Raw genomic sequence first — 57,671 nt, 5'->3', positions numbered from 1 at the left:
TGGCAGTATAATTCTACATGCTTTTTATTCTCCTGTAGCCATTGGTTTAGCTGACGCTTTTCATCATCAGTTGCTTCATCCTGGATGTTTCTGATAATTATATCCTCGGGTATTGGCGACGTATTTTCCATATTCAGATTTTCTCTTTTATAAAAAGACAAGTATCTGATAAGATTTACTTAAAAGAAAATGAAAAATTTTCGTTTATTTTTTCTTTTTGGCTGTAGCTTATCCCGTAAAGTCTTTAATCCCAGGTATAATTGGTGTTCCACTGTCCTGACAGACAATCCTAATATGATGGCAATCTCTGCATTCTTTTTATCTTCAAAATAGGCCAGCTTGAATATTTGCTTGCATTTGTCGGGTAAAGCCTCTATTTGATTGTATATTTCCTGTATTCCTTCTTTTTCTACAAGCAGTTTTTCAAACGAATCGTAGTATTCAAGTCCTACAAGCTTATTTTCTACTTGAATATACGAAATATAATTTTCTCTAACCTGCTCTCTTTTCAGGTAGTTGATACATCTATTTTTTACAGCTTTAAAAAGATAAGAACGAGTAGGTAATTTTTCAAAGGAATCAAGATTTTCCCATATTTCCAGAAAAAGGTCGTGAATAAGATCTTTTGCTGTATCAATTGGCACGAAACGATTGGCAAATAATATCAGATGTGAAACATTTGCATCATAATAAAGCTTAAAGGAAACAAAAACACTACTATTATCAGCTTTCATTTGTCTGCTTTTCATACTGGCTCAATAGCATTAACAAATGTAAGAGAAAATAAATATATTTAACTTATTTCATGGTTAAAACTGAATTATTTTTTCGCAAGGTGCTATATATGAAACAATTAACTGATGATTGTATATTTATATATTATTCCTCTGTGTATATAAAACAGAAAGGTTGTCATCGCGACAACCAATCTTCACTCCTAACCATAAATCTAATACCATGAAAAATACATTACAAATGTATAGATGATTTTTTAATTATGCAAACAAAATGATATAAAAAATATTTATTTAATATCAATATAACAAAATTACAACAATTATTTAACCAAAAAGAAATATATTTGCATTGATTTATAGACAGTTTGAAATTTGGCTTTTAACTTTATTATGCATACAAAAACTTTATGGCATCATTTTTGTTTGAATATTTAAGAAGTTAATTAAGATTATCTCTGAAAAAGTTTTTAGAATTTAGTCTTATATTTGTAATAGTACACAGAACATCAAATAACAGGGTTATGGAAAATAATTTTTCACCAAGAGTCCGCAAAATCATGACCTACAGTCGCGAGGAGGCCGGACGCTAACAAACCAACTATCTGGCACCTGAACATTTGATGCTTGGAATTCTCCGCAACGGAGAAGGATTAGCCATACAGGCATTGAAAGATTTCGGAGTAGATTTAGTTGAATTTAAAGACAGTATTGATAATAACATATTAAAGCAACAGGAGGATGCATACCCAAACAGTGAAATAGTATTGAGCAAAAGCACAGAAAAGATCTTAAAGATGAGTATTCTGGAAGCCCGTTTGACCAAAAGTCAGGAGACAGACTCGGAACATTTGCTTCTGGCGATTCTTAAAGATCACGACAATATTGCCGCTATGCTGTTGGAAGAATATCATATGGATTATAACGGAGCATTTACTTACATAAAAAGTATGAGCGATCTGCTGGATAAGAACAGCAAGCAATCGCCTCGTATGGGTGCTGATTTTACTGACGACGATGACGAAGACGACGAACCGGTGAACAATAACGCCGGGGGAGTTGGCACTCAACAACCTCGACAGGCCACAGATACGCCTGTACTCGACAATTTTGGTATCGACATGACAAAGGCTGCATTGGAGAACAAGCTCGATCCGATAGTAGGCCGAGAAAAAGAAATAGAGCGATTGGCGCAAATATTGAGTCGTCGCAAGAAAAACAATCCTATACTTATCGGTGAGCCGGGCGTCGGTAAATCTGCAATAGTAGAGGGTCTTGCGTCACGTATTATTCAGAAGAAGGTTTCGCGTGTATTATTCGATAAACGTGTTATTGCCCTCGATATGGCTTCGGTAGTGGCAGGAACAAAATACCGTGGACAGTTTGAGGAGCGGATCAAAGCAATATTAAACGAATTATCCAAGAATCCGAACATAATATTGTTTATCGATGAAATACATACCATTGTAGGCGCAGGTGGAGCAACCGGTTCGCTGGATGCTGCCAATATGCTGAAGCCGGCTCTGGCTCGTGGTGAAATACAATGTGTCGGTGCAACCACCCTGGATGAATATCGTAAAAATATTGAAAAAGACGGAGCACTTGAACGCCGTTTCCAGAAAGTAATGGTAGATCCTACCACTGCCGAAGAAACATTACAGATATTGCACAATATCAAAGAGCGTTACGAAGAACATCACAATGTGAAATATACTGAAGCTGCGCTTGAAGCTTGTGTGAAACTGACTGACAGATATATTACAGACCGTAACTTCCCCGATAAGGCCATAGACGCCCTGGATGAGGCCGGATCACGTATGCATATCGCCAACATTCAGGTTCCGAAAGAGATAGAAGAAATAGAAGAGGAGTTAAAAGGCGTCATCGAGCAAAAAGGTGAAGCTGTAAAAGCCCAAAAGTATGAATTGGCAGCCAGTTTCCGTGATACACAACGCCAGTTGATGGCTAAGCTTGATGCGGCCGAAGCCGAATGGAAAGCTTCGCTGAAAGAAAAGCCGGAAACTGTAACCGAAGAAATGGTTGCCGAAGTAGTATCCATGATGTCCGGTGTTCCGGTGCAACGTATCGGTGAATCGGAAGGTCTCAAGCTTGTCGGCATGAAAGACAGCCTGAAAGCTGCCGTAGTTGGTCAGGATGAGGCTGTAAATAAAATAGTGAAAGCGATACAGCGTAACCGTATCGGTCTGAAGGACCCTAACCGTCCGATCGGCTCGTTTATGTTCCTTGGCCCTACAGGGGTCGGTAAGACTCACTTGGCTAAAAAGATCGCAGAGCAATTGTTCGACTCTGCCGATGCATTGATCCGTATCGATATGAGTGAATATATGGAGAAATTTAATGTATCGCGTCTGGTTGGAGCACCTCCGGGATATGTAGGATACGAAGAAGGCGGATTGTTGAGTGAAAAAGTACGGCGCAAACCATATTCTGTGGTATTACTCGATGAGATCGAAAAAGCCCATCCCGATGTATATAATATATTGCTTCAGGTAATGGACGAAGGCCATCTGACCGATAGTCTGGGACGTAAGATCGACTTCAAGAATACGATACTGATCATGACTTCGAACGTAGGTACACGCCAATTGAAAGACTTTGGCGGAGGTATCGGGTTCAATAAGAAAGATGCCGCTAACAGGGAATATTCGAGAAGTGTGCTTCAGAAAGCATTGAATAAAACATTTTCGCCTGAGTTCCTGAACCGTGTGGATGACATTATTACATTCGATCAGTTAGATAAAACCTCTATCGAGAAGATCATAGATATCGAATTGAACGGATTCTACAAGCGGATGGGAGAGCTTGGTTACACGATAGAACTGGATCAGCCGGCAAAAGACTTTTTGGCAGACAAGGGGTATGATGTGCAATTTGGAGCCCGTCCACTGAAACGTGCTATCCAAAACTATGTGGAGGACGAAATAGCCGAACTGATACTTTCTGGTGCAGTGAAAGAAGGCGGTACTATCAAATTCAAAGTAGATAAAGACAAAGATAAACTGAAAGCGATAGCAAAGTAAGGTAAGTGTATGTGTGTAAAAAGGTGTCCAATTTGGGCACCTTTTTTTATTATTATAGCTTTGGATTCAAGCCGGCAGATCAATATACCTTCACTGATCTTTTTCGTCTTACTCCCATTATCAGTTTGTTATTGTAAGGTATCGGGAAGAATTTATATCCGGATATCATCAAATCTGATTTTAAAGTATGGTTACTTGAACCTATCGACCTGAAATCGAAAGCTTTGCTTATTATGTTAACATAAGGAGGACGCTTTTCTCTAGGCAGGTCGCTGATCAGCTTATTCAGTAAATAGGAAACATTCTCTTCCGACAGATCATAAACATTGTCCATTGTCAGTTCGAATAGCGAAGCTAAAGCTGTATTGTCTTCCATCATGTTCATAATATTTAATTCATTTTTGGATTAATCCTTTATCGCTTGTCGTTGATCCCGAATTCTCGCCATTGGTATTGTGAAAAATCCCGTTTGATAACTCTTTTCGCATCTTTTACCTGCGATTTTATTTCCATTATTTTCCGGTTAGCCTGAATCGTTTTTGCCTTCAATTCTGCTTTTAGTTTATCCAACTCTTCGTTATAGACTGTCATTTGTTGATTGTTAACACTTAGTTTTTTTATAAATTCGTCGTCCAATCCTTTGTTTTTTACCAGTTCGGCTTTTCCTTCCAGCCCGTTTAGCAGCATTTGAGTTTTTTCGATCTGTTCTGAAATAACTTTAGACATAAAAGATTAAATGAAAATTGGAGAGGTATATTCACTGCAATACTATATGCTCCTCTCATGACATAAAGTATCTGATGTTTTTATAATGAGTATGTTATGTGCTATTTATGATGTAAATTTACGATAAAAAAGAATAGGTTGTAACTCTGTGGTTAACCTTAATTTTGATAAATTAACACCTTTTCTGTAGATAAAAAAGGTCTGGGGCAGTTTGAATGATTCATTGTTTCGTAATCGGAATTACATGGAAATATCTTATCTTTGAATGAAATAAAAAATAATATTTAAAGCTTTGATTTCGCTTAATGACTAAAAAATGAGAAGAAGGATATCATCTGTTTTATTGATTCTGGCGATTGCGGTTTTTCCTGTTGTGGCTCAGCAAAAGATAGAGGTTTCTGATCATCTGGAGATCAGGAAACTATCTGAGAATGTATATATGCATATATCTTATTTGCAAATGGAAAATTTCGGAAAGGTAGGTGCCAATGGTTTACTAATAGTAAAAGAAGGTAAAGCTCTGATGATTGATTCTCCATGGAACAATGAGCAGACGGAAGAGTTGTATAAATGGACAAAAGACTCTTTGAAAGCTGTTATAACCACGTTTATTCCTTCTCATTGGCATGAAGATTGCATGGGTGGCTTGGGATATCTGCAAACAAAAGGTGTAGATGCATATACCAATCAAATGACTATCGATATAGCAAAAGAGAAAAAACTGCCATTGCCGCAACATGGTTTTACCGATTCTTTGGCATTGGTTTTTCAGAATATTCCTGTCAAGTGTTATTATATGGGAGGCGGGCATTCAACCGATAATATTACAGTATGGTTGCCATCCGAAAATATCTTATTCGGAGGATGCTGTGTTAAGGATATGAAATCAGAAAGCCTGGGAAATCTTGCCGATGCCGATGTAAAAGCATGGCCTGGAACAATGCGAAAAATGATAGTTAGATTCCCGGATGTGAAAACAGTTGTTCCCGGACATGGGGCGATAGGGGGCGTGGAACTTATGTTACATACACTTCAATTATTAGAGAAATAATATTTATTAACAAAACGATTAAAATGAACAGAAGACTGACAATAGCGCTTGTGGCGCACGATCATCGCAAAGCAGATATGGTAGAATGGTGTTATTATAACTCTGCTTTTCTTTCAAAACACCATCTGGTATGTACAGGAACTACCGGAATGCTAATTAAAGAAGCATTTGAGGAGAAAGGTATTTATGCCGATATTACCCGTATGAATTCGGGGCCGATGGGTGGTGATGCCGAAATTGCTGCCATGGTGGTACGTCATGAGATAGATCTGGCTGTATTCCTGATAGACGATCTGAATCCTCAGCCGCATGAAGCTGATATTATGATGTTACTTCGCCAATGCCGTGTGCACAATGTGCCCATAGCATGCAACCGTTACAGTGCCGACCTGATGTTGACAAGCCCATTGTGGGATAATGATGATTATGTCCCGACTAAGCCACGTTATGAAAATTTTGACAGGAAAAATTTTGATGAGAATTTCAAACGAATTAAAGATTAATTTATCTATAAGGTATAATGTGCTGATTGGTTAATATGCCGATGTGCCAATAATAAATGATCTTTGAAATGGATAAAGTTGACTAGTAAACGAGATACAAGTAAACAAGTTTTTCACCCGCTAGCGCGGACATCTTGTCCGTGCCTCGCTGGGCGATTTTTTTGCTTCGCAACACACAGACTGGAAGTCTGCGCGAGCAAGGGAAAAAAAAGAATATAAAATATGTAAGGTTTGTCAGGTTTTAGTTAATAAGCTTATAACTATTGGCTAACAGCTAAAGGCTAAAAATCTGTCATCTTTGTAAGTTTTTAGTTAAAATAAGAAATATATGAGCGACTGGAAAGACCGTCTGAATGTGGTATACTCTACCAATCCGGACTTTAAATATGACACAGACGATGAGCAGGAAGAGGAAACAATACTGAAAGAGAAACAGGCTCTTCGTATATCCCTCGACAAACGCAACCGGAAAGGAAAAGCCGTGACGCTGATTACCGGTTTCGTAGGGACTACGGAAGATATGGAAGCTCTCGGAAAAATGCTGAAAGTGAAATGCGGAGTAGGCGGTTCTGCCAAAGACGGGGAGATCATCGTGCAAGGTGATTTCCGTAGTAAGATACTCGAACTTCTGCAAAAGGAAGGATATGCTAAAGCACGGATTATTTGACGATGAAATAAACCTGAATGTTTATAAAGCGTCGGCAGGCTCGGGGAAAACTCACCGGCTGACTGCTGAATACCTGTGCCTGTTATTTTCTTCCCCTTACGCATACAGGCATATACTGGCGGTTACCTTTACCAATAAGGCTACCGACGAGATGAAAACCCGTATCGTGACAGAGCTGGCTAAGCTGGCAAAAGGAGAGGATTCCCCGTATATAGAACTGTTGAGCGATGAGTATAGCTACAACGAAGAACAGGTAAAGAAAGAGGCCCGGGATATACTTGTGCGCATACTGCACGATTATTCATCCTTTTCGGTGAGTACCATAGATAAATTCTTTCAGCAGACCATGCGTGCTTTTACACGGGAAATTGGTCTGGGCGGAGGATATAACGTAGAGCTTGATACTGACAAAGTATTGGGAGAGGCTATCGATTCCATGCTGTATGATCTGGAACGTAGCGATAATAAACTACTGCTTGACTGGCTGATCCGTTTCTCGGAAGAAAAGGTTGAGAACGGCGAGACCTGGAATATCCGTAACGATATACAATCGCTTTCGAAAGAAATTCTTAAAGAAAGCTATAAGGCATATAGCAATCAGGTGCAGCAGGATATTGCCGATAAGCAACTGATGGCTGATTATAAAGATATGCTTTTTGCCATTATTCAGACATTTGAGAAGCATTCGCAGCAAATAGGAGAGAAGGCATTGAATATAATGACCCGCTTTGGATTGAAACCCGATGATTTTAAAGGGGGATCACGTTCGGTTTTTTTTAGTTTCCTGAAGTGGGCCAATGGCGCAATGGATGAACCCAGCAATACTTTCCGCACGCTGCCAGGTAGTTGTGATAACTGGTATACGGCAAAAACTCCGGCTGATATAAAGAGCCAAATTGAAGATGTATACCCCGGGCTGAATACCTGTGTTGAGGATATTATCGTCCATTACGATAACTCACGCACCTACCAGACCGCCTATGAAATAAACCGTTATTTCTTTACATTGGGTATATTGGGTGATGTGGATAAGAAGATAAGGGAAAATGCCGCAGAGAATAATGTAATGCTGATCTCGGATACTACCGAGTTGCTGAACCGTATTATCGAAGGAAATGAGTCTCCTTTTATATATGAAAAAGTAGGCTTGCGTATCAATAATTATATGATAGACGAGTTTCAGGATACATCAGGTATGCAATGGCAGAACTTTCTCCCTCTGGTGAGAGATAGTATAGCGGCCGGAAATAAGAACTTCATAGTAGGCGATGTTAAACAAAGCATCTACCGCTGGAGAAACTCTGACTGGAAACTATTGGATGAGCAACTTGATATAGACTTTGGTGCCGACAGGATAAACCATGAAACATTGGATTCGAACTGGCGAAGCGCACGAAACGTCATAGCTTTCAATAATGCTGTGTTCTCTATTGGTTCTACTCTGTTGCAGGATACATTTAACGGATCGTTGCAGGATGTAGAAGACAAGCGTTTGTCTCCTTTTCTGTCGCGTATCTCAAAAGCGTATGACGGACTGTACCAGCAAACTCCCGCTAAAAGTAAAGGTAATGAAGGACGGGTTAAGGTAGAGTTCGTAGATACGGATGAACGTATCTGGCAGGAATATGTACTGGAGCAACTGCCGAAGCAAATAGAAGAACTACAGGATAGAGGATATAGCCTGAAAGATATAGCTGTACTGGTGCGCACGAAAAAGGAGGGTGCCGATGTGGCCAATTGCCTGTTGGAATATAAAAGCAGATATGCAGGTTCTAAATATCGCTACGATATTATATCGGACGAAGCCTTGTTTGTGAGTAATTCCAAGAGCATAAAACTTATTATTGCCCTGTTGAAATACTTGCATAATCCGCTGGATGCCTCTTTAAGGGCATTGGCTGTATTTGAGTATTTCAAATATAATAACCAATTGAGCGCTGAGGATGCTTTGCAGCAGTATTTCTCAGGAAAAGAAGATCTTCCGGAAGATATTGTAAAGGAACTGGACAGGATCAGAGAACTTCCACTGTATGAGATGACCGAAGAGATATTCGGCTTGTTCCATAATGCAATGGAAGAGAATGAGCAGGTATACATACAATCGTTTCTGGATATGGTACTTGATTTTACGATCCGTAGTACATCCGATCTGGACGCATTTCTCCGGTGGTGGGACGAAACGGGTATAAAGAAGACCATCTTTACTCCTGACGGACAGGATGCTATACGAATTATGACAATCCACAAGTCGAAAGGATTGGGTTTCAATGTCGTGATTCTTCCTTTCTGTAGCTGGGAAATAGACCACAGGCAAACCACTATTCTCTGGTGCCATCCTAAAGTAGAACCATTCGACCGTCTGCATCTGGTACCGGTGAAATATTCCCAGAAACTGAAAAATACGATCTTCGATTATGAATATTTCGATGAACGGCTTCATGCTTATATTGATAATTTGAACATTCTGTATGTAGCTTTTACCCGTGCTAAAAATGAATTAATTGCTTTTGCTCCGCGTCCTAAAAGGGATGAGATCAACAGTATATCATCTTTGCTTTGGAACGTTGTGCGTACCTCCTCCGGTATTTTATCCGGTGAGCATGCTCATATCGATCTGCCGGAATATCTGGATGAGGAATCGGGCGTTTTTGATATCGGGAAAGGTTATAGTCCTGTTGAAACAAAGGGATCCGTCTCTGTCAAAGAAATAAATGTAGACGCCCTATCCAGCATATCCTATGATGAACGTATTAAGCTATTGCTGAAAAACAAATATTACTTTACTGATTCAGGTAAGCGTGATTATGGTATGCTGATGCACGAGATCGTGAGCCGGATAGAGACAATTGATGATATAGAAAAGGCTTTGGAAGAATACCATATCTCAGGTAATATAACCAATACTCAGAAGATTGAATTGTCGGGGCTGTTGGAAAAATATCTGTCCGATCCTGTGGTTTCATCCTGGTATTCGGGACAGTATAAGGTCTTAAATGAGATACAGATATTACAACCGAAAGGTACTTTCAGTCGTCCCGACCGGGTTATGATAAGTAAGGATGAGGTTGTGGTTATTGATTATAAATTTGGAGAAAAAGAAAACTCAAAATATATCCGTCAGGTAAAATATTATATCAGCCAGATACAGAAAATGGGCTATAAGAATGTTCGGGGATATATTTGTTATATAGCATTAGGCAAAGTTGTTGAAGTGTGATAATAATATTATACTGTCTTGAAACCCGCATTCAGACTGGACGTTAACGAACCTTTGCTTCATTTTAACTTTTTTAATACGCAGGTGATAAACTATTTTATCGTTGCAGACGTTAATATTACGTGTTTTTCATAGTATTAGATTTAAGGTTAAAAATGAAGATTGGTTGTCGGGATGACAACCTTTTCTTTTTTATAAAACATTGATATATTCTATTTATACAATAATATCCGCAACATTCTATTTGATTCTTTTTCATAAAGCTTATTCCTTATATCATTTTTCTGTAAATCTACTTTGAATATTTAAATGTTAATTATAAGCATTTGATATATAATTCATTGTGTTATTGTCTCTGGATAATAATCTACTTCAATTTATACCTGTTGGTTAACATAAGTGAAATTAAGTTATATTTGTTAAGCAGGGATAATTATAAATATGCTTTGTGACAGGAATAACCTTGTTATAATGAAAAACACATAGGAAAATATGAAAAAACAGGTTTTTGTATTAGCCATACTTTTATTTTCACATCTATGTTTAGTCGCGCAGTCTTTAATCAGGGATGACAACAGCCTGAAAGAAGACTCTATTATTTCAGACTATCTTAGAAAAGCAGGAAACCAATCGGTAATTTATTCAGGGAAAATGGCAAGTAGTATATTGCTTAATAGAGCAATACCATATCTTAAGCCCAGGTCAGAAGAAAAAAATGCAACAGACCCTTCTTATTTTATAAAAGGAGAAAAGACTTCTTATACAACAGGACAACTGTTTTTTGATGATATCGTATATCCGGATATAACTATGCGTCTGGATCTTATGAATAACGAACTGGTTGTACTGGCTCCTGATAAAACGGGTATGATCGTACTTGATCCGTTAAGGCTGAAATATGCAGATTTATTCGGTTACAGACTCTTCTTCCTTATTCCTGACAGATCCAATAAACTTCCGACAGAAGGTTATTATATGCAGTTTTATGGAGGGAAATACTCTCTTTATAAAAGATATACTTATCCATCATTTGTCGCATCTATACAAAATGTTAAACAAACGATAACATATTATATATATGTAGATGGAAAATTTCATAAGATAAATAATAAGGGCTCACTACTAAAAGTGTTAAAGACGAATAAGGAGGAGCTTGAACAATTTATAAAAGATAATAAATTGAATTTTAGTAAAGATAAGGACGAGTCTTTTGCTTTAGTCGTTCAGTATTATGAAAAACTCAATGAAGAATGATTATGAGATATTCCAATTATATTATCATCGCTTTTTTAATGCTGGCTTTGCCTGTTTTTTCACAACAAAAAATAGATATGGATCTTAAAGATCAACCGGTATTAGAATTATTAAAGAAGATAGAGGCTGCTTCACCTTATCAAATATTTTGTGTCCCCTCTGAAATGGATTCGGTTAAGGTATCAGTAACATACCGGCAAGAAGACCCTCTGACGATATTGCAGGCTGCTTTTGCAAATACTCCTTATCAGATTTCAAAATATGAGAATTATATATTTATACTTAAGAATAAAAAGTTGATGACTTATTTGCCTGAGAATATGTTTGGTAGTAAACAGGCTTATAATATAATGGATTCAACAGTCTATTCCACGCTGTCATTAATAAATGAACATCAGGATAGAAGAGCAATATCTGAATTTAAGATTTATGAAGTAGGAAATCCTTCACAAAAAACATCAGGAAAGGCGAATCTTACCGGTTATGTTCTTGATATGAAAACAGGTGAACCCGTACCCGGAGTCTCTGTTTATATAGAGGGTACAAGTATTGCTACAATGACTGATACCTATGGTTATTATTCGTTATCGGTTTCGCCCGGACGACACGAATTGAGTATTAGTGGTGCAGGGCAGAAAGAAACAAAAAGGCAGATATTATTACATTCTGAAGGAAGACTCGATATACAATCTGTAGAAAAAGTATATGCCTTACGCGAAGTTACTGTTCAGGCCGATAGAAAAGATAATATAAAGCAAACGACCATGGGTGTGGAACGTTTGAAAATGAAAGAAATAAAGAACGTGCCGACAGTATTTGGCGAAAGCGATATTTTGCGGGTTGTAATGATGCTGCCGGGGGTTAAGTCGGTTGGTGAAATTTCAAGCGGATTCAATGTAAGGGGAGGAGCTACCGATCAGAACTTGATTCTGTATAATGATGGTACAATCTATAATCCCACTCATATGTTCGGATTATTTTCAGCTTTTAATCCGGATATTGTAAAAGATATGGAATTATATAAGAGTAGTATTCCGTCTAAATACGGTGGACGGATATCTTCTGTGTTGGATATAAACGGGCGTGAGGGGAATAATAAAGAATTTCATGGAGCGGCCAGCATAGGATTACTTACCAGCCGTCTTGCGGTAGAGGGGCCTATCGTTAAAGAAAAAGGTTCATTTATTCTGGGTGGACGTACAACTTATTCTGACTGGTTGTTAAAACAGCTACCAGAAAAAAGCGGATATAAAGATGGTAATGCTAATTTCTATGATATCAATCTGGGTATTACACATAAATTTGATGAGAGGAATACAATCTATGCCAGTGGCTATTATAGTCAGGATAATTTCAGATTTCAGCAAGACGAAAAATACGGATACAGAAATGGAAACGGGTCGCTGAAGTGGCGGCATGTATTTTCACCGAAGGTAACAGGAGTCTTTACTGCGGGTTACGATCATTATGATTATAATATACGCAATGTTGTTAATCCGCCGGAGGGGTATAAGCTTGAATTTGTTGTTAATCAAATGTATGGCAAGGCTGATTTGTCATGGTATTATAACAATGAACATACTTTCAACTTCGGATTCAATTCTCTTCACTATAACCTGAATCCTGGGACAATTACACCTAATGGAGACGAATCTATTATACTTACAGATCAGATTCAAAAAGAAAAGGCATTAGAATCTGCGTTTTATATTGGAGACCAATGGAATGTTAATTCGAAACTCGCTATCGATTTTGGTATTAGGTATTCTATATTCAATGTTTTAGGCACACGCAGTTATAACCTTTACGATCCGGGTTCACTGCCATCTGAGGAAACCGTTACGGAAACAGTTGATAATAAAAGCGGAATACTAAAAACATATCATGGTCCCGAATTCCGTTTATCAGCCCGTTATGCTTTTTCCGACGACTTGTCGGTTAAGGCAGGTGTGAATACGATGCGGCAGTATATTCATAAAATATCGAATACTGCGATTATGTCGCCAACTGATACATGGAAACTGAGTGATGTGAATATTAAACCTCAAAAAGGCGTACAGTTTGCAGTGGGTGTATATAAGAATTTCTATAATAATATATTGGAAGCTTCTATTGAGACCTACTATAAAACGATGGATGATTATCTCGATTATCGTAGCGGAGCCAAACTGATAATGAATCATAATCTGGAAAGAGATGTTCTGAATACTAAAGGGCGAGCCTATGGTGTAGAATTGATGCTGAAAAAGACTGCCGGAAAGCTGAACGGATGGGTGAGTTATACCTATTCGAGAACTCAGTTGAAACAGGATGATGAACGTATATCTATACCTGTGAACAGGGGAGAGTGGTATTCTGCTGACTTTGATAAGCCTCACGAATTCAAATTTATAAGTAATTATAAGTTTACCCATAGGTTTAGTTTTTCTCTCAACTGCGAATATACAACAGGACGTCCTGTGACATTACCTATATCTAAGTATGTATATGCTGATAAAGAATATGTATATTATTCTGATCGTAATAAATATCGTGTTCCTGATTATTTCAGGATGGATGTATCATTTAACATAGAGCCCAGCCATCATTTGACATTGTTAACCCATAGCATGATATCGTTTGGTGTATATAATGTGACAGGTCGCAAGAATGCTCATTCTGTATATTATCAATACGAAGATGGACTGATAAAGGGATATAAACTAGCTATATTTGGTGTGCCTATTCCATATTTGTCTTATAATATTAAATTTTGAAATACATTATGAAGAATGTTATTTATATATTTTTAATGTTGCTGTTTGTCAGCTGTGTAGAGGAATTTAGTCCGAAAGGAATAGATGAGGCAAGCAACTTACTTATCGTTGACGGAATAATATCGGAAGGGGAAACTACGATAAAGTTAACCCGGAGTGTAGGGCTAAATGATAATACGTCGAATGTAAAGCTGGTGATGAATGCACAGATGCGGATAGAATGTACCGATGGAACAACTTTTCCGTTTGCACTTAATTCTAATTATGGAGATTATACTGCATTTATAGATGAGCTTAAGGCAGGGCAGAAATACCGGTTAATTATAAATTTGGATGGGCTGGAGTATCAGTCAGATTATATGGAGCCTATGGAAACTACAGAAATTGATGAAATTTATGTACAGAAGGACGATGCTGAAGATGTATCGGTACGGGTATCTACTCACGGCTCGGAAGAGAATTCCAAATATTATCGCTGGACATATAATGAGATATGGGAAATACAATCGAGAATAAAAGCTTTGGGAGGTATAGTCGCCGATACCCTGGCGATGTATGATCAGGTAAACGGGCCAATAAATCCCGGGCTTTATTGCTGGGTTTACAATGAATCGAAAGGCTATTCTGTAGCTACATCCGAATCATTGTCGGAAAATCGTATTATAGGTAAGAAAATAATGGAAACAAATGAAAACGATGAACGTTTTTCTATGCTCTATTATATTGAAGTTAAACAGAATTCGTTACGTAAGGCAGCATATGACTATATTGTAAATTTAGAGAAGAATATAGAAGAGATGGGGAGTATATTTGGCCCTATGCCATCTGAGATGAAGGGGAATATTACTTGTGTAACGAACCCTGATAATCCGGTTATCGGATACGTTGATGTTTCCACGACGACCAGTAAAACGTTTTTTTACTCTTACCCGAACGATGTCTATATAGAAGGTTATATAGACGGCTCCCTCGTTTGTAAAATAGAGGAAGGTTATCCGGATGGTAGCTATGGTATAGTCTCTTTTTTACCGGATCCTCCTCCTATACAGTACACCATTGCTCCACTAAAGTGTATGGATTGCAGGCATAATGGGGGAACAAAAGCAAAACCTCCATTTTGGCCGAATGATCATCAGTAATTTCTGTAAAAGAACTAAATATATAAGATATGAAGATAAAATATCTATCGGGTTTATTAATGTTTATTTTTATACTGTTTACTTGCTTTCAGGTGACGGCGAAAGGTACAGATATGTTGCAAGAGCGTATATATCTGCAAACGGATAAGCAAGTGTATCTGTCAGGTGAACTTGTCTGGCTTAAACTGATAACTACGGATACAGATGGTAAACCTTCTTTTCTTAGTAAGATAGCTTATGTAGAACTGTTGGACGGATCAGAATCCCGGGTGCAGATAAAACTGGATATAAATAATGGAGTAGGTGAGGGGTGGATTGCGTTACCTGCTATATTGCCAACCGGTTATTACCGGGTTGTAGCTTACACCCGTTATATGAAAAATGAGGGAACCGGTGTCTTCTTTAATAAAGATATTGCTGTAATTAACACTTTTAATAATGAGGAAAAGCCGGAAAATTCAAAATCTGTAACAACATCATTGTCTGCCCCGCAACTACAAAAGATGAACAATACGATTTCTCTAGCTACAGATAATGCTGTATATTCCCGGCGTGGAGCAGCAAAAATTATATTGGATAATTTACCAGACAATATTCATACACTATCTGTTTCTGTAGCAGGGAAAGACTTATTACCCATTGCAGATGGTAAGTCCTTAACTGAATGGCGCAGTAGTATTAAATCTGTTGGAAATAAAATATTTGAGAATAAATATTTGCCCGAATATGAAGGTCATATAATATCAGGTAAATTAGTAAATATAGAAACAGGACAAACTGAGCATGAAAGATATGTAGTCCCTTTTATGTCTTATATAGGTGATAAAATTCATTTCTTTTCAGGTCATATTGATGATAACGGGATTGTCTCTTTTTATACAAGACATACAAACGGTGTAAAAGAGATTGCCACAACCCTGCAAAATGTTTCAGGGAAAAGATATAGGATAGACATAGAATCGCCGTTTAGTACACAGCATGGTGATAAGCCGAAGCGGCAATCGTTACCATTAGATTCTGCATATAAGGAGCAATTGCTGGACAGAAGCGTAGGACTGCAGGTATTATATGCTTATATGAATAATTACCTTAATCAATTTGAGTATGAGTATCCTTATTTTTCATCCAGACCACAAAATTCGTATTCACTTGACGAATATACCCGTTTTGTTACAATGCATGAGGTGATTACTGAATTTGTAAATCAGGTACGCATAAGCAGAACACAAGGTAAGTCTTATATATCTTTATATAGAGAAGATATGGGATTCTCTACAGGAAATACTTTAGTCCTTATCGATGGCGTACCTATTCTCGATCATGGCATCGCGCTGAAATACAATCCGTTACTGGTTAAACAACTGGATATTTATTATGATAAGTATGTTTTTGGAGGGCAGATCTTTGATGGTATTCTGTCTTTTTATACCTATAATTTAAATTATCCTGACCTTGAGATGGACGAATCGTGTCAGTTCTTCGATTATGAAGGCACACAGATTTGTCGCCAGTTCTATATGCCGGATTATGATAATGAATCGAAGCAGGAGAGCCGTTTGCCGGATTTCAGGCATACTCTTTACTGGGCACCACATATACCTACAAATGGTAGTAGGTCGTTATCAGTCCCGTTTTATACATCCGATTTGCAAGGTGAGTATACCGTTAAGGTGGAAGGCTTGACTACTGATGGAAAAGTTGTTGAGGCTATGTCAGTTTTTAAGGTCGAATAACCGGATTGTTCTGATTATATGAACAAAAGAGGCTGTCTTTTCAGGAAGACAGCCTCTCATATTTTATTTTGTATTTTGTTTAGATATTCTCTGTTTCTATATTGCGGCCGCCTTTTCTCCAGGCTTTGCTATAATAACCTTCCACTAGCGAACTGACAATAACACCTTTCTTTATAGAAGCGTGGATGAATTTACCATCTCCTATATATATACCAACATGATTGATATATTTTTTGTTGAATGTAGAGAAAAAAACCATATCTCCTGGGATAAGGTCCTCTTTGGAAACAGATATTTTCAGATTTTTGGCAATAGTGGTACTTACCCTGTCTATTTGCTGGTCATATACATTTTTATAAATAAGGCTTGTAAACCCGGAGCAATCAACAGCCTTACGGCTCATGCCTCCCCGGCGGTAGCGTGTGCCCAGCCAGTCAGCAACTTCTCTGTACAAATCCAGATGGGCAGGATCTGTGATTGCAATACCCAGACGAACTGATAATTCCTGCATTTCCTTTTGTTCTATCAGGCGCTCTTTCAGGTGAGACAGCGACTTGTTTATGTCCGCATCTGCCAGCAGGTCGTTTGAAGACGAAAAGAGAGTTGATTGTTCTACAAGACGTTTTTCAACTTTTGGCAGGGTGATAGGGCTGCCATCATTGGCAGTCATTTCTATGTTTTGAGAAGATTGAACAACCTCAACCTTTTTAGTCGTTACAGCGGAGCTTGTTTTTTGCTTTTTCTTTCCCGATTTAGCGCTTTTTACAGAAATAGCAGAGATTGGTAAAACAGCCATGGAAAAGATCAAGAATATAGATGGTATCCGCTTTAAGTTTTTTCGTAGACTCATATACGTTAGTTTAAAACCCGATAAAAATAAGTAATTCGGATTAATCCAAGTGTATGGTATAATGTTTTTTATAATATTTTAAGGACTTCTTTTCTTTATTTTATGCGGCCTGCCTGCTTCCATGTCCGGCTGTAGTAACCCTCGTCAAGATGACTGACTATTACTCCGTTGGACGTGGATGCATGTACAAAAAGCCCGTCTTTAAGGTAGATGCCTACATGGTTTATCCTTTTGTGGCTCTTGGCTGTAGCAAAGAATACCAGATCGCCGGCCTGTAAGTCCGTTTTCGATATTTTGTGCATTTTCATTTTTGCCAGATCAGATGTAGAACGGGGAATCTTCTTATTGTATACTTTCTGATAGATAAGATATGCAAAACCCGAACAGTCCAACCCTTTACGGGAAAGTCCGCCATAACGGTAGGGTACACCCAACCATAAGGATGATTCGGCATAAAGGGGTATATTTCTGTCGTCATCTTTATCTGTATTGCTTAGTCTGATTCCTAATTTATCGGATAATTCGGCTACTTCTTTGGGGTCGTATAATACGCCTGTCGCAGTTCGCTGCGTGCCACACGAAGTAATCAGTATGATTAATAAACTAAGCAGAATCGTGTATTTAATCGTAGTTTTAGCCATAAATAAATTAGTCAGTTTAAAGATAAGCAATATAAAAAAAGAAAAGCGGTTTTGTTTCCAAAAACCGCTTTTCTGTGTATAATAAAATAATTAATGCAATTATTCTTTATCTCCAGCAAATGATACTGTTAATGTTTCAAATACCGGAACATTATCTACATCTATAGTCAGAGTCATTGCACCGCTAACAACTGTACCTTTTACTTTAACATTAGCATTCGTAGTTCCTCCTTCAAGAGTAGGAACTGTTATTGTAGTAGTTGTTTCTGCTAAAGTATAAGTTGAACCACTCTTTGTGATAGATATATTAGGAACTACAATATCTCCAACCTCAAAATCTACATCTCCCAACGGAATTGATAAATTTTCCAATTTAAGGGTAGCTACGTTATCAGCAGTTCTTGTCAATGCTATATCTTTATCTGTCTTAATAGTTCCTATAGTTTCTCCCAGAGGAATACTAAGTTCTCCTGCATATGTACCGGCGATCTCATTTGCATAATCTGTAGTTGTATCATCGTCGTCATCACTACAAGCTGTAAAAGTCAAACCAAGTGAGAATACCAACGCTAATAAATAGATAAATTTTTTGTTCATAATAGATTCTTTTTAATTCATTAAATTAACTACTGTTGGTATATTGATGCATTCAATTCACCAAAAGCTGCACAAAGATATGATTTATTTACATAACTTCAGATTCCCTGCTCTCTGCTTATAAATTATTGGTAACTAATTTTAACTAAAACTTAACTATTACTGTTTTAAAAATTCATCTATATGTTCTGCCGTTTTTCTCCCTGATGCTATGCTTGTTACCACCAGTGATTGCCCGCTGACACAGTCGCCTGCGCCGAATACTTTCGTTATATTTGTCGCCCGTTTCTGGTCTGTAGTTACATTATGGCGTATGTCATCTGTTTTTATTCCCAGTTCCTGCAATAATCCTTCTTGAATCGGATGAACAAAGCCAAGTGCAAGAAAAACGAAATCGATTTTCAATATTTCGGGTTTTCCTACCTCTTTCATTATATGCTTTCCCGATTCATCCTGTTCCCAGGCCACCTCTATAAGTTCAACAGCGGTTAGCTTACCGTCTTCTCCTATAAATCGTTTTGTATTGAGAGACCAGCGGCGTTCGCAACCCTCAAGATGGGATGAGGATGTTTTGAGTACAACAGGAAATGGTGCAGGCCATGGATTTTCTATATCTTCCAGTTTTTTAGGCTTAGGCAAAATTTCTATTTGCAGTATATTAGCAGCACCCTGGCGGTTGGCAGTTCCGATGCAGTCCGAACCGGTATCTCCGCCGCCGATAACCAGCACGTTCTTACCTTTTGCATCGATGATCTGATCCGCAGGAACCTCTTCTTTTGCTATCAGCTTATTCTGCATAGTAAGGTATTCCATTGCATAGTAAACCCCTTTTAATTCGCGTCCTTCGATAGGGAGATTGCGGGGTACCTGTGAACCAATGGCTACACATATAGCGTCATATCCTTTAAGAATATCTTTTCCTTTAATGTCTTTCCCTATTTCGGTATTTACAATAAACTTAACGCCCTCTGCTTCCATTAATTTGAGGCGGCGGTCGATAATGTTTTTATTGAGCTTAAAATCAGGAATACCAAAGCGGAGCAACCCTCCTATATGTGAACTTTTTTCATATACAGTGACGTCATGCCCCTTTTGGTTCAACTGATTTGCAACAGCTAAACCCGATGGTCCGGAACCAATTACAGCTACTCTTTTACCTGTACGTTTTGCCGGAACTTTCGGTTGTATATAGCCCTCGTTGAATGCCTGTTCTAATGTGGCCGCTTCATTTTCGCGAATGGTTACCGGTGCGCGGTGAATGGAGAGCACACATGACTTTTCGCATGGGGCCGGACAGATACGTCCTGTGAATTCAGGGAAGTCATTGGTCTGCATCAGTATTTCCGCTGCCAGTTTCCAGTTTCCTTTGTAAATATATTCCTGCCATTCGGGCATTTTGTTACCTAACGGGCATCCCCAGTGACAAAATGGAACACCGCAATCCATACAACGGGATGCCTGCTCACGTCTGTCTTCAGTGTTCAGTGTCTGTTCTACTTCTCCGAAATCGAGAGTGCGCTCCTGAACAGGACGATATCCCGCGTCTTTTCTTTTTACTGTCAAAAATGCTTTTGGATTTCCCATGTTATTAATGTGAAAATTTGGGAATTAGCAGATTAGCAAATATATTTTCGAATATGCTAATGTGCTAATTGACAAATTAATAATCAAATTCTACCTGCGCTATCTTTTTCTTTATAGCTTCCAGTTTTTCATCCTGCAATACCTTTTTATATTCAATCGGTGTAACTTTCATGAATCTTTCTACTTCGGTATTCCAATGGTCGAGAATGTGTTTTGCCAGAGGGCTGTTAGTGTATACATAATGATTCGTTATCAGTTGGCGAAGTTCACGGCTGTCATACGTGTCTTCTATCAGGGATAATTCCACCATTTGCATGTTACAATAGTAATCGAAATCTTCATTTATATTGTATACATAGGCAACACCGCCACTCATACCGGCTGCAAAATTGCGTCCGGTTGCGCCCAGAACCACAGTCCGCCCGCCTGTCATGTATTCACAACAGTGATCGCCTGCACCTTCCACTATGGCAGTTGCGCCGCTATTACGCACACAAAAGCGTTCGCCTACTCGCCCGTTTATGTATATTTCACCCGAAGTAGCACCATACAAGAGAGTATTACCTGCAATGATATTTTCTTCTGGCCTGAAACTTGATACAGTAGGAGGCACAATGATGATCTTACCTCCCGACAAGCCCTTCCCTGCATAATCGTTCGTATCTCCTTCGAGCCGGAAAGTTACTCCGTGAGCAAGAAAAGCTCCGAAGCTTTGCCCGGCCGATCCCTGGAATGTACATTTTATCGTGTCAGTAGGAAGGCCTGTATTTCCATATTTCTTAGCTATTTCGCCCGAAAGCATAGCCCCGACAGTACGGTCGGTATTCCTTATCACATGCGATATTTCGATAGGCATGGTTTTATCGATAGCCATGCGCGATGTCGTGATCAGTTTTCTGTCTAATACATCGTCCAGTTTATGTTCCTGGTTTTTTATATGGTGTATTGCGTTTTCTTTAGCCTCTGTAGGAAAATAGAGCAGGCGTGACAGATCGAGTTTTTCGACTTTCTTATTGATATCGCTTTTTACATATTTCAACAGATCGGTACGTCCTACTATTTCATCCAGTGATTTTACACCCAGCATTGCCAGGTATTCCCGTACTTCTGCTGCGAGGAAGTTGAAATAGTTAACCAGGTATTCGCTTCGTCCGATAAATTTCTTCCTCAACTCTTCATTTTGAGTAGCTACTCCCACGGGGCAAGTATTCAGGTGGCATTTGCGCATCATGATACAGCCCAGTACAATAAGTGCGCTGGTAGCAAATCCATACTCTTCGGCTCCCAGCATAGTAGCGACGATAATATCATGACCTGTCTTCAGCTGCCCGTCCGATTGCAGATAGACTTGTCCACGCAGTCCGTTCAATACCAATGTTTGTTGCACTTCGGCTAAACCTATCTCTAACGGAAGTCCGGCGTGTTTGATCGAACTGGCAGGACTTGCGCCTGTTCCGCCTTCGCAACCACTGATTATGATACGGTCGGCTTTCGCTTTAGCTACTCCGGCGGCAACTGTACCTACACCGCTTTCCGATACCAGTTTTACACTGATCTGTGCTATTGGATTTACACTCTTTAGGTCGAAAATCAACTGCGCCAGGTCTTCTATGGAGTAAATGTCATGATGTGGGGGAGGGGAGATAAGTGAGATTCCCGGAATGGAATGCCTTGTCTTTGCTATGACCTTATCCACTTTAAATCCGGGAAGCTGTCCTCCTTCACCGGGTTTTGCTCCCTGTGCTATTTTTATTTGTATTTCATCAGCATTGATAAGATATTCAGTGGTAACCCCGAAGCGTCCTGATGCTACCTGTTTGATTGCAGAACGGGCATTCGTCGCAAATCGTTCGGGAAGTTCACCCCCTTCTCCGGTATTGCTTTTACCTCCTATCGCATTCATAGCTACAGCCATTGCTTCATGTGCTTCACGGCTGATAGAACCAAATGACATGGCACCTGTCACAAAACGTTTAGTGATGGCTGAGACGGATTCTACCTCCGATATATCGATCGGCTTCTTAGCCGGATCGAAGTCTAAGAAGTCGCGCAGGAATATCTTTTCAGGCTTTTTGTTAATACTTTCTGTGTATTCTCTGAATTTTTTATAACTACCCAGACGGGTTGCCATTTGCAATTTAGAGATCGTTTCGGGATTCCATGCGTGGTATTCTCCGTTACGCCTCCAGGCGTATATTCCCTGATTGATCAGGGACGGATCAACAAAGTCATCTTCAAAAGCTTCATAAAAAGCTTCCAGTGTATCGCTTGCAATATCATTCAGGTCAATACCTTCGATTTTTGAGGTTGTGCCTTTAAAGTATTTCTCAATAACAGGACTGCTGATACCGATGGCTTCGAATATCTGTGCTCCGATATAGCTTCTGAGAGTGGAAATCCCCATCTTCGACATGGTTTTGAGTAAACCTTTGTTGACGGATTTCACATAGTTCTTCATTGCTGTGTAGAAGTCGAGCTGTATATCGCCTTTCTTAACAAGGTCTTCGATTACAGCTAATGCCAGATATGGATTCACGGCATTCGCTCCATATCCGAACAGCAAAGCGAAATGCATTACTTCGCGTGGCTCGGCAGATTCTACCACAATATCTATCTGCATGCGTTTACGGCGTTCTATCAGGTAATGATGGACAGCAGAAACAGCCAGTAATGAAGGAATTGCCGCATGATCGGGATCAATTCCCCTGTCGCTCAGTATAATATAATTATTGCCGTTGTCTACCGCCTTTTCGGCTTGTTTACATAGCGTGTCTATTGCCTTTTCAAGTCCGGTACCCCCTTGTTTAGGGTCAAAGAGCATAGGCAGTACCTCACATTTGAAGCCTTTGTATTGCAGGTGGATAAGTAAATCCAGTTCACGGTTAGATAAAAACGGATTAGATAAACCTACCATCTTTGTATGTTCGGGCATTGGCTCCAATATGTTTTTATGTAGTGAGCCTATGTATCCGGCTAATGACATGACCAATTCTTCACGTATCGGGTCGATAGGAGGATTTGTTACCTGTGCAAATAATTGACGGAAATAAGTAAATAAACGCTGCGGCTTATTCGATAGTACGGCAATAGGCGTATCATTCCCCATAGATGCTGTCGGCTCTTTTCCCTCTGCGGCCATCGGAATAATGATCTTTTCGATGTCTTCCTTGTAAAATCCGAAAACTTTTAGCAATTTGGTATAATTATCCACACTGTATTTTGGTGTCCGGCCAGATGATATATCATCCAGCGAGATACGGTTCTTGGATAGCCATTCACGATAAGGATAAGCTTTTGCAAGATTCTCTTTCAGTTCTGCATCGTATTGTATAGTGCCGGTTTCAGTGTCTACCATCAGCATTTTGCCCGGACGCAGACGCCCTTTTTCTTTGATTTCGGATGGCTCGAATGGCAAAACTCCCATTTCGGATGCTACTACCATTACATCATTCTTTGTCATCAGGTAACGGGCAGGGCGTAGCCCGTTGCGGTCTAGCAGCCCACCTGCATACCGCCCGTCGGAAAAGAGCAGAGTGGCAGGACCATCCCATGGCTCCATAAATAAACTATGGTATTCGTAAAATGCTTTCAGTTCGGTTGAAATAGGGTTTTTATCGTTCCACGATTCCGGAACCATCATTGCCATGGCATGAGGAAGCGATTTGCCCGACATGACGAGGAATTCCAGTACATTGTCAAACGATGCACTGTCGCTCATATGCGGTTGAACTACAGGCCATATATCATTGATATTACCTAGTAATTCGGATTTCAGAACGCTTTCCCGGGCTTCCATCCATAAGCGGTTTCCTTTTATCGTATTAATCTCTCCATTATGCGCCACCATGCGGAACGGATGTGCCAGATCCCAGGTGGGGAATGTATTGGTGCTGAATCGGGAGTGTACAAGGGCGATGGCGCTTGTCAGATGCGGATTCAGCAGGTCGGGGTAATAATGTCTCAACTGTTCGGAAGACAACATCCCTTTGTATATAATACGCTTGGTGGACAGGCTGACAACATAAAAAGAACGTTTTGTCGCCATCGAGAATGTTTTAGAGTTAAATATCTCTTTCTCTATTTTTTTTCGAAGAATATAGAGACGGTGTTCCAGTTCGTCCTGAGACATGCCTTCTTCACCGACGATAAATATCTGTTTGATATGTGGCTCATTGCATAGTGCCATTTCACCTAATATTTCACTATTGACAGGTACATCGCGAACAGCCAGAAGTTTCAGCCCCTCTTTTTCAATGTGCTGGGTCAGGGTGATCATGCACGATTCGAGTTCAGCTTTGCCTTTTGGTAAAAAGACCAATCCTGTCCCATAATGCCCTTTTTCCGGAACAGGGACTCCCTGTAACAGAATAAATTCGTGGGGAATTTGCAGCATGATACCTGCGCCGTCTCCGCTTTTGTTATCTGCGTTTTCGGCTCCCCGGTGTGTCATGTTCTCCAGGACTCGAAGTCCGTTCTCTACGATAGCATGCGATTTAGCACCTTTCATATGCAATACCATTCCTACTCCACAAGCGTCGTGTTCGTAGGCTGGATCATATAATCCGTGCTGAATTGCTGATTTTAAATCTTGCATAGTAATAGTTGAATATATGATTGAATGAGAAATTGGAAATTATTCCAATGTAATATTTGACAAAAGTACAAAATATATTTGTTAATAAATTCTTTTTGATTGATAAAATATGCATTTTTAATTAAAATGTAATATTTTTTCGTTTTATATTACAAAAAGATTTTATCAAAAACGAAAAGAGTCACACTTATATTTAAGCGTGACTCTTTTAATATTTATATTATATATTTAATTATAAAGAGTATCGTATTCCTCCATAAAAAGATTGTGTGCAAAGCTTATTCGGAAAAGATCTGATTGTCCAGTCTATTTCATAATTCAGGGACAAGTATATCTTTTCGTACAATTTTATATTGACTCCAACATTAGATCCGATAGCAGTATATTTAAATTGATGGAGGTTCAGGCCAAGGCCTATTCTGGGCTGTATATTATATTTACTGTACATGTATTCCATAAAGAAGGGTATTTTGTGATACAACTTATTTTTACCTTCTCTTGCATATGTATAATTTAAATCGGATTGTACATTGTTCCAGTCCCATTCTTTCTGAGGAGATAGAGCTACTCCGGTTTTGAAAAAGAAAGAGTCCGACTCTCTTTGTAACCAGATGTAGGCGTATAATCCTGTCATAAAATTTGTGCCACCAAAAGGTTGTTCGTTGTCAAATATGAGACTTTTATAATTTGCGGCACCTCCTAAGAGTTCGAGGTCTATCCTTACTTTTGATTTCTGTCTGAATATAGTACAGGCATCGTCAGGACAGACCTCTTCATGGTATTTCTTTGCAATTTTTATCAGGTTGCCATGTCCGGGTCTTATGATTTTTTTTATTTCTTTTTGAAATTTCACCATATCAGGGACATCAGATGTGTACTTATTTAATATACGGATATGATCATTCGATTTTTCCAGATATTCTGTTCCATCACCTTTTTTGACATATTTTTCGGAATATATTAATTCTTCCATACCTAAGCCATCTTTCTCTACATAGTAGTGTTCTCCGGTATCATCACGCAGATAGTAAACGTTTAGTATTCCATGAATCAGATATTCGAGAAAAACATCTTTTCCGTTCATATTTCTTGATACAAAAAGTTTATTGTTAATGATACAATATGCTTTTATTTCGCCCGGGTAGTATATCTGAGCCGTGTCTTTTTGCCTGAAAACACATTCCTTGTTCATCGTTTTATCTCCCATAAGGGTTATTTCTCCATAGACAGTATCTCCGGATAGCTTTACTATATAGCCTTGTTTAAAACCAGACTGACTAAATAAATAATTACAGGATAGTACTAGAAGAATGAGTAGTGCCAATTTTGTTTTCATCGTGGTATAGTTAGATCCGTGTTAGGCCAACAAAGATAGTATATTATATGAAATAAAAGAGCCTGAAATATTGGTATTTCAGGCTCTTTTCATATTTTTCTTTTATCGGATGAATAGTAATTCCCTGTATTTAGCCAGTGGCCACATTTCATTGTCTACGATCAGTTCCAGTTTGTCTACATGATAGCGGATCTCATCCAGATGAGGCGCTACAGTGTCGTGATATGCAACTGCTTTTTCCCGTTCGCTTTCTATGTTGTTTGCTATTTTACGGGCATCGATCATTTCGTGCACTTTGGCATTGATCGCATTTACGTGGGTAGAAACTTTTTCTATCAGGCGTAACTGTTCTGCTCCTAATGTTTTATAATCGTCTGAAATTTCTTTCAGTTTCGATACGTTGGTTAACAGAATAGACTGATATGAGATTGCTACCGGAATGATATGGTTCAAAGCCAGATCACCTAACACGCGCGATTCTATCTGTATCTTTTTGGTGTATGTCTCCCATTTCACCTCATTGCGGGCATGAAGCTCAATCTCAGAAAGTATACCTTCGAATGTTTTGATGCTTTGTTTTGAAGTGTAAGCGTCGTAAATCACAGGAACACTGGTTTCACAATCCAGTTTGCGTTTTTTAGCTTCAGCTTTCCATTCGTCGCTGTAACCGTTACCGTTGAAACGGATAGGACGTGATTCTTTGATATATTTTTTCAGAACTTCGTAAAGGGCTTCGTCTTTAGATTTTCCTTTTTCGATCAGCATATCTACTTCCAGTTTGAATGCTTTCAATTGTTCTGCTACTGAAGCGTTCAATGCAGTCATAGCAGATGCACAGTTGGCAGAAGAACCTACCGCACGAAATTCGAAACGGTTTCCGGTAAACGCAAATGGAGATGTGCGGTTACGGTCTGTATTGTCGAGCAGGATTTCAGGAATTTGTCCTACGCCCAGGCTAATCTGTTTTCTGCTGTCTACAACAATTGCATCTTTTACCGAGCTTTTTTCAAATTTATCGAGAATATCACTTACCTGTGTTCCCAGGAATACAGAGATGATTGCCGGGGGCGCTTCGTTCGCACCCAAACGATGTGCGTTGGTCGCTGAAGAAATAGACGCTTTGAGTAAAGCATTGTTTTTGTGAACAGCTGCCAGAATATTTACAACAAATGTAATAAAGCGTAGGTTAGCTACTTTGTCCTTGCCTGGAGAAAGCAGGTTGATACCTGTATTGGTAGTCAGTGACCAGTTGTTGTGTTTGCCTGATCCGTTGATTCCCTTGAATGGTTTTTCGTGGAACAGTACACGGAAAGAATGCTTGCGTGCGACCTTGTCCATTACCGACATAACCAATAGGTTGTGGTCTACGGCAAGGTTACATTCTTCATATATAGGAGCCAGCTCGAACTGATTTGGTGCAACTTCATTGTGACGGGTCTTTACAGGAATGCCAAGGGAATAAGATTCATATTCCAGTTCTTCCATGAATTTCTGTACACGTACAGGGATAGCACCAAAATAGTGGTCTTCCAGCTGTTGATTCTTTGCACTTTCGTGACTCATCAGCGTTCTTCCGGTCAAAGCTAAGTCGGGACGAGCCATGAACAAATCTTCGTCAACAAGGAAATATTCCTGTTCCCATCCTAAGTTTGCTTGTATTCTTGTCACGTCTTTGTTGAAATATTGCGCAACATCGGTGGCAGCCTTATTTACTGCATATAAAGCTTTTAATAAAGGCGTTTTATAGTCGAGAGCTTCGCCGGTGTACGAAATAAATATTGTAGGTACGCATAATGTATCTCCAACAATAAATGCAGGGGAAGACGGATCCCATGCCGAATATCCACGGGCCTCGAATGTATTGCGAAGGCCGCCCGATGGGAAACTGGAAGCATCAGGTTCCTGTTGTGCCAATAATTTCCCTTCAAACTCTTCGATCATACCCCCCTGTCCGTCATGCTCAACAAACGCATCGTGCTTTTCGGCAGTACCGTCTGTCAGAGGATGAAACCAGTGGGTGTAGTGTGTCGCTCCGTTTTCCAAAGCCCACATGCGCATGCCGGCAGCTACGTGTTCGGCCAGGTTGCGATTTACAGGCTCACCTCTGTCGATGGCATTATGTAATGCGTCAAAAGTTTCTTTTGACAAGTATTTTGTCATTGCTTTACGGTTGAAAACTTTTTCACCGTAATACTCCGATGTCTTGCCTTTAGGTTTTACTACGTTGATAGGTTTCCTTTCCGAGGCCAGTGCTACTGCTTTGAAACGTAACTTTGTCATAAAATTGGATTTATTGAGTTATATATGATCTTTTAAATTAAAATCTTTTTTAACCGGCTGACGGCTTCCCTGGTATTCTCGAGTGTGCCAAAAGCTGTTAACCGCAGATAGCCTTCTCCACTAGGGCCGAACCCTACTCCCGGCGTACCTACTATATTCAGCTCACTCAGCAAATAGTCGAAAAATTGCCACGATGTCATTCCATTGGGTGTTTTTACCCAGATGTAAGGCGAATTAATTCCGCCAACGACTTGTAATCCTTGTGTGGATAGGGCTTCACGGATTATTTTAGCATTGGTCAGATAATAATTTATTGTGTCTTTTACCTGTTTTTTCCCTTCCGGGGAATAACATGCTTCAGCTGCCCGTTGGATAATATATGGGACTCCATTGAATTTAGTTGTATGGCGTCTGTTCCATAATTTATTCAATGAAACTTTTTCTCCCGATTTGGTGTACCCCATCAGTGCTTTAGGTACTACAGTGTATGCACAGCGGGTTCCGGTGAAGCCTGCGGTCTTTGAGAAGCTGCGGAATTCGATGGCGACTTCTTTGGCTCCTTCTATTTCGTATATGCTGTGAGGTACATCACCTTCAGTAATAAATGCTTCGTAAGCTCCGTCGAACAAAATAAGCACATTGTTTTTAAGTGCATAATCAACCCAGACTTTCAGCTGGTCTTTAGTAAGGGTTGTCCCTGTCGGATTGTTGGGGTAGCATAAGTATACGATGTCTACCTTTTCTTTTGGCAGTTCCGGCACGAAATCGTTTTCGGCAGTGCATGGCAGGTAAACAATCTCGCTCCATTTACCATTAGCCTGCAAATCTCCGGCACGTCCGGCCATCACATTCGTATCTACATATACGGGGTAAACCGGGTCGGTAATGGCTACAATATTGTCAAGCCCTAAGATGTCACCAATATTCCCGGTATCGCTTTTCGATCCGTCACTGACAAATATTTCGTCCGAAGATATATCTAAACCCAGTGCTTTGTAGTCGTTTTCTACAATTGTATTCACTAAAAAATCGTATCCCTGCTCGGGGCCATATCCGCGGAATGTGGAAGCATCGGCCATTTCGTCTACGGCTTTGTGCAAAGCTTCTACAATAGCAGGAGGTAAGGGTTTGGTAACGTCGCCAATGCCCAGGCGTATAATGTTCGCATCGGGATGCGCTGTTTTAAATTCGGTAACTTTCCGTGCAATATCTGAAAACAGGTAGCTGCTGGGAAGTTTTGTATAATTTTCGTTTATAAATGCCATGTGATTTTAATTTGAAAATGTGATAATTAGCAAATATGCAAATGCTTCTTATCTAATTTTCTTTTTAATTATTTCAATTTATTATTTGTTAATATGCTAATTTACTAATTCTCCTTCAAATACCGTTACAGCCTCACCTGTCATGTAGATATGGTTGTTTTCCTCTTTCCATTCTATTTCGAGGTCTCCGCCCAGTAAATGTATTCTTATCTTTCTGTCGCAATAACCGTTCAGTATAGCGGCTACTGCCGCAGCGCAGGCACCTGTTCCGCAGGCCAGGGTTTCTCCGGCTCCACGTTCCCATACACGCATATTGAGTGTGTTCCTGTCTACAACCTCTATGAATTCGGTATTGGTCTTACGGGGGAATATCGGATGCTTTTCGAATTTAGGCCCGATAACCGGTAAATCCAGATTTTTGATACCTTCGGTAAATGTCACGGCATGTGGATTTCCCATCGAAACACAGGATATTTTCCATATTTTGCTGTCTATATCCAATGGATAATTTAATACAGGTTGCATATCTATGTTTACAGGTATTAAAACCGGATCGAGTATAGGTTCGCCCATATCTACTGTTATCTTCCGCGCTTTTTCGTTTCCTTCCAGTAATGTGATATACTTCACTCCGGCTAATGTTTCCAGTGTTATTTCTTTTTTTGTAGTCAGTCCGTTGTCGTAAACAAATTTGCCTACACAGCGCGAAGCATTTCCACACATCTCGGCTTCAGATCCATCTGAATTAAACATTTGCATTCTGAAGTCGCAGGTCTTGGATGGTAAGATAAGCACTAAACCATCTGAGCCGATACCAAAGTTTCTGTCGCTTAATTTTATTGCCAGTTCAGAGGGGTTTTCTATATGGTGTTCAAAGCCGTTTATGTAAATATAATCGTTTCCGGCTCCTTGCATTTTTGTAAATTTCAGATTTCTCATCTAGTCTAAGACGTAAATTTTATTGTATATTTTGTTCGATTTCTTATTTCGATGCAAATTTCATACAAATTATTCGAATTCGCAAGAATATTATAACATTTTTTCTTTTTTAATGAAATAAAAAATCTTTTTGATTTGGTAATTATAAAAAGATGTATCAAAAAGATATAATTAAGAAAGATGGTTTTACAAAAATCAAGGATTCATCTTTTAATGACATCCCTTTAATGTATTTATGTGTCTTTTTAAATCAAAATATCTTTTATTTAATTGTTTATGAAACGTGAAGAAGTTTATCTATGTTAGTAGATAGTAGTCCAGTAGAAGCAATCTTTGAAATGGATAAAGTTGACAAGTAAACGGGATACAAGTAAACAAGTTTTTCGTTTTTGGGATTTAACTGCGTTTCTCTTCTGCTCGCGCAGACTTCCAGTCTGTGTGTTGCGAAGCAATAAAGACAGATCATTCTTGCTTCGGGTAAGACACGGACAAGATGTCCGCGCCAGCGAGGCCCCAAGGGGAGGTTCTGGCAAAGCCCAGAAAAAATAGAAAACTTGTAAGGTTTGTCAGGCTTTAGTTAGTGTACTAGAAAAAAAGTATACTAGTTTACTAGAAGGAATATTAATAAATAGAACTAGCAGGCTAGTAAACTTAAAACTGATAAACTAAGAACGTGTCAGGTTTTGATTGAAAAAGCTGCAAAAGTGTAACTTTTGTAACTTTTTAGTTAATTCTTTTATTACATCTAAGAAATAGAGTATTGGTTCAGAAGTAAATATGTTTAACTTTGAAGTTTGGCAAAAGGAAAATATGGAACGTTACTCAAATAGTTGTATTTGATTAATTGTATCGCATAGTCTTCATGTAAATAAACAATATCCTGTTATATCAAGTTATATCTATAAAACAATATATTATGATCATAAAACATTTCACAGATAACGACTTGTATAAGTTTTCGGTAATGCATGCCATACAAAAACTCTATCCATGGTCGTATGTAAAATATGCATTCACCAACAGAGGTAAAACAGAATTCCCGGAGGGGTTTGCCGAAAGGATGAAGGAAGAAGTGGCGGCGATGGCAAATCTGAAGCTTACGCAGGAAGAAAAAAGATATATAGAGAAAAGGTGTTATTTTTTTGACCCCGTATTTATCGATTTCCTCGAGGGATACAGATATGATCCGGAAGAGGTGCGGATTATACAAAATGGAGGTGAGCTTAGCGTTGTCATCGAAGGTTACTGGTATCGTACTGTATTGTGGGAAGTGCCATTGCTGGCAATAATCTCGGAACTTTACTTTAAAATGACGAATGCGGTACCACACAATGTAGTCGAAAAAGCGATTGAAAAAGCAAAGGCTCTTAAAGAGATGGAAGCCGATTATTCGGAATTCGGTACCCGGCGTCGTTTTTCATTTGATGTACAGGATCAGGTTGTGGCAGCATTACAGGCCAATTCAGGGGAATACTTTAAGGGCACAAGTAATGTCTATCTGGCAATGAAATATAATACAACGCCGATAGGTACTATGCCTCACGAATGGTTTATGTATCACGGGGCCGTGTTTGGCTACCGTTCGGCGAATATAAAGGGGTTAGAAGCGTGGGTAGATGTATATGACGGTAGTTTGGGTATTGCGTTGACAGATACGTATACGACCGATGCTTTCTTCGATTCATTCAGTCAAAAGCAGGCTAAACTTTTCGATGGGGTAAGGCACGACAGCGGCGATCCTCTCGTCTTTGCCGATAAAGCGATAAAATTTTACGAGCAAAGCCGTATCGATCCGACTTCAAAAACCCTGGTGTTCAGTGATTCTCTGAATCTGGAATCTGTGAAACAGATAAAAGATCATGTGGCGGCGCGCATTCACGATACGTATGGTATAGGAACTTTCTTTTCGAACGATGTGGGTGCCAAACCGCTCAATATAGTGATAAAACTCACAGATGTGAAACCCCATAAAAATAATAAGGTATATCTGAAAGCGGTGAAGTTGTCGGATGTAGAGGGTAAGCATACCGGCGATGATAAAGAAATAGACCTGAGTTTAAGAACGTTAGGGCTGATGTAGGACGATTATGGGGCTAGCCGCTCTATCTTCCAGCTGTTATCATTATTGAGTGTATATTGTATTCTGTCGTGCAGGCGGTTTTTTCGTCCCTGCCAGAATTCAATCAGGTTAGGCGTTACAATATATCCTCCCCAGTTGGTGGGGCGATGTATCTCTTTGCCTTTAAATTTTTGTTCGTAGTCGACTACCAGTTTTTCCAGGTACTCCCTGTCTGGTATCACTTTGCTTTGAGGAGAAGCCCATGCGCCAAGTTTGCTCTTTTCGGGGCGAATTTCAAAATAACTGTCTGATTCTTCTTCGGATAATTTTTCTGCAATGCCTTCTATCCTGACTTGTCTCTCAAGTTCGTGCCACACAAAATTCAAAGCGCAATGGTTGTTTTCTGCGATTTGTTGTCCTTTCCTGCTGTCGTAGTTGGTAAAGAAAACAAATCCTCCTTTCACCTGTTTCAGTAGAACTACCCGTGAAGACGGTTTTCCATCTGTTGTGGCTGTGGAAAGAGTCATTGCATTCGGTTCCAAGGCTTTTACCTGAATAGCTTCATTCAGCCATAATTCAAACAATGCCAAAGGGTCGGCAGTGGCCTCTTGTTCGGCAAAAGTCTTAAGCGCAAAATCTCTTCGTAGGTCGAATAAATCTTTCATCGGAATCTAATTGGATTATCTATATATTAAAACATTGAAGATATGATATTGTTTGTATATGCCTGAAAATATAAATCCCCATAGACATCACGTCTACGAGGATTTGAGATCAACTAAAAACTATCAATAGAAAAGTTATGTTAAACAAAGTCTGTTTGAAATATTTTCTTTTGCTATTTTCTTTTTCTTACAGTAGCGGTTACATTGTTCGCTGATACTGTAGCCGAGTAAAATACCCAGTATAAAGTCTTCTTCGGGAGTGAGCAGATTCAACGGTTTGCTTCCACAGATTTTATCTGCCACGATCATGCATTCGTCTTTGCCGAAGAAAACATTTATGTTACCATTTTTTAATTTATGAATTTTGTATCTGATAGTATTTCTTTCCAGTTTCCATCTGACCTTTTCCTCTGCGTCAGCGGTGAGGGTACAAAGCATGAGGTCGCGCACCCCTTTTTTGTATTCGTAGATCAGATGGTAGAAAATACGCAGATTATTCATTTAAATAGCTTGCTTTAATACTTCTACCCAGTTGTTTATGCGCTCTTCTGTCATATCTGGTTCGTTGTCGTTATCGATCAGTAGACCAACAAATTGACTATTCACTACGGCTTCCGAATCGTCATAAGTGTAACCGTCTGTGCTTACCTGTCCGATTATCTGAGCGCCTTTATCTTTTATCACATAATATATTTTACCTACAGCGTCACCGAAAGTATCGCTGTATGAGGACGAGTCTCCGCAACCGAATAAAGCTATTTTTTTGCCTTCGAGGTTTGCGGCTTTTACTTTGTCTATATAGCTTTCCCAGTCGTCTTGCAGGTCTCCGAATCCGAGTGTTGATGTTCCGAACAAAACTACATCGTAAGCTGAGTAGTCGGCGTTTGCTTTTGCTACATCGAACAGGTCAGAATTGCTTACACCTAATTTTTTTGCAATTTCTTCTGCTACTTCCTGAGTGTTTCCGGTTGTTGAACCGTAGTAGATTCCTATTTTTGACATTTCAAGCCTCCTTTTTGTGTTATAATTATAATTTGATTTATCTGATGCAAAGAAACAGCATTTCTCAATGTCCGGCAATACCGAAAAATAGGTATATTAATCGGTATGTCTACTCTTTTTTAGGGATACAAAAAAGCAGCCTGAACTTATCAGACTGCTTTCCTATTCTTATTTTAATATGTTTTTAAGCTTCTGCTTTCGGAACAACAGATATATACGATCTGTCGTTTTTCTTTCTGCGGAATACTACAGTGCCATCTACTAAAGCAAACAAAGTATGGTCTTTACCCATGCCTACATTTTCTCCGGGATGATGAGTTGTTCCTCTCTGACGTACCAGAATGTTTCCTGCTTTTGCAGTTTCACCACCAAATATTTTAACGCCCAATCGTTTGCTTTCCGATTCACGGCCGTTCTTCGAACTACCTACACCTTTCTTATGTGCCATTTTCTCTTATTTTTAACTGATTAAGCAATAATTTCTTTAACTATAACTTCTGAGAATTGTTGGCGGTGACCATTTAATTTACGGTGACCTTTCCTTCTCTTTTTGTGGAATATAAGTACTTTTTCTCCTTTTACCTGAGACACTACTTCTACCACCACTTTAGCGCCTTCGACTGTAGGAGCTCCTACTGTTACCGCGCCATCGTTATCTACTAATAATACTTTTTCGAACTCTACCTGAGAGCCATTTTCAGCGTTGATTCTGTGAACAAACAATTTCTGGTCTTTTTCAACTTTCATCTGTTGTCCCTGAATGTCTACAATTACGTACATCTGTTTTATATTTACAGGTTATGTGCCTGAGGCGAACCGTTTTACATCCGGTTTCTTGTTGGCCTATTGGCAATCGGGTGGCAAAGATAATAAATTGCTTTTAAAAATTCAAATTCTGAGCGAAAAGATTATCTGGCTTCATACATTTTTAATGTACCTGTTGTGCCATCGGGTATCTGACTGCTTGTCAAAGAAAAGAGAACGCTAAGCAAAGTGGTAAGATAGGCTTTATCTACTTTTATTTCTGTTATCATTATTTTTTCTCCTATCTGGATTGTTGCCTCAGACGTATTAAATTGTTCTTCATCCAAATATATAACATTTCCTTCTATCTTGTAAGTTCCCTGTCTGGATCTGAAATCAGGACCATTCGGAGAATCAATTTCTTTAGATGTCGTGTAAACCGCTCCTATTGTACCATCTCCATTTTCAATGGGAATAAATTCTCTTTTTATAATAAAATCCTTAAGATCCTGACGAAGCAGTCCGTTAATCCAGTCGTCTATCTCTTCGTTTCCTGTGTCCAAAAACCAGCCGGTAGTATACCATTCGCCGAGTATGGTTGGACGTTCTGCTTTTTCGTCATCTCCACACGACAAAAAAGACAGGCATATGATTAGGATAGCAAGTAAGCTGAATGTATTTTTATTCATAAGTAAAACTGTTTTGTAAATGTTTTTGCAAATATAAGCATATATTTTGGGATATGTATTTGCCCATAGTTAAATGTGACTGTTACATATGTCTTAAATATTCTTTATTGAAATGTCTTTTTGGTTTAAATTATAATAAATATATGCTATTTTGAAACTAAAAATTTCTTTATTAAAATAAAATGATCTATTTTTGTTGAAATTTATAGAAGTAAAGAATTATGTGTGGATTTGTAGGAGTATTTGACTTGATACAAGATACCGGTATTTTACGCAGCCAGGTATTGCAGATGGCAAAGAAGATACGTCATCGTGGGCCGGACTGGTCCGGTATTTATTGTGGCGATAAGTCTATTTTAGCTCACGAAAGACTTTCTATAGTGGGGGTTGATTCGGGAAAACAACCTTTATATAGTAAGGATAGGAAATTAGTTTTAGCCGTTAACGGTGAAATATATAATCATAAAGAGATTCGAAGTAAATACCCGGATTATGAGTTTCTTACTCACTCCGATTGTGAAGTGATATTAGCTCTTTACAGGGATAAAGGAGCAGGCCTGTTCGAAGATTTGAACGGTATCTTTGCTTTTGCTCTGTATGATGTAGAAAAGGATGTGATATTGATCGGACGTGATCATATGGGTATTATTCCTTTATATACAGGCTATGATGACAGAGGGCAGTTTTATGTGGCCAGCGAATTGAAAGCTCTTGAGGGTGTGTGTCCTAATATAAAGGAATTCCTTCCGGGACATTATATTTTTACAAAAGAAGGAAATACGCTGCAAAAGTGGTATGAACGGGACTGGATGGAGTACGACAATGTAAAGGAGAATATGTCTGATATTACTGAACTCCAGTCTGCATTGGAGGCTGCTGTGCATCGCCAGCTTATGTCGGATGTGCCTTATGGTGTACTTCTTTCGGGTGGATTGGATTCATCAATAATCTCTGCAATAGCCAAACAGTATGCCTCACACCGTATAGAAGATGATAGTAAGTCGGAAGCATGGTGGCCTCAGCTTCATTCGTTTGCAGTAGGTTTGAAAGAAGCACCGGATTTAGTTGCTGCACAAAAAGTAGCGGATTATATAGGCACTATTCATCACGAAATTCATTTTACCGTAGAAGAGGCAATGGACGCACTGAGTGATGTTATCTATCATATAGAGACTTATGATGTAACTACAGTGCGGGCGTCTACACCAATGTACTTGTTGGCACGCTTTATCAAATCGATGGGTGTGAAAATGGTGCTGTCAGGCGAGGGCTCTGACGAGCTTTTCGGAGGGTATCTTTATTTTCACAAGGCGCCTGATGCAAAAGCGTTGCATGAAGAGACCGTTCGTAAACTAGACAGATTACATCTTTACGACTGCCTGAGGGCAAACAAATCTTTGGCCGCATGGGGAGTAGAGGGGCGTGTGCCTTTTCTTGATAAAGAATTTATTGATGTGGCTATGCGTTTGAATCCTAAAGATAAAATGTGCGGAAACGGAAAGATAGAAAAACATATCCTGCGTCAGGCTTTTGAAGATTATCTTCCCCAGAGTGTAGCATGGAGACAAAAAGAACAGTTCTCGGATGGGGTAGGGTATAGTTGGATAGATACATTGAAAACGGTGGCTGAAGAAAAAGTATCGGATAAGCAAATGTTGCATGCAGCAGAGCGTTTTCCGATCAATCCGCCTATGTCGAAAGAGGAATATTGGTATCGTTCTATATTTGAAAGTCATTTCCCTTCTGCATCAGCAGCACAGACTGTGCCTTCGGTGCCATCCGTAGCATGTAGTACAGCTACGGCGTTGGAATGGGATGCTTCGTTCAAGAACAGGATAGATCCTTCGGGGCGCGCTGTAAAAGCCGTTCATGAGGTGGCTTATGATAAGTAGTTGTGTATAGGTAGTTTTTATAAAGGTTAAAAATCAGGTTAATGCTGATTTTTAGCCTTTGTTTTTGTAGATTAAACTGAATTAAAATTGGAGAAGTTTATCTATATGGAAAGTAGTCAGAGGAGTTAAAGTAGTAAGTAGAAACGATCTTTGAAATAAGAGAATAAATATTTAATTTTCGTCAGATTTGTCTGCCTTTTTGTTAAATTTGTAAAAATCATATTAACGATTATGGATGAAAATATACTAAACTTGCTTCATAGCTTAATAGAAGAGGGCAACATTTTAATTAATGAGATACACCCTATGCCTCCGACACCTGGTATTATAAGACTAACCACTGTTTATTATGTTGATGATGCCGGAAAGTATGCAAATTGGAAATCATCAGTAAAACGTTTTTTAAAAATAAATTTTCCGGAAGATTGTGAAGAAATGGAAAATATAGAAAAATATAATTTTTCTCCGGATACTCATAAACAAATAGTTGGATTACTTGTAGCTATACAGAAAATGCCTCAAATAGTAAAAAGAGTAGAAAATGTTAATAAAAATGCAATTCATATAACAAATAATCTTTCACAGAACCAGGAACAAAACCAATTAATAACACTTAATATATTTATAGAATCTATAGAAAACGAATTAACAAAAAGGCAATTTGATGAACTTAAACAAGTAGTACATGAATACAAGGATAGCCCGAAAGAGGGCAAAGAAAATGTATTGAATAAACTTAAAAGCTTTGGAAATGACGTCTTGTCAAATATCATAGCGAATATAATTACATCACCTACTATATGGGGATGATAAATTTACATCGGACTATAATTATCTCATTATATTAGCGATAAAATAATGTATATGAGTGTTTTGAGCTATTTAGGTAGTCAAATGCCTGCCTTTGTTTTTGCTGAATTAGTATGTAAGTGTTCAAAAACGCCTCATAAAATAATTTAGATTTAATTTGTACGTCAGATTCTTGTGCAAGTTCTACATGCTCTTCGATATTTACAGTTAAAAGCTAACAGCTAAAGGCTAAAAACTTGTCCGTTTTGTAACTTTTTTGTTAAAATGTACGGTGACTCTCTGTAATTACAGGTTTTATAAATCAGCCATCAATAATATTTATTGCGTTATCCTCTGATTTGCAGCTATCGCATTAAAAGCGTAATTTTGCAGCTTCTATCGACCAGTAATTAGCTAAAAATGAAATATAATATATCCGATTTTGAAATAATGGCTCCTGTGGGATCGTACGATTCGCTTATGGCAGCTATACGAGGCGGTGCGGATTCTATCTACTTCGGTATCGAGGGATTGAATATGCGTGCCCGATCGTCGAATAATTTTACAATCGATGATCTCAAACAGATCGCAAATATCTGTAAAGAAAAAGGCCTGAAAAGTTACCTCACAGTGAATACTATTATATATGACAATGACATCGCACTGATGCACCAGATAGTGGATGCGGCGAAAGAAGCGGAATTATCGGCCATTATTGCTTCGGATGTCTCTGTTATGATGTACGCCCGTAGTATTGGAGTAGAAGTACATCTTTCAACCCAACTGAATATAACTAATACTGAAGCGTTGAAGTTTTACGGGCAATTTGCTGATGTGGTGGTTTTGGCACGGGAGTTAAACCTCGATCAGGTTGCGTCTATATATAAGGATATAGTAGAGCAGCAGATAAAAGGACCAAATGGAGAACTTATCCGCATCGAAATGTTTTCACACGGGGCGCTTTGCATGGCTGTGTCGGGTAAATGTTACCTGAGCCTGCATGAAAAAGATTTGTCGGCCAACAGAGGTGCCTGCAATCAGATTTGTCGCCGGGGATATATTGTAAAGGATAAGGACAGTGAAATAGAACTGGAAATCGATAACGAATACATTATGTCGCCCAAAGACCTGAAAACGATCCATTTTATGAACAAGATGATGGATGCCGGAGTGCGTGTATTTAAGATAGAGGGACGTGCCCGGGGGCCTGAGTATGTACGTACGGTAGTCGAATGTTATAAGGAAGCCGTAAAAGCATATTGTGAAAGTACATTCACAGAGGATAAAATAGCTAAATGGGACGAACGCCTTGCTACTGTATTTAACCGTGGATTCTGGGATGGTTATTATCTTGGGCAAAGGTTGGGCGAGTGGTCGAGTGTATACGGTTCGGGATCGACAAAGAAAAAGATGTACATCGCGAAAAGCATCAAATATTTTTCTAATCTGGGAGTTGCCGAGTTCCAGATGGAAACCCAGTCATTGAAAGTAGGCGATGAGGTTCTAATCACAGGCCCGACTACCGGAGCAGTCTTTCAAACAGTTGAGGAGATACGCGTTGGTATGGAATCCGTGAATGAAACAGTAAAAGGTGAAAGGTTCTCTATCAAGGTAGATGAGAAGATACGTCCATCGGACAAGCTCTTCAAACTAGTGAAAGTGGAACAGAAAAAGAAGTTTGTAGAAAAGGCATAAAAGAAAAAAGACTGCAATTGCAGTCTTTTCTATTTCTTACCATCTACGGTCTCTGGCTGAATAAGTAGCGTTTCCGGAAGACGAAGATTTACTGGCCTTTGGCGCTTTCTGTTTCTTTTGCTTTTTGGTATTGCTCTGTTGTTCCAAAGCTTTTACAGAATCGTTTATTACCCAGAGATTCTTATCGAAGTCCTTTAATTGGCTTTCTATGCTGTCCTGAGCATATTTCAATTCTTCAGGAGTCTTGAACTGTTGCATGAGGAGCTTGTTTTCCATATTAGTGGTCTTATATATTTCTCCTTCATACAGCCGCATGTTAAAATAATCGTCAATGGTCTTATTCATTACATTGTTCAGATTCGAAGCCATAATAGGCATCTGAGCAGCATAAGGGCGGATGTTTTCGTATGGAATCCAGAACTGGGGTTGTGGCATTCCCTGTTCGGGGTTAGAGAAATTATCTATTCCCTCAAAATATTCCTGACGCATCAGTACCGGGCAAATTGCCAGTACTTTGATTCCCATTACAGAATTGGACTGGTCGAAATACCAGGCTTCCTTGATGTAGTATCTAAGAGCTTCATTGCCAGGGATGCTGAATTCATCATAGGTGTATTTATTCCCGTTTTTCTGATATGGTATCTCCAGGTTCTTCAGCACATTTTCGAAGTTGACTTTGAGCTCGTCCACAAACAGATCACGACCATCGTTCCACTCGTAAGCTGTCAGGTTACCATCAGCCATCAGTTTAAAGATCATTGTGTACAGGTTCATTTTGTCGCCTACAGGTTGCGGAGGGTAGTACAATGCGGCATTCTTCCCTTTGGTCAGATCCAGAATGCGGTATACTTCCCTTACCCAGGTAGCATTGGCCATGTCCTGAGCGTTTTCTACATTCTTCATTTCTGCCCGGACGGTCATTTTCTTTACCTGCGCTCCGTTGTCGGCTTGTGTTCCCTGCTGTTCTTGCTGTTTCCTTGCCAGTCGTTCGCGTAGTGATCCTGTTTGTTCCTGTGCATCAAGATATGGTACAGCACATAAACAGGAAATCAATATGATTGTTATTTGAACTATCTTTCTCATGTCCTTATTTCTTTGATTTTGCAAAGCCTACTTGTGTTCTTACACAACGGAACCCGATATATGAGCGTGGCTGGTTCTGGAACTCGCCTTCACGCATATCTCCACGGATATTGCGGCCTATGTCTTTCCATGAACCACCTTTAACTACTTTTTTCTTTATAGAGTAGGGATCTTCTTTCGCCGCATCGTAACGGTATTGCGGATTCATATCGTTCATCAAGGCTGTACCCGATTCTGTGTATGCAGTGGAAGTCCATTCCGATACGTTCCCGGCCAGATCGTATACGCCAAAACGATTAGGGATGTATGAAGCTACCCGTGCAGGTATCAGGTTTCCATCTTTTGTATAGTTCCCTTCTCCCGGTTTGAAGTTGGCCATGAAGCAGGCTTTTTCGTCCATTGTGCCTTCTCTGTCCCATGGGTATTTGTTTTCGGTACGTCCGTTACGTGCCACAAATTCCCATTCTCCTTCTGTTGGTAAACGAAAGTTTTCGATAGGACGTGCGTTGCGGGGTTGTCCCATACGGTAGAATTTGGTTCTCCATTCGCAGAAGGCGGTTGCCTGTTCCCATGTCACACCTACTACAGGATAGTCATTGTATCCGGTATGGGAGAAGTACATGCGCATATATGGCTCGTTGTATGCATTATTGAAGTCGTTCACCCAGACTGTCGTATCAGGGTAGATATTTATAATCTTTGTATGTACAAAGTCGAAGAGCGAAGTCAGAGGCCTTATTATCGTTTCATTTACCGGCAATCCATCTTCATTGAGGTAGGCTGTATCTTTAGAAATAGTTATAACCTCATTTGGATTGGCTGTAATATCCGTGTTGAGAATCCTTTCTGACGGATCCAGGCGATTGCGGCGTTTGGCAGCCTCGGTATAGTCGAACCATTCGTAAATGAAGTTTATCTGTCGTGGATCCAGACCTCTTTGTTGGGTGATAGGATGAACGAATGTCACGCTATTGATAGCCATTTCTTCATCTTCCAACGGCCTGCGTGGTATAGATTTCTTCCAATCAAGGTATGGCTTTATCGGATCTCCATAACGGTCTTCTGTTATCTTAAATGTTTCGTCTATAACGGATAAACGTTCCCTGATAATGGAATCCCGTACCCAATAAACAAACTGGCGGTATTTGGAGTTTGTGACTTCCGTCTCATCCATCCAGAAATTGTCTATCGATACTCCTTTTGGATTAGCCTTTATATCCCATAGTGAATCATTTTCGGCGGGGCCCATTTCAATAGATCCCCTCGAAATCAAGACCATTCCGTGTGGTGCAGGCTCGGCCCATGAAGAACCTTTTTCGCCTGTTACTTCACCTCCGATACTGGCCCCTCCCGACGAACTGCCGCAGGAAGTAAGTATCATAAGTGAAGCTATAGTTGCAAATAACAGCTGTTTCATATTTATCTTTATTAGCTTTTAGCTACCGATTTCTTGTTTGATGTAATTTTGTATTATGTATTATTATGTTCTTGTTTCTTCTACTGTTTATAATATTCTTATGCTCTTGCTTGGCCCTGGTTCCCTCTTCTTGGTCAACGGAATGCTGTACCGTATAAAAAGCTCATGGCTACCATTGCTGGCAGACAAGGCTGAGCCCGTATTCAGGTCGTAAGAATACCCGGCGTCGATATTCCTTATTTTTACACCCAGCAAAAATACAAAACCTTCGCCTTTTCTCCAAGATATTCCGCCATTGAACATCTTATTATACTCAACTTTAGATGTTAAGTCGAGTTGCCATACAACAGCATCGGATTTAAGGAACGCAGAAGGTTGCAACTCTAACAACGGATTATTAAGCATTATATTGTATCCTCCCATCAAATAGTAGGTTCGTCCTACAAAGGCAGAACGGTCTTCTGCTATATCGAATTTCGGTTCCCAGAGGTGATTTACTGAAAAGCCGACATAATATTTCGGGGCGATCCACGCTACACCTAATCCACCATCGACAGTTTTGCTTCCGCTGCCTGTCGGTTTTGCCGGGTCATTCTGATCGTGATAATCGCTCTCCGGGATATGTATACTGGCTGCATCGAAATCAATATTCAGCATTCCTCCTTGTATGCCTATATGTAGGAATTTGTTATTCTTGAACTTGAATTTGTACATATATTGCCCCATCATGTAAGTATTGGAAAACAGTCCGAATTTTTCATTCGTCATGATGATTCCTACGCCATGTTCCTTGCCAAAGAACTTGACCGGCATATTCATGGAAACTATGGAGGATATTGGCGGATCTGTAAATCCTTCCCATTGACGACGGTGTAATAGGGCGCTCTCTATGTTATTGGTTTCAGCTATAAATGCGGGATTATAATAATTCTTCATCCTCCAATACTGGCTTAGTTGGGGATCCCATTGTCCATATACAGAACCGAGCCCCATAACAAAAAACAATATTGGTAGTATTATATATTTAACCCTCATTCGGAAATATCATAGATAATCGGATGCAAAGTAATTACAATTTATTTATTAATAACGGTTAAACGGGTAACAAATTGTATGATCTGCTTTCCTTTGATCAAAAATCAATCCCATAGTTTTAATTGTGTTCCATTGTCTTTTGGTTTCTTGGCATCACCGAATACTGTCTTTCCGCCATATTTATAGGAGGTGTTCCGTTCGTGTTGTACAAGGTCATTGAAATAGTTGTTCGGAGTATATCCTTTTTCTATCTCGAGTGATATTTTAGACAAATTTCTCAAGGCATCGGACTTATCTTTATCTCCCAGTTTCGACTGGTGAATAGCCTTATCCAATATTCCGATTGTTTGATCATAAATCTTTGTCGGAACAGGGAATGGATGCCCATCTTTTCCCCCATGGGCAAAAGAGAACCGTGCCGGATCGAAAAACCGGGAAGGGGTACCGTGTATCACTTCGCTTACCAATGTGAGTGATTGCAGGGTGCGTGGACCAACTCCCTGAAGCAATAACAGAGATTCTATATCTGTCACATTTGTTTCGTGTGCCAGGATCAATGCTGCTCCCAGACGTTGAATGTTTACGTCTTCTTCCCTTACGTCGTGGTGATTAGGTAAGATAATCGACACTTCTTTCATCAGTTTATCAGGGTTCTCTTTTGTCAGTTCTAATATACTATCTTTCGTAGGCATAGCTTCCTTGTCTGTAAGATTAAGTATCAGACCCTGATTTTTTCCGCAAACCGATGTGTGAGGTTCCTCCGTAAAAGATTGGAGGGACGAAGATAGCCAATGATAACGTCTCGCCATTTTGTTATCGGGATTCATTCCCTGCTGGATAACGGCCCATTCTCCATCTTGTGTAACGACAAACGAATGCAGATATAGCTGGAATCCATCCTGAATAGCTGTGTTGTCTACTTTGGCGGATAGCTTGCTGTTCCTGACCAGTTCTTCGCCATTCAGTCCTGTTTTATTGGCAATCTCCAATAACTCCGCCGGAGTTTGCCTCGAAGACTTTCCCCGTCCGCCGCAAACATACACACCCAATTCGGAAGAACGTTTATTAATAGCTTTTTTCAAAGCATTCATTACAGATGTGGTTATACCGGACGAATGCCAGTCCATGCCTAAAACACAACCTAATGACTGGAACCAGAACGGATCGCTCAGCCTTTGCAGTAATGCAGACCGACCATATTCTATAATGATTGCTTCGGCTATGGCTCCGCCAAGCAGACTCATCCGTTGAGCCAGCCAGGGTGGTACTGTTCCGTAGTGAAGTGGTAAATCGGCGTGTCCGCGTTTCATAGGTTTAAAGGTAAAGAAAAAGACAGACATATTTATGTCTGTCTTTTTCTTTACGGAGATTTAACAGTTATTGTCTGTATATGAAATTTACTTTAAATGTATAATCATCCAGATATCGATCTTCATCACTTAAGTTGCTAGCTTGAACATAAAATACTATTTTCTTCGTGGGTGTCAAATAAAGATCGAAACCTATGGTTTCGGAATATGGAGCTGCTGTTCCATTTGGGTATGTTTGTACATAAGGGCATTGAGTCAATACTTTATAGTCTGTATTCCCTTCAGTCTTCCATATATACACCCAGCCTTGTACAGCCCCCTCTTCAAACATATAGTCATCGAATTCGGGGAAAGAATAAGAATATTCATAGCGCTTATCATTACTGTTCCATACCCAGTCCTCATATTTTACAGGAAATATAAATGTATCCATATCAGTACCAATGTCGTAATAATGATTATCATCTCCACATCCTGTAAATCCAAGAATAAGCACACTAATAAATAATGCAGGTAGAAATTTACATAATCTTGTTTTCATAAGATTCATTTATATAATTGATCTTCCAAATGTATGGATTATGTTTGAGTTGAACAAATCCATAAATGCGAATCACCTTTTTCCTGTATTTTTTTTCTGGAACTTTATCTATACTTCGAAATGGTTAATAGCCAGTAGTTAGTAGAAACGATCTTTGAAATACTGAAAATTATTTTTTTGAAGTTTAGCATTTTTACGAGAAAACGTATCAGGTTTTAGTTGAAAATGCTGCAAAAGTGTAACTTTTGTAACTTTTTTGTTAACTGATAACTGAATATCTTGCTCGCACAGACTTCCAGTCTGTGTGTTGCGAAGCAAAAAAGATCGCTCGAGGCACGGACAAGATGTCCGCGCCAGCGAAGTGAAACAAGTTTATTATCAGATGTTTTAATTGATCTTCACCAGTGATTTTCTCATGTCTTCCGGGATATCTTTTATATCTAATATCTGCAGGGTTGGAGTTTCTGTTGTGCTATTAGGTTTCATGGTTGCGTTTATTTCTTCAGTATCGAGAGACCACATTGCCCCTGTAGCCGGATCGACAATCAGCATACCGATCAACCCTCCCAGTAAAATGTTGGCAAAATACCATCCTTCTATATCTGCACCTATTGTAACCAGATAATCATCATAGCCCGGAGTTGACAGTTTTACTACATATTCAGCTTTGGACATATATCCTGCACTAGATTTTAATTTTACTATAGCCGGGCTTTGTCCCTGATATACAGTCTTTCCTTTTTTATTGGTAATCGTAATATCTGCTCCTGGAGGATTAGAGTTGATTGTTAAAGGATAAGTTGATTTTGTAAACATGGATGCACAACCAGGTAGTAGGAATACTGCCGCCAGTAACACGACAGTCAGTGAGATAAGCTTCTTGTTCATAAGATTTTTGTTTTAAATTAGTATAATTAAGGTGAAAATCGCTGCTAATATATAGTAATAGGTGTAAAAAGACAAACCTTTTGAGGTATTTATTTGTTATCTGTGATTTCTATTATTTTCTCTAATACTTCTCTATTATTCACGGAAGATAAATTTATCCAGTTTATTTCATTATCCCGCTTGAACCATGTCATTTGTTTACGTGAATATATACGGCTGTTCTGTTTTATTTTTTCTATGGCAAAATCGAGTGTCCATTCTCCATCGAAGTATTTAAATAATTCCTTATAGCCAACAGTATTAAGCGCATTGAGATAACGTTGAGGATAAAAGCAACGAGCTTCGTCCTGCAAGCCTTGTTCTAACATCATATCCACTCTTTTATTAATGCGGTTATACAGGTCTTCCCGTTCGCGCATTAGTCCGATCTTGATAATCTTGAATGGGCGTTCTTTTTTTGTTTTTGTCCGAAAAGATGAATATGGCCTGCCTGTCATCAGACAAACTTCGAGGGCATGAATCACCCGCTTATAATTTTTTAGGTCTACTTCGTTGTAGAAATCAGGATCCAGTGTTTTTAATTGTGCCCTGATCGGTTCTAGCCCTTCTCTTTCATACAAGCCATATATATCCTCTCGCAATTTCTCATCAATTGTAGGGACATCATCTATTCCATTACATAAGGCATCTATATAAAGCATGGAGCCACCCGAAGCAATGAGGATGTCATGAGTTTTGTGTTGCTCTGCTATTATCTTTAAAGCGTCCTGTTCAAATTCACTGGCACTATAATAATTGTGTACATCTAACATGCCCACCAAAAAATGGGGTACACGTAATAACTCAGTTACGGTCGGAGCGGCTGTGCCAATTTCTAAGCCCTTAAAAAACTGGCGGGAATCAGCCGATATGATGGGGCAATTGTAATATTCGGCCAGATCGAGACTTAGTGCTGTTTTTCCTACTCCGGTAGGGCCAAGCAGAACTATAAGTTTTTTCATTAAAAGTCTTCTTCTCCCGAAGATTCGGCTATGTTATCTAATCCGTCGAATCCTTCAGCATCGAGTTCATCCATATCGTACCCTTCGTCTCCGTAGAAATTCTCTCCCATGTCCAATGAATTTGACGTGGCTGCAATAGTGTCGAAGTCGACGAATTGCGCAGGCGGATTACCCACAGATTTTGTGCAAACCGGCTCATCCAGATCCTTTCCTGTGATGATCTCTCTCAATTCCATGAAGAAAGCCCGTTCGGTCAGGTAATCGAAGACATACATTAATTTTTGTTTCTCATCTTCCAGAAAATCATTCAGGATAGATGCTTCCATTGTGTAGGAGTCTTCATCGGAACTTGTATCCATTTCCACCAAAGTGATTTCCTGTTCTTTTTCCCAATCGTCGCTGCAAATGAAAAAGGATGTCATATCTCCTTCTTTAAAATCAACCGCTTTGAGAATCGCTCTGTGCAGATCGAAGAATGTCGCATCAGCATCTATCTGAATTTCACGTTTGAAGTCTTCTGCTTCATCCGATAAAAGTAAAAATCGAAATATCATGTTGTTTAGTTTTTTTCTTAATTCAAAAATAGTAAAATTTTTACAAAGTGCATAGGATAGAAAATAAAATTGAAATCAGCCTGTAGAAAGACTATCCTTTTATTTTTTCTAAGATTAAACGTTTGTTTACCACATCCGGTATTTCTTCTTCGTAATGAGTTACATATATGAGGGATTTTTCAGTATTGCAGAATTCTTCTATTATTCTCTTTACTTTTCTTTTGTTCACGAAATCGAGACCATGTAAGGGCTCATCTAGAATCAACAGATCGGGATTCTTAACAAAAACCCTGGCTAACAAGATCAGTCGTTGTTCACCCGATGAAACGTTAAGGAATGATATATCCTGTAAATGTTCTACCCCGAATATTTTCATCCAATGCAGTGCCAACTGCTCCTGGTCTGCATTACATTTACGGTATAATCCTATTGTGTCGAAAAAACCGGAGCCTACCACATCAATGCACCGTACGTTTTTCAGGTAATAAAGGTGCATCTCGGGAGATATATAACCAATTCTTTTTTTTATATCCCAGATACTTTCACCTGTGCCTCTTTTCCTGTCAAATAATGTAATATTATTAGCATAAGCTTGCGGGTTATCGCCACAGATCAGGCTCAATAGAGTAGATTTTCCTGATCCGTTAACTCCTAATAATGCCCATTTCTCTCCCCGCTCAACAGTCCAGTTTAAATCTTTAAGTATGGTTCGCTCTCCATATTTTATATGTATATCCTTTAATATCGCAGCATTCTGAAACGGTATAATGTCTTTTTCTACCAGAGGCTCTAAATTGCTTATGCCAGCAACCTTATCGTCTTCTTTAAATAGTTCTTTTATAAATAACCTATTCTCAAGAAAATCATCTTTAGATATTTGCGGGTATATCTTTTTGTCGGCAACAGGTAAGATGTCTGTAACAACATCCTGTATATCTTTCGGATTTGACAGAACCAAGACGATTTGTAACCCTTCTAATTTTTTCAAACGGGCTAATAAATCGCTTAATATCTGACGCGACTTGAAATCCAAGCCTATAAATGGATTGTCCAGTACCAGGATTTTAGGCTTAGATAGTAGGATCTTAACAATGAGAAACTTTCTCAGTTCCCCGCTCGAAAGCATATCAACTTTCTTATTCATCAAATCCGAGATTTCAAACCAGTCGATGAGCATATCGAGCCATTGTCGGTCTGTATTGGCAACTAAATCCGAAACAAAGGGGACGTCTAGCTCCACCCCTTTATTCCAGCGTTGCTGGTAGTAGCTGTTCTGAGTATCTACAATGCTATATATATCGCGGAATGCAACGCTTTTTACAGTAGAGGATATCCTTTCATTATTCCCGGGTTCTATTTCTCCTTTTTTTAGAGCCAGCTTGCCAGACAATAAATCTGTAAGCAAGGTTTTTCCACCTCCGTTAGGACCGATAACAGCCCAGTATTGTCCTTCTCTAATTTCCCAGTTGACTGGTTCACTAAAACGATACAGTTCAAGCCGAGGGATAGCTTCTTTAATATTGATAATTGTCTTTTCCACTATTTCCTATACATTTTGGAGAACAAAAGTATAAATAAGCTGTTATTTATAGTATAACAATTATATATTTAAATAGATAGGATCAAAAAAACAAGGGAATAATCTATTTTTGTTGGTAAAATAAAATATAATTTAAGAATAATAATTAAATTTGTACTTTGGTTTAATAAATGAAATAGGGTTTTACCTTAACACCATATCACATTATGAAGATAAATTTTTTATTATTGGCAATGCTCTTTGGAGTATTGACTTTTTCATTAAACGCACAAGAAAACAAATCAGGTAACGAAGCCGATCCGTGTAATTGTGGCTCTGCCAGAGACTCAGTTTTGTTACAATTGAACAGTGGAGAGGAAGTTATCGTAGTAAAAAGGAGTGCACAACAGTTGAGTGTGGCACAATCGGAAATGGCAAAACGTCGTAAATATTTCGATTGCCCGGATATATTGGCTCCTGTGGAAAGGGAGAAAACCCCGGAAATAGACAAGCCGGTAGAGAGACCTGCTGAAAAACCAGTGATCAAAGAAATTAAAAAAGAACCATTCTTCTTACCTGATCCGGTATTCTTCCGTATCAATAAATGGGTGATTGATCAGACAGAATGGGCTAAAATAGAACTGGCCGTTAATTATCTGAATGAGAATCCGGGTGCAACGTGTGTTATCACAGGATATGCAGATAAAAAAACAGGTAATGCAACAATAAATCAAAGACTATCGAAGAATCGCTCCGAAGCTGTAGCTAAAGCTATGGAAGAAAAGTATGGTATAGCTAAGAATAGATTATCAGTAAACTGGAAAGGAGATGGTATTCAGCCATTTGAGTTAGATAATGATAAAAACCGTGCCGTATTATTCCTGATTAATCCATAAGAATAATAAGAAATAAATAAGCATAAAAAATAAGCGGGAAATTTCCCGCTTATTTTTTTATATATTGACTTTCTATAAATTTCAACTGCTTTTCAAGCATGTTCACCCTGATCATATCATAGCCATTATTCTTTGCCTCTTCTATCGGACGTGTATAGATATACTCAATTTCCAAAGGTCGCTTAAAGTCATAATCAAGCTTCATGCTTGGAGAGTAGGGCACCATTTTCCGGGTAGTATCGAGAATCTCATCGGCAAAGCTTTCCGGTATGGAGTATTTACCCTTGCCTGCATGATTGCCTCCCCGAATAACTTCGAGCATCATTTCGTGTAATAGATTCTCCATTCCTGTGTTGTTCATCAATTTATCGGTATCTGTATTCATTACAACAGTCATACCATTATAAGGAATATTCCAAACTAATTTCATCCAACGGGCCTGCTCCAGATTTTGTATCTTGGTTTCTACTCCGGCATCCATCAGGTCATTGCAAATCTGTTCTATCAACGAGTTGTCCGGGCAGGAATATGAACCTATATTCAATCGTCCTTCATCAAAATGCGAAATATGTCCTTCTCCTGTTTTCGCTGAACAAATAAAGGCCAGTCCTCCTGTAATCCATAGACCGGGAAAGGTTTTTTGCAAATCTTCTTCCAAGCCTAATCCGTTTTGGATAAGAATAACGAGGGTTGTGTCATGAAGAAGAGGAGGTAATAATTCTTTCAATAAATGGTTATTCGTAGATTTCAATCCTACCAATACAACATCGCACTTCGGCATATCTGATGTGTCATTATAAGCATTCACCTGCTTGAGATGAAAGTCTCCATTCACAGAATCGAGTCTTAATCCATTTTCTTTTACATATCCATAATCTGAGTGAAAAAGAAAGTGAACATCTTGTCCTGCATTGGCAAGTTTTCCTCCATAGTATCCACCAATAGCACCAGTGCCTATTACCGCATATTTTAATGACATGATTGTATGTTTTTGATACAAAGATAAGTATTTAGAAGACAAAAAGCGACTATCCGGAGATAGTCGCTTTTATATTGAGATGTAAAAGATATTAATCTTTAAATTTTGCTTTCAGGAATTCACGGTTCAGGCGAGCAATATTACTGATTGAGATGTTTTTAGGACATTCCATTTCACAGGCCTGAGTATTAGTACAGTTACCGAATCCAAGTTCGTCCATTTTGGCTACCATTGCTTTTGCACGGCGGGCAGCTTCCACACGTCCCTGAGGTAACAATGCCAATTGGCTTACCTTAGCGGAAACGAACAGCATCGCCGATCCGTTTTTACATGCTGCAACACAAGCACCACAACCTATACAGGAAGCCGAGTCCATTGCTTCATCGGCATCTATTTTAGAGATTGGAATTGCGTTGGCATCAGGAATACCTCCGGTATTGACGTTCACATATCCTCCGGCCTGTATGATCTTATCGAAGGCTTTACGGTCAACCATCAGGTCGCGGATAACAGGAAAGCCTGCTGAACGCCAAGGTTCAACTGTAATGGTTTCCCCGTCTTTAAATTTACGCATATGAAGCTGGCAGGTGGTAATGTCTTCGTCTGGACCATGAGGGTGTCCGTTTATGTAGAGGCTACACATACCGCATATACCTTCACGGCAATCGTGATCAAATACTACAGGTTCTTTGCCTTCATTTACCAGTTTTTCATTCAAAATATCCAGCATTTCGAGAAATGAACTTTCTGTAGAAATGCCATCAAGTTTATGTGTTTCAAAGGCTCCTTTCTCTTGAGGACCTCTTTGACGCCAAACTTTTAATGTTATATTTATTAGTTTTTCCATCGTTTTTTTATTTTAGGTACGAGATACAAGATACGAGATACAAGTTATTCTTTTGGCTTCATAGAATTAATAAGAGCTGATAACATTTTGATTATTTCACTAAGCAAAAGGTTTAATGTCTGATATTCCTCATTCTTTATATATTCTAATTCTTTAGAAATTATCAACTGAGTTTCTAATTCAGATGCTGAACCTAGAGCAATATATGTGAAATGTTCGCATTCTTTCTTCGAGCCCCGTCCAAATCCTTCGGCTATATTAGACGGAATTGAAACGGCCGATCTTCTCATTTGAGAAATCAATCCAAATAACTCTTCTTTAGGAAAAGACTTAGTTTCAACATATACCAACTTTACTAAGTTGATACTTTTTTGCCAAACTTTTAAATCTTTATGTGTTCCCATCAAAAAAACTTGTTTACTTGTCTACTTGTTTACTCGTCAACTGATTTAAGCTTTGTAATTACGTTGTTGTCTTACTACGAACTCATAGTCAAGAGGTTCTTTAACCATTTCAGGAGCTGTGTCATCACCCTGATATTTCCAGCATGCCACGTATGAATAGTGTTCATCGTCACGCATTGCCTCTCCGTCCGGAGTTTGGAATTCTTCGCGGAAGTGACCTCCACAAGACTCGTTGCGGTTAAGTCCATCGTAAGCCATTAATAAACCTATTTCGATAAAATCTGATAAACGAAGTGCCTTTTCCAATTCTGTATTCAGATCTGTTGCCTCACCCGGGATACGTACATTTGTCCAGAATTCTTTTTTCACGGCTTTGATATCTTCAATAGCTTTTTCAAGAGACTCTTTTGTACGCGCCATACCTACAAAATCCCACATGATAATTCCCAGTTGCTTATGGATAGAGTCTACCGAACGGTTTCCTTTTATATTCATCAGTTTAGCAACCTTCTCTTTGATTGCATTCTCTGTCTGAACAAACTCTGGAAGATCGGTACTGAAACGAGGGACAGAAATCTGATCGGATAAGTAATTCTGGATAGTATAAGGTAAAACGAAATACCCGTCGGCAAGTCCCTGCATCAATGCAGATGCACCCAGACGGTTAGCTCCATGGTCAGAGAAGTTAGCTTCTCCCAGGGCAAATAAACCTTTGATGGAAGTCATCAACTCATAGTCAACCCAGATACCACCCATTGTATAGTGGATTGCCGGATAGATCATCATCGGAGTTTCGTATGGATTATCGTCAACTATTTTTTCATACATCTGGAACAGGTTACCATAACGTGCTTCTACAACATCACGTCCAAGGCGTTGGATTGCAGATGAGAAATCAAGGTATACGGCAAGACCTGTAGAGCCTACACCATATCCGGCGTCACATCTTTCCTTCGCGGCGCGTGAAGCCACGTCACGAGGAACAAGGTTACCGAATGCAGGGTAACGTCTTTCCAGATAGTAGTCGCGGTCTTCTTCTTTTATTTGAGTCGGTTTTAGCTTTCCTGCACGGATAGCTTCCGAATCTTCTATTTTTTTAGGAACCCAGATGCGTCCGTCGTTACGAAGCGATTCCGACATCAATGTCAGTTTCGATTGGAATTCTCCGTGAACAGGGATACAAGTTGGGTGAATCTGGGCAAAACAAGGATTTGCAAAATAAGCACCTTTTTTGTATGCCTGGATAGCAGCCGATCCGTTCGATCCCATTGCGTTTGTAGAAAGGAAGAATGTATTTCCGTATCCACCTGTTGCAATAACTACGGCGTGAGCAGCAAAGCGCTCAAGGTGGCCGGTTACAAGGTTGCGTGCGATAATCCCGCGTGCGCGTTCTTCTCCACTTTCATCTTTTACAAGCACAACATCAAGCATCTCGTAACGGGTGTAAAGTTTTACACTTCCTTTATGTACCTGACGGCTTAACGCAGAGTAAGCTCCCAACAATAGCTGTTGTCCTGTTTGTCCTTTGGCATAGAATGTACGTGACACCTGTGCTCCACCGAAAGAACGGTTGTCGAGCAAGCCTCCATATTCACGGGCAAAAGGAACTCCCTGAGCAACACACTGGTCGATGATGCTGTTCGCAACTTCAGCCAGACGGTATACGTTAGCTTCACGGGCACGGTAGTCACCACCTTTGATTGTATCGTAGAAAAGACGGTAAACAGAGTCACCATCGTTTTGATAATTCTTTGCAGCATTGATACCCCCTTGTGCAGCGATAGAGTGCGCGCGGCGGGGAGAATCCTGAATACAGAAGTTCAACACATTGAAGCCCATCTCGCCAAGAGACGCGGCAGCCGATGCTCCTGCAAGGCCTGTACCTACCACAATAATGTCTAAGCGACGCTTGTTGGCAGGATTCACCAGCTTCTGGTGAGCCTTATAATTGGTCCATTTTTCTGCTAATGGCCCTTCAGGTATTTTTGAATCTTTTTTTGGATCTAGTATAGTACTCATAATCTGTTTTTCTTTTAATCTTTAACAAAAATAATCAGTGCCTATTTTAAGCGAATGGACAGAAATAATGTCTGGCATAGAAATAGATAGTAACGAAAGCAAATGCCAGGCAAATAACTGTGGCAAGTACTTGTCCGATCACTTTCCAGCGATTCATCCATATTTTGTTATTCCATCCGATAGTCTGAATAGCACTCCAGAATCCATGAGACAGGTGGAACCATAGGGCAACATACCAGATAAGATAGGCTATTACAACCCAAAGCTGGCTGAAGTAGTATTTTATAAACTCTGCTCCATCCTGAGGAGACACTACAGTATCACCCAATTGTACATGATGTTGTCCCATTAATTCAACAAACATCATTTTGTACCAAAACTGGCTGAGGTGAAGCACCATAAATCCGATAACGATAACTCCCAGAACAAACATATTCTGCGATGCCCATTCAACATTTTTCGGGCGTACATTTACCGCATAGCTGTCGTTTCCGCGAGCCTTGCGGTTTTGGAGGGTAAGAATTAGTGCATAAATGAAGTGAAGAGCCACCAATGCGCCTAATGCGGCTGTACCTGCTACTGCATACCAGTTAGCACCCAAAAGAGCACAAATGGTATTGTAAGCTTCTTCTGAGAAAACAGCCGTTACATTCATTGCCGCATGGAACAGCAAAAATAAGATAAGAGCGACTCCCGTTACACTCATTATCAGCTTCTTACCAATAGAAGATTTTAGTAACCAACTCATAAATTAAAATTGTTTTTAGTTATATAGAATAGTTAATTATTAGTTGATATATAATATAGAAAATAAGCATCTGCTATCATTTTTTTCTATAGTCATGCAAAAATAGATTAAATAAAGGGATTTTCAAAGGAATACACGGGGCTTTTTGCCCTTTTTAAAGCAAAATGTTTTATTGTTTGAGAAACTTATTTTTATCTCCACATGAAATAGGTTTTGAGCCTGATTTATTCTGCCTGATTAAATATGCAGACCGATAGTTAAAACTGTTAAAAGTTGACAAAGTTGACACATATTTTAGTTTTTTTTATTTTGTTTTTGTCATCCTTAGGAACGAAGGATCTCCCTTTTTAGATGCTTCGCTTCGCTCTAGCATGACAAAGAGAAAAACCTTATATATTTTATTTTCAATATTCTTCATCTTCTGTAAATTATTCTTAATGACTACTAGTTACTGTTTACTAAAAATAATATTGATAAAGTTTTCAAAATAAAATACAAGTTTACATACATTTTATTTCAATACATGTTAAGCTTCTTATTATCAGATTTGTGAGTGTCATTTTAACTGCTTGTTTACATGGATTGTTAAAAACAAAGGCTCGAAAATATTTTCCTGAAGAGAGAATATCCCTATATTTGTTTCCGACACAAAATTAAACTCAAACTGTAAATTAAGACAAAATGAAAAAACACATCACAAACATTGCTACAGCACTGATTGTTGTATTATTCTTTATGAGTTCATGTTCCGGTGGAGCAACTTATTCCATCGATAATCCTACTGATCAGGCAATTTCGGTTTCAATAGACGGAAAAGATGCGATATCGATAGGTGCAAAAGAGTATAAAAAGATGGATGGAACTCTTAGTAAAGGAGAACATACTATGAAAGTGGGAGACGGGCAAGAGGTTAAATTCAATCTCGATCAGGATCATGTTATGCTAAATCCTACTTTGTCTACTTATGTGAGGGTATTGCAGGAATATGGAGTTGGTATGCAATCGACAGCGAACGATACCATTATCAATATCGATGGCCAAACATATGAAGGCCCGTTCCCTTTGGTATCCAACGAACCGGTTCTTTATACAGGCGACCTGAATTTCCAGGTAGATGCTCCGTTCAAGGATGAAATCACAACATCTAAGACAGGTACGGTAACAATGAAGAAATTGTTTAGAAAAGATGAATTCCTGAAATTCTACAAAGACGAATATGAGTAGATAAGAGTTGAAGTATAAACGAAAAAGAGCTATGATTTTCACAGCTCTTTTTTTTGTATATTATCGATTATATCTATATATATTTTTGTGCCAGTTCATACACTTGCTTCGCAGATTTTTCCCAGGAATATTTTTTTATCTGTTCCAGCCCTTTCAATTGCAACTTCTTTCTTAGAGGTTCATCATTCAGCAATTGTTCTATTTTCATGGCCATATCATCTATATCATACGGATCGACATACAGTGCAGCGTCTTCGCTCACTTCGCGCAAAGCAGGAATATCAGAATTGATGGCGGGACAACCGTAAGTCATGGCCTCTAAGGGAGGAAGGCCAAATCCCTCATACAATGAAGGATAAACGGATAGAAGCGCATTTTGATACATGTTTTGAAGGGCGTCATCGGAAATATATCCGGGTAAATATACATTCTCTCCGATCAGTTTTTGCAGATCAGGTGTATTAAATGCCTTGAAAGACATTCCGATGATATATAGCTTAACGGATTTATCCTTAACCTTATTAAAGGCAGTAACTAACCGTTCGAAGTTTTTGCGCGGATCCATTGAAGATACGGCTAAAATATACTTATCGGATGAAGAATCCCGTTTGAAATCCAGTATTTCCTCTTTCGATGGTTTGTTGTGGAAAGGCACATTGCTGTGTATTACATGAATCTTATTTATGTCGATACCCAATGTATCTACAATCTCCTTCTTTGAAAATTCACTGACAGTCAGAACAGCATGTGCTTTCTTTCCGATG

Annotated in this window: 48 protein-coding genes and 1 pseudogene (2 of these 49 running past the window's edge); 15 read left to right on the top strand and 34 right to left on the bottom strand. The window is 39.1% G+C overall.

The window, feature by feature from the left end:
- Together GGR21_RS10125 and GGR21_RS10120 are read right to left on the bottom strand one after the other, a co-directional pair.
- Window positions 1–131: the 5' portion of a FecR family protein gene (locus GGR21_RS10125; RefSeq protein WP_183307100.1), read on the bottom strand. The gene continues 886 nt to the left of window position 1, outside the view; the window shows 131 of its 1,017 coding nt (coding positions 1–131); the start codon lies at window positions 129–131; its stop codon lies beyond the left edge, outside the window.
- A gap of 48 nt (window positions 132–179) precedes the next feature.
- Window positions 180–749 (bottom strand): RNA polymerase sigma-70 factor, encoded by a 570-nt coding sequence (locus GGR21_RS10120; protein WP_183307099.1) that lies wholly within the window; start codon window positions 747–749, stop codon window positions 180–182.
- Between the two features lie 509 nt (window positions 750–1,258).
- Here GGR21_RS10120 and GGR21_RS10115 point away from each other — a divergent pair.
- Window positions 1,259–3,775 (top strand): annotated as a pseudogene (locus GGR21_RS10115) (ATP-dependent Clp protease ATP-binding subunit).
- Window positions 3,776–3,854: 79 nt separating this feature from the next.
- Here the strand turns inward: GGR21_RS10115 and GGR21_RS10110 are convergent.
- Window positions 3,855–4,160: a hypothetical protein gene (locus tag GGR21_RS10110; protein WP_221232981.1), complete on the bottom strand. Its 306-nt coding sequence runs from the start codon at window positions 4,158–4,160 to the stop codon at window positions 3,855–3,857.
- 29 nt (window positions 4,161–4,189) lie between these two features.
- Window positions 4,190–4,501, bottom strand: coding sequence for a membrane-binding protein (locus tag GGR21_RS10105; protein WP_183307097.1), 312 nt, complete (start codon window positions 4,499–4,501; stop codon window positions 4,190–4,192).
- Window positions 4,502–4,817: 316 nt separating this feature from the next.
- Between GGR21_RS10105 and bla the strand changes: the two genes are divergently transcribed.
- From bla to GGR21_RS10065, 8 genes are all read left to right on the top strand, one after another.
- On the top strand, window positions 4,818–5,552 hold the full coding sequence (bla, locus tag GGR21_RS10100; RefSeq protein WP_183307096.1) for a subclass B1 metallo-beta-lactamase: 735 nt from the start codon (window positions 4,818–4,820) through the stop codon (window positions 5,550–5,552).
- Window positions 5,553–5,575: 23 nt separating this feature from the next.
- Window positions 5,576–6,055 carry a methylglyoxal synthase gene (locus GGR21_RS10095; protein WP_183307095.1) on the top strand — a complete coding sequence of 160 codons (480 nt, stop codon included), beginning with the start codon at window positions 5,576–5,578 and terminating at the stop codon, window positions 6,053–6,055.
- A 328-nt stretch (window positions 6,056–6,383) separates the two neighbouring features.
- Window positions 6,384–6,722, top strand: a complete 339-nt coding sequence (locus GGR21_RS10090) for a translation initiation factor (RefSeq protein WP_183307094.1) — start codon at window positions 6,384–6,386, stop codon at window positions 6,720–6,722.
- On the top strand, window positions 6,700–9,939 hold the full coding sequence (locus GGR21_RS10085; protein WP_183307093.1) for a UvrD-helicase domain-containing protein: 3,240 nt from the start codon (window positions 6,700–6,702) through the stop codon (window positions 9,937–9,939). Before GGR21_RS10090 ends, GGR21_RS10085 begins: the two co-directional genes overlap by 23 nt.
- Window positions 9,940–10,431: 492 nt before the next feature.
- Window positions 10,432–11,193, top strand: coding sequence for a hypothetical protein (locus GGR21_RS10080; RefSeq protein ID WP_183307092.1), 762 nt, complete (start codon window positions 10,432–10,434; stop codon window positions 11,191–11,193).
- A gap of 2 nt (window positions 11,194–11,195) precedes the next feature.
- Window positions 11,196–13,949 carry a TonB-dependent receptor gene (locus GGR21_RS10075; RefSeq protein ID WP_183307164.1) on the top strand — a complete coding sequence of 918 codons (2,754 nt, stop codon included), beginning with the start codon at window positions 11,196–11,198 and terminating at the stop codon, window positions 13,947–13,949.
- A gap of 8 nt (window positions 13,950–13,957) precedes the next feature.
- Window positions 13,958–15,088: a DUF4249 domain-containing protein gene (locus tag GGR21_RS10070; RefSeq protein ID WP_183307091.1), complete on the top strand. Its 1,131-nt coding sequence runs from the start codon at window positions 13,958–13,960 to the stop codon at window positions 15,086–15,088.
- Between the two features lie 29 nt (window positions 15,089–15,117).
- Window positions 15,118–16,821 (top strand): alpha-2-macroglobulin family protein, encoded by a 1,704-nt coding sequence (locus GGR21_RS10065; protein ID WP_183307090.1) that lies wholly within the window; start codon window positions 15,118–15,120, stop codon window positions 16,819–16,821.
- 79 nt (window positions 16,822–16,900) lie between these two features.
- On the opposite strand, the gene GGR21_RS10060 is transcribed toward GGR21_RS10065, so the two are convergent.
- From GGR21_RS10060 to dapF, 9 genes are all read right to left on the bottom strand, one after another.
- The gene (locus tag GGR21_RS10060; protein ID WP_183307089.1) at window positions 16,901–17,671 is read right to left on the bottom strand and encodes a C40 family peptidase; all 771 of its coding nucleotides are present in this window, start codon (window positions 17,669–17,671) and stop codon (window positions 16,901–16,903) included.
- A gap of 95 nt (window positions 17,672–17,766) precedes the next feature.
- A complete protein-coding gene (locus tag GGR21_RS10055; RefSeq protein WP_183307088.1) occupies window positions 17,767–18,312 on the bottom strand; it encodes a C40 family peptidase in 546 nt (181 codons plus the stop codon).
- A 99-nt stretch (window positions 18,313–18,411) separates the two neighbouring features.
- The gene (locus GGR21_RS10050; protein WP_221232980.1) at window positions 18,412–18,879 is read right to left on the bottom strand and encodes a calycin-like domain-containing protein; all 468 of its coding nucleotides are present in this window, start codon (window positions 18,877–18,879) and stop codon (window positions 18,412–18,414) included.
- Window positions 18,880–19,068: 189 nt separating this feature from the next.
- Complete coding sequence (locus GGR21_RS10045; protein WP_183307086.1) at window positions 19,069–20,493, bottom strand: glutamate synthase subunit beta; 1,425 nt, start codon at window positions 20,491–20,493, stop codon at window positions 19,069–19,071.
- A gap of 76 nt (window positions 20,494–20,569) precedes the next feature.
- A complete protein-coding gene (gene gltB, locus GGR21_RS10040; protein WP_183307085.1) occupies window positions 20,570–25,087 on the bottom strand; it encodes a glutamate synthase large subunit in 4,518 nt (1,505 codons plus the stop codon).
- Between the two features lie 232 nt (window positions 25,088–25,319).
- Window positions 25,320–26,423 (bottom strand): hypothetical protein, encoded by a 1,104-nt coding sequence (locus GGR21_RS10035; protein WP_183307084.1) that lies wholly within the window; start codon window positions 26,421–26,423, stop codon window positions 25,320–25,322.
- A 102-nt stretch (window positions 26,424–26,525) separates the two neighbouring features.
- Window positions 26,526–28,703 carry a glutamine synthetase III family protein gene (locus tag GGR21_RS10030; RefSeq protein ID WP_183307083.1) on the bottom strand — a complete coding sequence of 726 codons (2,178 nt, stop codon included), beginning with the start codon at window positions 28,701–28,703 and terminating at the stop codon, window positions 26,526–26,528.
- A 32-nt stretch (window positions 28,704–28,735) separates the two neighbouring features.
- The gene (locus GGR21_RS10025; RefSeq protein ID WP_183307082.1) at window positions 28,736–29,968 is read right to left on the bottom strand and encodes an LL-diaminopimelate aminotransferase; all 1,233 of its coding nucleotides are present in this window, start codon (window positions 29,966–29,968) and stop codon (window positions 28,736–28,738) included.
- Between the two features lie 96 nt (window positions 29,969–30,064).
- Entirely contained in the window at window positions 30,065–30,907 is an 843-nt protein-coding gene (gene dapF / locus GGR21_RS10020) for a diaminopimelate epimerase (protein ID WP_221232979.1), read from the bottom strand.
- Between the two features lie 916 nt (window positions 30,908–31,823).
- On the opposite strand from dapF, the gene pncB reads away from it, so the two are divergent.
- Window positions 31,824–32,987 carry a nicotinate phosphoribosyltransferase gene (gene pncB, locus GGR21_RS10015; protein ID WP_183307081.1) on the top strand — a complete coding sequence of 388 codons (1,164 nt, stop codon included), beginning with the start codon at window positions 31,824–31,826 and terminating at the stop codon, window positions 32,985–32,987.
- A gap of 5 nt (window positions 32,988–32,992) precedes the next feature.
- Here pncB and pdxH read toward each other — a convergent pair whose 3' ends face one another.
- The 6 genes from pdxH to GGR21_RS09985 form a co-directional block, all read right to left on the bottom strand.
- Window positions 32,993–33,631 carry a pyridoxamine 5'-phosphate oxidase gene (gene pdxH / locus GGR21_RS10010; protein ID WP_183307080.1) on the bottom strand — a complete coding sequence of 213 codons (639 nt, stop codon included), beginning with the start codon at window positions 33,629–33,631 and terminating at the stop codon, window positions 32,993–32,995.
- A gap of 135 nt (window positions 33,632–33,766) precedes the next feature.
- Entirely contained in the window at window positions 33,767–34,132 is a 366-nt protein-coding gene (locus GGR21_RS10005) for a DUF2023 family protein (RefSeq protein WP_183307079.1), read from the bottom strand.
- Window positions 34,133–34,633 (bottom strand): flavodoxin, encoded by a 501-nt coding sequence (locus GGR21_RS10000; RefSeq protein ID WP_183307078.1) that lies wholly within the window; start codon window positions 34,631–34,633, stop codon window positions 34,133–34,135. It abuts the gene before it with no gap.
- 184 nt (window positions 34,634–34,817) lie between these two features.
- The gene (rpmA, locus tag GGR21_RS09995; RefSeq protein ID WP_183307077.1) at window positions 34,818–35,081 is read right to left on the bottom strand and encodes a 50S ribosomal protein L27; all 264 of its coding nucleotides are present in this window, start codon (window positions 35,079–35,081) and stop codon (window positions 34,818–34,820) included.
- 20 nt (window positions 35,082–35,101) lie between these two features.
- Window positions 35,102–35,413 carry a 50S ribosomal protein L21 gene (rplU, locus tag GGR21_RS09990; RefSeq protein WP_183307076.1) on the bottom strand — a complete coding sequence of 104 codons (312 nt, stop codon included), beginning with the start codon at window positions 35,411–35,413 and terminating at the stop codon, window positions 35,102–35,104.
- A gap of 128 nt (window positions 35,414–35,541) precedes the next feature.
- Window positions 35,542–36,066, bottom strand: coding sequence for a hypothetical protein (locus GGR21_RS09985; RefSeq protein WP_183307075.1), 525 nt, complete (start codon window positions 36,064–36,066; stop codon window positions 35,542–35,544).
- A gap of 221 nt (window positions 36,067–36,287) precedes the next feature.
- Here GGR21_RS09985 and asnB point away from each other — a divergent pair, with 221 nt between their 5' ends.
- The 3 genes from asnB to GGR21_RS09970 all read left to right on the top strand — a co-directional run bounded on the left by asnB (window position 36,288) and on the right by GGR21_RS09970 (window position 40,442).
- The gene (gene asnB, locus GGR21_RS09980) at window positions 36,288–37,958 is read left to right on the top strand and encodes an asparagine synthase B (RefSeq protein WP_183307074.1); all 1,671 of its coding nucleotides are present in this window, start codon (window positions 36,288–36,290) and stop codon (window positions 37,956–37,958) included.
- A gap of 231 nt (window positions 37,959–38,189) precedes the next feature.
- Window positions 38,190–38,768 (top strand): hypothetical protein, encoded by a 579-nt coding sequence (locus tag GGR21_RS09975; RefSeq protein WP_183307073.1) that lies wholly within the window; start codon window positions 38,190–38,192, stop codon window positions 38,766–38,768.
- 399 nt (window positions 38,769–39,167) lie between these two features.
- Complete coding sequence (locus tag GGR21_RS09970) at window positions 39,168–40,442, top strand: peptidase U32 family protein (protein ID WP_183307072.1); 1,275 nt, start codon at window positions 39,168–39,170, stop codon at window positions 40,440–40,442.
- A 36-nt stretch (window positions 40,443–40,478) separates the two neighbouring features.
- Here the strand turns inward: GGR21_RS09970 and porN are convergent, their stop codons facing one another.
- The 9 genes from porN to GGR21_RS09925 form a co-directional block, all read right to left on the bottom strand.
- Window positions 40,479–41,525, bottom strand: a complete 1,047-nt coding sequence (gene porN / locus GGR21_RS09965) for a type IX secretion system ring subunit PorN/GldN (RefSeq protein ID WP_183307071.1) — start codon at window positions 41,523–41,525, stop codon at window positions 40,479–40,481.
- Window positions 41,526–41,529: 4 nt separating this feature from the next.
- Window positions 41,530–42,942, bottom strand: coding sequence for a T9SS ring complex lipoprotein PorK/GldK (gene porK, locus GGR21_RS09960; RefSeq protein WP_183307070.1), 1,413 nt, complete (start codon window positions 42,940–42,942; stop codon window positions 41,530–41,532).
- Window positions 42,943–43,029: 87 nt separating this feature from the next.
- Window positions 43,030–43,977, bottom strand: coding sequence for a PorP/SprF family type IX secretion system membrane protein (locus tag GGR21_RS09955; RefSeq protein ID WP_183307069.1), 948 nt, complete (start codon window positions 43,975–43,977; stop codon window positions 43,030–43,032).
- Window positions 43,978–44,081: 104 nt separating this feature from the next.
- Window positions 44,082–45,287 carry a DUF763 domain-containing protein gene (locus tag GGR21_RS09950; protein WP_183307068.1) on the bottom strand — a complete coding sequence of 402 codons (1,206 nt, stop codon included), beginning with the start codon at window positions 45,285–45,287 and terminating at the stop codon, window positions 44,082–44,084.
- Between the two features lie 67 nt (window positions 45,288–45,354).
- Window positions 45,355–45,828 (bottom strand): hypothetical protein, encoded by a 474-nt coding sequence (locus GGR21_RS09945; RefSeq protein ID WP_183307067.1) that lies wholly within the window; start codon window positions 45,826–45,828, stop codon window positions 45,355–45,357.
- A 387-nt stretch (window positions 45,829–46,215) separates the two neighbouring features.
- A complete protein-coding gene (locus tag GGR21_RS09940; RefSeq protein ID WP_183307066.1) occupies window positions 46,216–46,716 on the bottom strand; it encodes a peptidase associated/transthyretin-like domain-containing protein in 501 nt (166 codons plus the stop codon).
- Window positions 46,717–46,805: 89 nt separating this feature from the next.
- Window positions 46,806–47,717, bottom strand: coding sequence for a tRNA (adenosine(37)-N6)-dimethylallyltransferase MiaA (gene miaA / locus GGR21_RS09935; RefSeq protein WP_183307065.1), 912 nt, complete (start codon window positions 47,715–47,717; stop codon window positions 46,806–46,808).
- Complete coding sequence (locus tag GGR21_RS09930) at window positions 47,717–48,271, bottom strand: IS1096 element passenger TnpR family protein (protein WP_183307064.1); 555 nt, start codon at window positions 48,269–48,271, stop codon at window positions 47,717–47,719. The genes miaA and GGR21_RS09930 overlap by 1 nt, the downstream gene beginning before the upstream one ends.
- Before the next feature lie 91 nt (window positions 48,272–48,362).
- Complete coding sequence (locus GGR21_RS09925; protein ID WP_183307162.1) at window positions 48,363–49,814, bottom strand: ATP-binding cassette domain-containing protein; 1,452 nt, start codon at window positions 49,812–49,814, stop codon at window positions 48,363–48,365.
- Between the two features lie 203 nt (window positions 49,815–50,017).
- On the opposite strand from GGR21_RS09925, the gene GGR21_RS09920 reads away from it, so the two are divergent.
- Window positions 50,018–50,686: an OmpA family protein gene (locus tag GGR21_RS09920; RefSeq protein WP_183307063.1), complete on the top strand. Its 669-nt coding sequence runs from the start codon at window positions 50,018–50,020 to the stop codon at window positions 50,684–50,686.
- 49 nt (window positions 50,687–50,735) lie between these two features.
- Here the strand turns inward: GGR21_RS09920 and GGR21_RS09915 are convergent, their stop codons facing one another.
- The 5 genes from GGR21_RS09915 to GGR21_RS09900 form a co-directional block, all read right to left on the bottom strand.
- Complete coding sequence (locus GGR21_RS09915) at window positions 50,736–51,665, bottom strand: putative 2-dehydropantoate 2-reductase (RefSeq protein ID WP_183307062.1); 930 nt, start codon at window positions 51,663–51,665, stop codon at window positions 50,736–50,738.
- A 91-nt stretch (window positions 51,666–51,756) separates the two neighbouring features.
- Window positions 51,757–52,512, bottom strand: coding sequence for a succinate dehydrogenase/fumarate reductase iron-sulfur subunit (locus tag GGR21_RS09910; protein WP_183307061.1), 756 nt, complete (start codon window positions 52,510–52,512; stop codon window positions 51,757–51,759).
- A gap of 44 nt (window positions 52,513–52,556) precedes the next feature.
- Window positions 52,557–52,916: a four helix bundle protein gene (locus GGR21_RS20790; protein ID WP_221232978.1), complete on the bottom strand. Its 360-nt coding sequence runs from the start codon at window positions 52,914–52,916 to the stop codon at window positions 52,557–52,559.
- A gap of 45 nt (window positions 52,917–52,961) precedes the next feature.
- Complete coding sequence (locus GGR21_RS09905) at window positions 52,962–54,935, bottom strand: fumarate reductase/succinate dehydrogenase flavoprotein subunit (protein WP_183307060.1); 1,974 nt, start codon at window positions 54,933–54,935, stop codon at window positions 52,962–52,964.
- 46 nt (window positions 54,936–54,981) lie between these two features.
- Entirely contained in the window at window positions 54,982–55,683 is a 702-nt protein-coding gene (locus GGR21_RS09900; protein WP_183307059.1) for a succinate dehydrogenase cytochrome b subunit, read from the bottom strand.
- A 681-nt stretch (window positions 55,684–56,364) separates the two neighbouring features.
- On the opposite strand from GGR21_RS09900, the gene GGR21_RS09895 reads away from it, so the two are divergent.
- Window positions 56,365–56,907, top strand: a complete 543-nt coding sequence (locus GGR21_RS09895) for a hypothetical protein (protein ID WP_183307058.1) — start codon at window positions 56,365–56,367, stop codon at window positions 56,905–56,907.
- Between the two features lie 73 nt (window positions 56,908–56,980).
- Here GGR21_RS09895 and GGR21_RS09890 read toward each other — a convergent pair whose 3' ends face one another.
- A protein-coding gene (locus GGR21_RS09890; protein ID WP_183307057.1) for a glycosyltransferase family 4 protein crosses the window boundary here: on the bottom strand, window positions 56,981–57,671 show its 3' portion. The gene runs 371 nt beyond the window's last position; only the last 691 of its 1,062 coding nucleotides appear in the window; the start codon falls outside the window, past its right edge; its stop codon occupies window positions 56,981–56,983.

This window comes from Dysgonomonas hofstadii, from assembly GCF_014196915.1.
GTDB lineage: Bacteria > Bacteroidota > Bacteroidia > Bacteroidales > Dysgonomonadaceae > Dysgonomonas > Dysgonomonas hofstadii.
Note: the sequence above shows the minus strand (reverse complement) of the source record. Positions and strands in the feature narration are given on the sequence as shown.

Coding starts and splice junctions, on each gene's coding strand:
- GGR21_RS10045 (WP_183307086.1), bottom strand. CDS start 20,493: ATGGGAAATCCAAAAGCATTTTTGACAGTAAAAAGAAAAGACGCGGGA.
- GGR21_RS09910 (WP_183307061.1), bottom strand. CDS start 52,512: ATGGAAAAACTAATAAATATAACATTAAAAGTTTGGCGTCAAAGAGGT.
- GGR21_RS09895 (WP_183307058.1), top strand. CDS start 56,365: ATGAAAAAACACATCACAAACATTGCTACAGCACTGATTGTTGTATTA.
- GGR21_RS20790 (WP_221232978.1), bottom strand. CDS start 52,916: ATGGGAACACATAAAGATTTAAAAGTTTGGCAAAAAAGTATCAACTTA.
- pncB (WP_183307081.1), top strand. CDS start 31,824: ATGATCATAAAACATTTCACAGATAACGACTTGTATAAGTTTTCGGTA.
- GGR21_RS09975 (WP_183307073.1), top strand. CDS start 38,190: ATGGATGAAAATATACTAAACTTGCTTCATAGCTTAATAGAAGAGGGC.
- GGR21_RS10085 (WP_183307093.1), top strand. CDS start 6,700: ATGCTAAAGCACGGATTATTTGACGATGAAATAAACCTGAATGTTTAT.
- GGR21_RS09940 (WP_183307066.1), bottom strand. CDS start 46,716: ATGAACAAGAAGCTTATCTCACTGACTGTCGTGTTACTGGCGGCAGTA.
- porN (WP_183307071.1), bottom strand. CDS start 41,525: ATGAGAAAGATAGTTCAAATAACAATCATATTGATTTCCTGTTTATGT.
- GGR21_RS10065 (WP_183307090.1), top strand. CDS start 15,118: ATGAAGATAAAATATCTATCGGGTTTATTAATGTTTATTTTTATACTG.
- GGR21_RS10030 (WP_183307083.1), bottom strand. CDS start 28,703: ATGACAAAGTTACGTTTCAAAGCAGTAGCACTGGCCTCGGAAAGGAAA.
- porK (WP_183307070.1), bottom strand. CDS start 42,942: ATGAAACAGCTGTTATTTGCAACTATAGCTTCACTTATGATACTTACT.
- gltB (WP_183307085.1), bottom strand. CDS start 25,087: ATGCAAGATTTAAAATCAGCAATTCAGCACGGATTATATGATCCAGCC.
- pdxH (WP_183307080.1), bottom strand. CDS start 33,631: ATGAAAGATTTATTCGACCTACGAAGAGATTTTGCGCTTAAGACTTTT.
- miaA (WP_183307065.1), bottom strand. CDS start 47,717: ATGAAAAAACTTATAGTTCTGCTTGGCCCTACCGGAGTAGGAAAAACA.
- GGR21_RS09945 (WP_183307067.1), bottom strand. CDS start 45,828: ATGAAAACAAGATTATGTAAATTTCTACCTGCATTATTTATTAGTGTG.
- GGR21_RS10110 (WP_221232981.1), bottom strand. CDS start 4,160: ATGAACATGATGGAAGACAATACAGCTTTAGCTTCGCTATTCGAACTG.
- bla (WP_183307096.1), top strand. CDS start 4,818: ATGAGAAGAAGGATATCATCTGTTTTATTGATTCTGGCGATTGCGGTT.
- GGR21_RS09950 (WP_183307068.1), bottom strand. CDS start 45,287: ATGAAACGCGGACACGCCGATTTACCACTTCACTACGGAACAGTACCA.
- GGR21_RS10090 (WP_183307094.1), top strand. CDS start 6,384: ATGAGCGACTGGAAAGACCGTCTGAATGTGGTATACTCTACCAATCCG.
- GGR21_RS09985 (WP_183307075.1), bottom strand. CDS start 36,066: ATGAATAAAAATACATTCAGCTTACTTGCTATCCTAATCATATGCCTG.
- GGR21_RS10080 (WP_183307092.1), top strand. CDS start 10,432: ATGAAAAAACAGGTTTTTGTATTAGCCATACTTTTATTTTCACATCTA.
- rplU (WP_183307076.1), bottom strand. CDS start 35,413: ATGTACGTAATTGTAGACATTCAGGGACAACAGATGAAAGTTGAAAAA.
- GGR21_RS10075 (WP_183307164.1), top strand. CDS start 11,196: ATGAGATATTCCAATTATATTATCATCGCTTTTTTAATGCTGGCTTTG.
- GGR21_RS09920 (WP_183307063.1), top strand. CDS start 50,018: ATGAAGATAAATTTTTTATTATTGGCAATGCTCTTTGGAGTATTGACT.
- asnB (WP_183307074.1), top strand. CDS start 36,288: ATGTGTGGATTTGTAGGAGTATTTGACTTGATACAAGATACCGGTATT.
- GGR21_RS10035 (WP_183307084.1), bottom strand. CDS start 26,423: ATGAAAACAAAATTGGCACTACTCATTCTTCTAGTACTATCCTGTAAT.
- GGR21_RS10000 (WP_183307078.1), bottom strand. CDS start 34,633: ATGTCAAAAATAGGAATCTACTACGGTTCAACAACCGGAAACACTCAG.
- GGR21_RS10095 (WP_183307095.1), top strand. CDS start 5,576: ATGAACAGAAGACTGACAATAGCGCTTGTGGCGCACGATCATCGCAAA.
- GGR21_RS10105 (WP_183307097.1), bottom strand. CDS start 4,501: ATGTCTAAAGTTATTTCAGAACAGATCGAAAAAACTCAAATGCTGCTA.
- GGR21_RS09970 (WP_183307072.1), top strand. CDS start 39,168: ATGAAATATAATATATCCGATTTTGAAATAATGGCTCCTGTGGGATCG.
- GGR21_RS09900 (WP_183307059.1), bottom strand. CDS start 55,683: ATGAGTTGGTTACTAAAATCTTCTATTGGTAAGAAGCTGATAATGAGT.
- GGR21_RS10055 (WP_183307088.1), bottom strand. CDS start 18,312: ATGGCTAAAACTACGATTAAATACACGATTCTGCTTAGTTTATTAATC.
- GGR21_RS09905 (WP_183307060.1), bottom strand. CDS start 54,935: ATGAGTACTATACTAGATCCAAAAAAAGATTCAAAAATACCTGAAGGG.
- GGR21_RS09955 (WP_183307069.1), bottom strand. CDS start 43,977: ATGAGGGTTAAATATATAATACTACCAATATTGTTTTTTGTTATGGGG.
- dapF (WP_221232979.1), bottom strand. CDS start 30,907: ATGAGAAATCTGAAATTTACAAAAATGCAAGGAGCCGGAAACGATTAT.
- GGR21_RS10005 (WP_183307079.1), bottom strand. CDS start 34,132: ATGAATAATCTGCGTATTTTCTACCATCTGATCTACGAATACAAAAAA.
- GGR21_RS10060 (WP_183307089.1), bottom strand. CDS start 17,671: ATGAGTCTACGAAAAAACTTAAAGCGGATACCATCTATATTCTTGATC.
- GGR21_RS10025 (WP_183307082.1), bottom strand. CDS start 29,968: ATGGCATTTATAAACGAAAATTATACAAAACTTCCCAGCAGCTACCTG.
- GGR21_RS10070 (WP_183307091.1), top strand. CDS start 13,958: ATGAAGAATGTTATTTATATATTTTTAATGTTGCTGTTTGTCAGCTGT.
- rpmA (WP_183307077.1), bottom strand. CDS start 35,081: ATGGCACATAAGAAAGGTGTAGGTAGTTCGAAGAACGGCCGTGAATCG.
- GGR21_RS10120 (WP_183307099.1), bottom strand. CDS start 749: ATGAAAAGCAGACAAATGAAAGCTGATAATAGTAGTGTTTTTGTTTCC.
- GGR21_RS09915 (WP_183307062.1), bottom strand. CDS start 51,665: ATGTCATTAAAATATGCGGTAATAGGCACTGGTGCTATTGGTGGATAC.
- GGR21_RS09930 (WP_183307064.1), bottom strand. CDS start 48,271: ATGATATTTCGATTTTTACTTTTATCGGATGAAGCAGAAGACTTCAAA.